We start from the raw sequence: 55238 nt of genomic DNA on the forward strand, positions 1-55238 counted from the left end.
CGATGGCTTCGGCGCCGGCGACATGCCCGAAGCCCTGCAACTGCGCCTCCAGGCCGGCGGGGTGAAGCTCGAGATCTACCGGCCGCTGCGCGGGTTCAAGCTGGCGCGCCGGCACCTGCGCCGGCTCCACCGCAAGATGGCCGTGATCGACGACAGCGTGGCGTTCGTCGGCGGCATCAATATCATCGACGATCACAACCACGGCCCGCTCGACCTGCCCGAACTCGGCCCACGCTACGACTTCGCCGTGCGGGTATCCGGGCCGCTGGTCGCGCAGATCGCGCTGGCGTCGGCCCGGCTCTGGTTCCGCATCGCCCAGCGCCGCGGCCTGCGCGAGACCGCCGAGGCCTTCGCCGAGGTGGAGACGCTGACCACGGCCGCCCGCCAGGCGCGGCGCAACGTGCAGCCGGGCGGCGTGCCGGCCGCGTTGCTGCTGCGCGACAACCTGCGCAACCGCCGCACGATCGAGCGCGAGTACCTCTACGCGCTGGGCGCGGCGCGGCACGACGTGATCCTCGCCAACGCCTACTTCCTGCCGGGCCACAAGATGCGCCGCGCGCTGCTGGCCTGCCGCGAGCGCGGCGTGCGGGTGCGGCTGCTGCTCCAGGGGGTGGTCGAGTACCGGCTCCAGCATTTCGCCACGCACGCGCTCTACGCCACGCTGCTCGAGGCGGGCGTGGAGATCTACGAATACGAGGCGAGCTTCCTGCACGCGAAGGTCGCCGTGGTCGACGATACCTGGGCGACGGTCGGCTCGAGCAATATGGACCCGTTCAGCCTGCTGCTGGCGCGCGAGGCCAACGTGGCCGTCTACGACACCCACTTCGCGAACGACCTGCGCGGGCACCTGGAACGGGCCATGGCGCAGCGCAGCGCGCGCGTGGTGCCGGAGGCGCACGCGGGCCTGCCGCGCCTGCGGCGGTTTGCCAACTGGGCGGCCTACTATGTGTTGCGCGTCGGCGTCGTCATCGCCGGGGTGACGGGGCGGTACTGAATGCCTCGACGCATGGCCGCGCGCGTGGCGTTACCATGCTGCCCTGCCGCACGCGCCATCCCGCGCGCGCTGGTGCCGTGCGGTTTTAAGCCGTTGCTGCAATGCGTGGTCAACGCAGGGCCCGCACCGTCTGTTTAGAAACCCCGGTCTAATTAATTGCTTGATGCCAAACGGCCTCGCCAGAATAATCTGAACGACCGTTCTTTTTTGGCTTAGACTGCGTGCATTCGCGACTTGCCACGGCTTTACGGCAGCCGCAATGCCAGGTTCAAAGCAAAGTCAGGTCATAGGCAGCGCCCGGGAAGTGCGCTGCGAGAACGGAGAGAACACCATGCGACACCAGTCAGTCCGTCTTGAATCCGCCGCCGCACCCGCGCCCTTGCGCAAGGGTGAGATGACGCGCGTGGCGATTCTCGATGCCGCACTGGAATTGTCGTCCCGCGACGGGCTGGAAGGGCTGACCATCGGCCTCCTCGCGGAACGCATGCAGATGAGCAAGAGCGGCGTATTCGCGCATTTCGGTTCGCGCGAGGACCTGCAGGTGGAAGTGGTGCGCGAGTATCACCGCCGGTTCGAGCAGGAGGTGTTCTACCCCTCGCTGCACGAGCCACGCGGTCTGCCGCGCCTGTGGTCGATGGTGCGGCGCTGGATGGAAAAGCGCATCCAGGAAGTGACCACGGGCTGCATCTACATCAGCGGGGCGGTCGAGTACGACGATCGCGCGGAAAGCCCGGTGCGTGACGAGCTGGTCAAGAGCGTCACGATCTGGCGGGCCGCGCTGATGCGCGCGATCGACCAGGCCAAGGAAGAGGGGCACCTGCGCGCGGACTGCGATCCGCGCACGATGCTGTTCGAGATGTACAGCCTTGAACTAGGCTTGCATCACGACGCCCGTTTCCTGCGCCTGCCGGACAGCGCCGAACTTGCCATGGTCGCGCTCAACAAACTGATTCAGTCTTACCGAACCTGACGCCGCCCCCGGCAACGGTCTCGCCCCCTCCCTGCAGGCGGCGCGGCGCGTGCGTGTGGCGGCATCGCAAACCTCCAAGGAGTTTTTGATGGGCCAGTACACCGCACCGTTGCGCGACATGCAGTTCGTGCTCCATGAACTGCTCGGCGCAGAAGCCGAACTCAAGGCGATGCCGACGCACGCCGACATCGACGCGGACACCATCAACCAGGTTATCGAGGAAGCCGGCAAGTTCTGCGCCGACGTGGTCTTCCCGCTGAACCAGCCCGGCGACCGCGAGGGCTGCACCTACGAGGGCGACGGCGTGGTCCGCGCGCCCAAGGGCTTCAAGGAGGCCTACCAGCAGTACGTCGAAGCCGGCTGGCCGGCGCTGGCCTGCGACCCCGAGTTCGGCGGCCAGGGCCTGCCCATCATCATCAACAACGCGCTGTACGAGATGCTGAACTCGGCCGGCCAGGCGTGGACGATGTACCCGGGCCTCTCGCACGGCGCCTATGAGGCGCTGCATGCCCACGGCACGCCGGAGCTGAAGCAGACCTACGTGCCCAAGCTGGTGTCCGGCGTGTGGACCGGCACGATGTGCCTGACCGAGCCGCATTGCGGCACCGACCTCGGCATGCTGCGCAGCAAGGCCGAGCCGCAGGCCGATGGCTCCTACCTGATCTCGGGCACGAAGATCTTCATCTCGGCCGGCGAGCACGACCTGGCCGAGAACATCATTCACCTGGTGCTGGCCCGCCTGCCGGACGCCCCGCAAGGCACCAAGGGCATCTCGCTGTTCGTGGTACCGAAGTTCATCCCCGATGCCAGCGGCAACCCGGGCGAGCGCAACGGCATCAAGTGCGGCTCCATCGAACACAAGATGGGCATCCACGGCAACGCCACCTGCGTGATGAACCTGGACGGCGCGCGGGGCTGGCTCGTGGGCGAGGCGAACAAGGGCCTGAACGCGATGTTCGTGATGATGAACGCCGCGCGCCTGGGCGTGGGCGCCCAGGGCCTGGGCCTGACCGAGGTGGCGTACCAGAACTCGCTGGCCTACGCCAAGGACCGTCTGCAGATGCGCGCGCTGACCGGCCCGAAGGCGCCGGAGAAGCCGGCCGATCCGATCATCGTGCACCCGGACGTGCGCCGCATGCTGCTGACGCAGAAGGCCTACGTCGAAGGCGGCCGCGCGTTCAGCTACTGGACCGCGCTGCAGATCGACCGCGAGCTGTCGCACCCCGACGCCGCCGTGCGCAAGGAAGCCGGCGACCTCGTGGCGCTGCTGACGCCGGTGATCAAGGCCTTCCTGACCGACAACGCGTTCACCTCGACCAACGAGGGCATGCAGGTGTTCGGCGGCCACGGCTACATCGCCGAATGGGGCATGGAGCAGTACGTGCGCGACGCCCGCATCAACATGATCTACGAAGGCACCAACACGATCCAGGCGCTGGACCTGCTGGGCCGCAAGATCCTGGGCGACATGGGCGCCAAGCTGAAGGCGTTCGGCAAGATCGTGCAGGACTTCGTCGAGGAAGAGGGCACCAACGAGGCGATGCAGGAGTTCGTCAACCCGCTGGCCGACATCGGCGACAAGGTGCAGAAGCTGACCATGGAAATCGGCATGAAGGCCATGGGCAACCCGGACGAAGTGGGCGCGGCCGCCGTGCCGTACCTGCGCGTGGTGGGGCACCTGGTGTTCTCGTACTTCTGGGCCCGCATGGCCAAGCTCGCGCTCGAGAAGGAGGGCAGCGGCGACAAGTTCTACACCAGCAAGCTGGCCACGGCGCGGTTTTACTTCGCCAAGCTGCTGCCGGAAACCGCCGCGGAGATCCGCAAGGCGCGCGCCGGCTCGGCCACGCTGATGGCGCTGGACGCCGACCTGTTCTGATTTGCCGGCAGGCGCGCGCGGCCATCCGCCGCCGCGCCTGCCCGTACCTCACATCCTCTCAACGCTCACAGACTGAGGAGCGCGCATGTCCAATTTCATCGTCAAGAAAGTCGCCGTGCTGGGTGCCGGCGTCATGGGGGCGCAGATTGCCGCCCACCTGGTCAACGCCCGCGTGCCCGTGGTGCTGTTCGACCTGCCCGCCAAGGAAGGCCCCAAGAACGGCATCGCCCTGCGCGCCATCGAGAACCTGAAGAAGCTCTCGCCCGCGCCGCTCGGCATCAAGGACGAGGCCGGCCTGATCCGCGCCGCCAACTACGAGGACGACATCGCCCTGCTGGGCGAGTGCGACGTGGTGATCGAGGCCATCGCCGAGCGCATGGACTGGAAGCACGACCTCTACAAGAAGGTGGCCCCGCACCTCGCCCCGCATGCGATCTTCGCGACCAATACCTCGGGGCTGTCGATCACCGCGCTGTCGGATGGCTTCGACGCTGGCCTGAAGGCCCGCTTCTGTGGCGTGCACTTCTTCAACCCGCCGCGCTACATGCACCTGGTGGAGCTGATTCCGACGGCCACCACGCAGCCCGAGATCCTCGACCGCCTGGAAGCCTTCCTGACCACCACGCTCGGCAAGGGCGTGGTGCGCGCCAAGGACACGCCGAACTTCATCGCCAACCGCGTCGGCATTTTCTCGATCCTGGCCGTGTTCGCCGAGGCCGAGAAGTTCGGCATTCCGTTCGATGTCGTCGATGACCTGACCGGTTCCAAGCTGGGCCGCGCCAAGTCCGCCACGTTCCGCACCGCCGATGTGGTGGGCCTGGACACCATGGCGCACGTGATCAAGACGATGCAGGACAACCTGACCAACGACCCGTTCGCACCGGTCTACCAGACGCCGACCGTGCTGAAGGGGCTGGTCGATGCGGGCGCGCTGGGCCAGAAGACCGGCGCCGGCTTCTACAAGAAGGAAGGCAAGGCGATCAAGGTGCTGGACGCCAAGACCGGCCAGTACGTGGAGTCGGGCAAGAAGGCCGACGAGATCGTGGTCCGCATGCTCAAGAAGGAGCCGGCGGAGCGCATCAAGCTGCTGCGCGAATCGACCAACCCGCAGGCGCAGTTCCTGTGGAGCGTCTTCCGCGACGTGTTCCACTACATCGCCGTCTACCTCGAACAGATCGCCGGTTCGGCGGCGGACGTGGACCTCGCCATCCGCTGGGGCTTCGGCTGGAACTCGGGCCCGTTCGAAGACTGGCAGGCCGCCGGCTGGAAGCAGGTGGCCGAGTGGGTCAAGGAAGATGTCGATGCAGGCAAGGCGCTGTCGAACGCCGCGTTGCCCGCCTGGGTGTTCAGCGGTGCCGTGGCCGAGAACCAGGGCGTGCATAGCGCCAAGGGTTCGTGGTCGCCGGCGACCAGTTCGTTCGTCCAGCGCGCCGAACTGCCGGTGTACCAGCGCCAGGTGTTCCGCGCAGCGCTGCGCGGCACCGACGCGGCCGATCCGCGCACGGCTGGCAAGACTGTCGAAGAGAACGATGCCGTGCGCATCTGGACCAGCGCCGGCGCCGACGACGTGCTGGTGGTGTCCTTCAAGAGCAAGATGAACACGATCGGGCCGGATGTCATCGACGGCCTGACGCGCGCCATCGACCTGGCCGAAGCCGGCTACAAGGGTCTAGTGGTGTGGCAGCCGACCTCGCTGCAACTGGGCGCGCCCGGCGGTCCGTTCTCGGCCGGCGCCAACCTCGAAGCTGCCATGCCCGCGTTCATGATGGGCGGCGCCAAGGGCATCGAGCCGTTCGTCAAGAAGTTCCAGGACGGCATGATGCGCGTGAAGTATTCGGCCGTGCCGGTGGTGGCGGCGGCGTCGGGCATCGCGCTCGGCGGTGGCTGCGAGCTGATGCTCCATTCGGCCAAGCGTGTGGCCGCGCTCGAAACCTACATCGGCCTCGTCGAAGTGGGCGTGGGCCTGGTCCCGGCCGGTGGCGGCCTCAAGGAGGCGGCACTGGCTGCCGCGCGCGCGGCGCAGGCGGCGGGCAGCACCAACTACCTGCAATTCCTGACCAACCGCTTCCAGGCGGCGGCGATGGCGAAGGTGTCCACCTCGGCGCTCGATGCGCAGCAGATTGGCTATCTGCAACCGACTGACACCATCGTCTTCAACGTCCACGAACTGCTGTACGTGGCGCAGAGCGAAGTGCGCGCGCTGGCCAACGCCGGCTACCGCGCCCCGGTGCCCGGCGCGCTGGTGCCGGTGGCGGGCCGCTCGGGCATCGCCACCATCCAGGCGTCGCTGGTCAACATGCGCGACGGCAACTTTATCTCGGCCCACGATTTCCTGATCGCCACGCGTATCGCCGAGGCCGTGTGCGGCGGCGACGTGGAAGCCGGCTCGCTGGTCAGCGAGGACTGGCTGCTGGCGCTGGAGCGCCGCGCGTTCATCGAGCTGCTCGGCACGGGCAAGACGCAGGAGCGCATCATGGGCATGCTGCAGACCGGCAAGCCGGTGCGCAACTAACAGGCCAGAATAGGAACCGACATCATGAAACAACTGCAAGACGCCTACATCGTCGCGGCCACCCGTTCGCCCATCGGCAAGGCCCCCAAGGGCGCGTTCCGGAACACCCGGCCTGACGACCTGCTCGCCATGATCCTGCGCGCTGCCGTGGCGCAGGTGCCCAATCTCGATCCGGCGCTGATCGAAGACGCCATCGTGGGCTGCGCCATCCCCGAAGCCCAGCAGGGCCTGAACGTGGCGCGCATCGGCGCGCTGCTCTCGGGCCTGCCAAACACCGTGGGCGGCATCACCGTGAACCGCTTCTGCGCCTCGGGCGTGTCGGCCGTGGCGATGGCCGCGGACCGCATCCGCGTGGGCGAGTCGGACGTGATGATCGCCGCCGGCGTGGAATCGATGAGCATGGTGCCGATGATGGGCAACACGCCGTCGATGTCGCCGTCGATCTTCACGCGCGATGAGAACGTCGGCATCGCCTACGGCATGGGCCTGACCGCCGAGAAGGTGGCGACCCAGTGGCAGGTCAGCCGCGAGGATCAGGACGCGTTCTCGCTGGCGTCGCACCAGAAGGCGATGGCCGCGCAGCAGGCCGGGGAGTTCGCCGACGAAATTACCCCAATCGAGGTAACCGAGAAGTTCCCGGACCTCGCCACTGGTCAGGTCGGCGTCAAGACGCGTACTATCTCGCTGGACGAGGGTCCGCGCCCCGACACGTCGCTGGAAGGCCTGGCCAAGCTGCGCCCGGTGTTCGCCAACAAGGGCAGCGTGACGGCCGGCAATAGTTCGCAGACGTCGGACGGCGCCGGCGCGCTGATCCTTGTCTCGGAAAAGATCCTCAAGCAGTTCAATCTCGTGCCGCTGGCCCGCTTCGTGTCGTTCGCGGTGCGCGGCGTGCCGCCCGAGATCATGGGGATTGGTCCGAAGGAAGCGATTCCGGCCGCGCTGAAGGCTGCGGGGCTGACGCAGGACCAGATCGACTGGATCGAACTGAACGAGGCCTTCGCCGCGCAGTCGCTGGCGGTGATGCGTGACCTGGCGCTGGACCCGGCCAAGGTCAACCGGATGGGCGGCGCGATTGCGCTGGGCCACCCGCTCGGTGCCACGGGCGCGATCCGCTCGGCCACCGTGGTGCACGCGCTGCGTCGCCACAACCTCAAATACGGCATGGTGACCATGTGCGTCGGCACGGGCATGGGCGCCGCCGGTATCTTCGAGCGCGTTTAAACGCGCCAGGGGCAGCGCGCCACCGGGACAGCCCGGCGGGTGGGCTGTCCCGAACCCTCTGATCAGGTGAAGAACGTAGTGCGATGGAACGGAGAAGCCACACACTGAAACGCTTGATACGGAGGAACACAATAATATGCAGGAGACAGCTATTCTGGCCGACGCGGCATGCGACATGCCGCGCGCAATGATGGACGCGCTGGGCGTCCATACCATCCCTTTCCGGATTCGCGCTGGCGACCGCTTCGTGGTCGACACCCGCGACGAAGCCGCGCTGCCCGACCTGTACCAGCAGTACCTGGTCGGCAAGCAGGACCACTACGCCGAATCGATCCCCCTGCTCGAACGCGAGCTGGAAGACCATCTGCTCAAGCATGTGGTGGCCGGCTGCGACCGTGCCATCCTGCTGACGATTGCCAGCACGCGCAGCAAGTTCTACGCGAACGCCACCGGCGCCGTGGTCGGCACCGTGGCGCGCAGCTTCAAGCTGCGCAAGGACGCCGGGCGCAGCGGCCTGTTCGACCTGACCGTGATCGACACCGGCGCCATCGGCCCGGGCCAGGCGCTGATCGTGCGCGAGGTGGCCCGCATGCTGGGCCACGGCGGTGACGCCGCGGCGATCTCCCATGCCGTGGAGACCCGCCTGCGCGACGCCGCCCACATGATCATGGTGCCGAACGAGCTGCTCTATATGTATACGCGCGCCAAGCAGAAGGGCGAGAACAGCATCACCTGGGGCCGCTACATGCTGGGCAATGCGTTCAACATCCGCCCGATCATCCGCATGCACCAGGGCGAGACCGAGGCGATTGCCAAGGCGCGCGGACAGGAGGACGGCATCCGCCGGCTGCTGGCTCATGCCGAGAGCTGCGTGCGGGCCGGCTGCCTGCTGACGCCGGACATCTCGGTGGCCTATGCCGGCAATATCGACGAAGTGCGCGCGTGGCCCGCGTGGCAGTCGCTGGCCGCCACGGCCGAGCGCGCCGGCGTGGAGCTGATGCTGGCCCCGATGAGCCTGACCGTGGCGCTGAACATCGGCGCCGGCGCGTTCAGCATCGGTTACCTTTCCGAAGTGCCGCCACCGTTCGTATGAGCGGCATCCCAATGAGCTAGACGAGACAGACGAGGTTTGACATGAGCATTGCCACACGAATCGACCAGGGCATCCTGACCATCGGCTTCGACCGCATCGACAAGAAGAATGCGATCACGGCCGCGATGTACCAGACCATGGCCGATGCGCTGCGCGCGGCGGAGACTGACGCCGCCGTGCGTGTGATCGTGATCGAGGGCAAGCCGGAGATCTTCACCGCCGGCAACGACCTCGAGGACTTCATGAAGCGCCCGCCGTCGCACGGCGCGGATGGCACGCCGGCGCCGGTGTTCCAGTTCCTGCATGCGATCAGCCACGCGAGCAAGCCCGTGGTGGCGGCGGTCAGTGGCGCGGCGGTGGGCATCGGCACGACGCTGCTGCTGCATTGCGATCTCGTCTACGCCTCGGACACGGCGAAGCTGTCCCTGCCGTTCGCGCAGCTCGGCCTGTGCCCGGAGGCGGCGTCGAGCCTGCTGCTCCCGCGTCTGGTCGGCTATCAGCGCGCTGCCGAGAAGCTGATGCTGGGCGAGGCGTTCAGCGCGCAGGAGGCGCTGGCGATGGGTCTGGTGACCAAGGTGCTGCCGGTGGCCGAATTGCAGGACTACGTGCGCCAGCAGGCGGCCAAGCTGGCCGCGCTGCCGGCGTCGTCGCTGCGCGAGACCAAGCGGCTCATGAAGGGCGACGACGTGGCAGCCGTCGAGAAGAAGATGGGCGAGGAGGGCGAGGTGTTCCGGCGCATGCTGGTGGCGCCGGAAGCGAAAGAGGCGTTCTCGGCGTTCTTCGAGAAGCGCAAGCCCGATTTCTCGAAGTTCAGCTAAGACGCGAGCGTTGGCGCTTCAGGCGGTCGGGAGGGTTCTCGGCTGCCGCGTATCGTCGGTGGCCACGTAGGTCAGCGTGGCCTCCGTCACCTTCACGCATTCGTGGCTGTGGCGCATGCGTTGCGCGTAGACCTCCACCGACACGGTGATCGAGGTCCGGCCGGTCTTGACGATATCGGCATAGAAGCTCACCAGATCGCCCACCATCACCGGGTGCTTGAACAGGAACGAGTTCACGGCCACCGTGGCGACGCGGCCCTGGGCGCGCTCCACCGCCGGGATCGAACCGGCGATGTCCACCTGGGACATGATCCAGCCGCCGAACACATCGCCATGCACATTGGCGTCGGCGGGCATCGGCACCACGCGGAGAGCGGGGTTCTTGCCGGCAGGCAGTTCGGAGAGCGGGGCAGGATGGTTCATATCGGCAGGAAGGTAAGGCGGGGTGCGGGGGAATGTCATGGCCTGCCGGGATGTGCGATCTCTGCGACAATCGCGGCATTGGCAAGAATTCTAACGTATGCGCCGCTACTCCACGTCCGCCGATTCCCCCCCCGAATCGGCCAAATCGCTGTTCCCCGCCGGCGGCAAGCCCCGCAGCGACTGGCAGACCGTCCGTAACCTGCTGCCCTACGTCTGGCACTACAAGTGGCGCGTGATGCTGGCGCTGACCTGCCTGGTGGCGGCCAAGGTGGCCAACCTCGGCGTGCCGGTGCTGATGAAGAAGCTGATCGACAGCATGAACATCGCCCCCGGCGATACCGCCGCGCTGCTCGTGGTGCCGGTCGGCCTGATCGTCGCCTACGGGGTGCTGCGGCTCTCGGGCACGCTGTTCACCGAGTTGCGGGAGATCCTCTTTTCGAAGGTGACGCAGAGCGCGGTGCGCGAGATCGCGCTGCAGGTCTTCCGCCATCTGCACGCGCTGTCGCTGCGCTTCCACCTGGACCGGCAGACCGGCGGCATGAGCCGCGACATCGAGCGCGGCACGCGCGGCATCCAGTCCCTGATCTCGTACTCGCTGTACAGCATCCTGCCCACGCTGGTGGAGATGTCGCTGGTGATCGGCTTCTTCGTGGTCCGCTACGACATCTGGTTCGCGGCGATCACCACCTGCGCGCTGGTCGGCTACATCGTGTTCACCATCGTCGTGACCGAGTGGCGCACGCACTTCCGGCGCAAGATGAACGAGCTGGACTCGCGCGCCAACCAGAAGGCGATCGACTCGCTGCTGAACTTCGAGACCGTGAAGTACTTCGGCAACGAGGAATACGAGGCCCACCGCTACGACGAGAACCTGCGCACCTACCGCACCGCCGCGATCCGCTCGCAGAACTCGCTGTCGTTCCTGAACTTCGGCCAGCAGACCATCATCGCCCTGGGGCTGATCCTGATCCTGTGGCGCGCCACGGTGGGCGTGGCGGCCGGCACGCTGACGCTTGGCGACCTTGTGCTGGTGAACACGCTGATGATCCAGCTCTATATCCCGCTGAACTTCCTCGGCGTGATCTACCGCGAGATCAAGCAGTCGACGACCGACATGGACCGCATGTTCGTCCTGCTCGGCACGAACCAGGAGGTGGCCGACACGCCCGGGGCGCTCCCGCTCCAGGTGCGCGGCGCCGAGGTGCGCTTCCGCCATGTGGGATTCGGCTACGAGAGCAACCGGGTGATCCTGGACGACGTCGATTTCACCATCGCCGCCGGGACGACCACCGCCGTGGTCGGCCACAGCGGCTCGGGCAAGTCCACGCTGGCGCGGCTGCTGTTCCGCTTCTACGACGTGTCCCGCGGCGGGATCGAGGTCGATGGCCAGGACATCCGCAACGTGCGCCAGTCGAGCCTGCGGGCGTCGATCGGCATCGTGCCGCAGGACACCGTGCTGTTCAACGACAGCATCTACTACAACATCGCCTACGGCCGGCCGGAGGCCACGCGCGACGAGGTCATCGAAGCCGCGCGCGCGGCCCAGATCGACACCTTCATCCGCGAACTGCCGCAGGGCTACGACACCCCGGTGGGCGAGCGCGGCCTGAAGCTGTCCGGCGGCGAGAAACAGCGCGTGGCCATCGCCCGCACGCTGCTCAAGAATCCGCCGATCCTGGTGTTCGACGAAGCCACCTCGGCGCTTGATTCGCGCACCGAGCAGGCCATCCAGGCCGAACTGATGCGGCTGGCGCAAAACCGCACCACGCTGCTGATCGCCCACCGGCTCTCCACCGTGGTCCACGCCGACCAGATCCTGGTGATGGATCACGGCCGCATCGTCGAGCGCGGCACGCATGCCGAGCTGATGCGCGCCAACGGCCGCTACGCGGAGATGTGGCTGATTCAGGCGCGCAGCGCGGCGGAGGGGGCGGTGGAGGCGGCGTCGCCGTCCGACGTGCTCGCCATCGACGTCGGCGACGCCACGCAGGACGCCTGAGATTGGCTTGGGATTGTCGACAATCGCTGTCGGCAACCCCGTCCCACAGAGCGCCGCGCACAATCATGGTTCGTCAATGCACGGCGCGCATGCCCCGGATCGGGGCATGACACCCATGTGAAAAGCTGGCACGCGCCTTGCGAAAAGCCTTCCCAGGAGAGATCAACAACTGGAGAAGGTTCATGCCGCAATTCGCCGCGCGCCGTCATCTGCTGAAGCTGTGTACCGCATTGGGCACCACCATGGTGCTGTCGACACTCTGTGCAGGCACCGCTCAGGCGCAAGCCGCCACCAAGGTCCGCTTCCAGCTCGACTGGCGTTTCGAGGGCCCGTCCGCGCTGTTCCTGCTGGGCGAGCAGAAGGGCTACTACAAGGCGGAGAAGCTCGACGTGTCCATCGACGCTGGCAACGGCTCGGGCAACGTGGTCAACCGCGTGGCCTCCGGCACCTACGACATGGGCTTCGCCGACCTGGCCTCGGTGATGGAGTTCTACGGCAATAACCCGGACGCCAAGAACAAGCCGGTGGCCGTGATGATGGTCTACAACAACACGCCGGCCGCCGTGCTGGCGCTGAAGAAGTCCGGCATCCGCGCGCCCAAGGACCTGGCCGGCAAGAAGCTCGGCGCCCCGGTGTTCGATGCCGGCCGCCGCGCCTTCCCGATCTTCGCCAAGGCCAATGGCCTCCAGGCACAGTCGTTCAACTGGCAGGCGATGGACCCCACGCTGCGCGAGACCATGCTCACGCGCGGCGACCTGGACGCCATCACCGGCTTCTCGTTCACGTCGATCCTGAACCTGAACGCGCGTGGTGTGAAGGATGAGGACATCGTCGTCCTGCCGTACCCGCAGTTCGGCGTGAAGCTGTACGGCAACGCCATCATCGCCTCCGAGCAGTTCCTGAAGAGCAACCCGGAGACGGTCAAGGCGTTCCTGCGCGCGTTCTCCAAGTCCGCGCGCGACGTGATCGCGCATCCCGAGGAAGGCATCAAGGCCGTGAAGGCCCGTGACGGCATCATCGACGAGAAGCTGGAGGTGCGCCGCCTGAAGCTGGCGCTGGACAGCGTGGTGAAGTCGCCCGATGCCAAGGCCGAGGGCTTCGGCCGCGTGAGCAAGCCGCGCCTCTCGCTGATGGCGTCGCAGGTGGCCGATGCCTTCGGCACCAAGGGCCGGATCAACCCGGACACGCTCTGGACCGACGCCTACCTGCCTTCTGCCGCCGAACTGGACGTCCTGCGATGATGATGGCGCGAGAAAGCCTGTCCCCCGCCTCGGGCGGGGCGGCCAGCGGGGTCACGGAGGCCACCCTGGCTCCCCCGAAGCCGTTCGTCGATTTCAACCGTGTCTGGCTCGCCTATGACGACGAGCTGGCGCGGCGTGGCGAGTTCGCCGTGGAGGACATCTCGCTGCAGGCGGCGCAGGGCGAGTTCATCGCCATCGTCGGGCCGTCCGGCTGCGGCAAGTCCACCTTCATGAAGCTGGCCACCGGGCTGCGGCCGGCCACGCGCGGCGTGGTCAGCATCGCGGGCGAGAAGGTGAACGGCCCGCTCAAGCAGGTCGGCATGGCCTTCCAGGCGCCGACGCTGCTGCCGTGGCGCACCACGCTCGACAACGTGATGCTGCCGCTGGAGATCGTCGAGCCGTACCGCTCCACCATGCGCGCCAAGCGCAAGGAGTACGAGGCCCGGGCGCGCGACCTGCTCAAGACCGTCGGCCTCGCGGGCTACGAGGACAAGTTCCCGTGGCAGCTGTCCGGCGGGATGCAGCAGCGCGCGTCGATCTGCCGCGCGCTGATCCACCAGCCGCGCATGCTGCTGCTGGACGAGCCGTTCGGCGCGCTCGACGCCTTCACGCGCGAGGAACTCTGGTGCGTGCTGCGCGACCTCTGGCAGGCCCAGCGCTTCAACGTCATCCTCGTCACGCACGACCTGCGCGAGGCCGTGTTCCTGGCCGACACGGTCTACGTGATGAGCGCCCGCCCGGGCCGTATCCTGTTGCGCAAGGAGATCGACCTGCCGCGTCCGCGCGCGCTCGACGTCACCTATTCCGAACCGTTCGCCGAACGCGTGCACGAGTTGCGCGAGAAGATCGGCCACGTCCGCCAGCAATAAGAAGCGATCCACACCATGGCAACCATGACTTCCACCCAGGCAAAGCGCGTGCAGCGCGTGGCGCCGTGGCTCCTGCTGGGGGCTTTCCTGATGGTCTGGCAGGGCGCGTGCCTCGCTTTCCAGATCTCCGATTTCATCCTGCCGAGCCCGTCGGCCATCGTCGCCTCGCTGACCGAGTACAGCGGCGTGATCGCCGGCCATGCCTGGCGCACGTTCTGGACCACGATGGTTGGTTTTGGGCTGGCGATTGGCGTCGGTGTGGTGCTGGGCCTGCTGATGGGCTCGTCGAAGCTGGCCTACGCGGCCACCTACCCGCTGATGACCGCCTTCAACGCGCTGCCCAAGGCCGCCTTCGTGCCGATCCTCGTGGTCTGGTTCGGGCTGGGCGCCGGGCCGGCCATCCTGACGGCGTTCCTGATCTCGTTCTTCCCGATCATGGTCAACATCGCCACCGGGCTGGCCACGCTGGAGCCGGAGCTTGAGGATGTGCTGCGCGTGCTTGGCGCCAAGCGGCGCGACGTGCTGCTCAAGGTGGGCCTGCCGCGCGCGATGCCGTTCTTCTTCGCCTCGCTGAAGGTGGCCATCACGCTGGCCTTCGTCGGCACGACGGTGTCCGAGATGAGCGCCGCGAACGAGGGCATCGGCTACCTGCTGGTGTCGGCCGGCTCGGCGATGAAGATGCCGCTGGCGTTTGCGGGGCTGGTCGTCATCGCCGTGATGGCGATGGGGATGTACGAGCTGTTCGCGGTACTGGAAAAGCGCATGACGGGCTGGGCGCACCGGGGCTGATGCGCCCCGCAGGCGCCGCTCAGGCGTAGTCCAGCGGTAGCGCCGTCGTGTACTTGATTTGTTCCATCGCGAAGCTGGAGCTGACATCGGCCAGTTCCGCGCCCTGGATCAGCTTCTTGTACACGGCGTCGTAGGCGGCGATATCGGGCACCACCACGCGCAGCAGGTAGTCCGTGTCGCCGGCCATGCGGTAGAACTCGGTCACTTCGGGGATCGACGCCACCAGCCCGTGGAAGGCCTTGAGCCATTTCACGTTGTGCTGGTTGGTCCGGATCGACACGAAGACGGTCACGCCCACATTGAGCTTGCCGGCATCCAGCAGCGCCACGCGCTTGCGGATCACGCCCGATTCCTCGAGCTTCTGCACCCGCCGCCAGCACGGCGTGGACGTGAGGCCGACCTGCTCGCCGATATCGGCGACGGGCACGGTGGCGTCTTCCTGGAGGATCTCCAGGATCTGGCGGTCATAGCGGTCCATGAATCCTCAACTGACGATGGTATCCACCAGCAGGTTCACGCCGGTGGCGATGCGGTCCTGGTCCACGCCGTAGATATGGAGCGACACCGCCACGGCGTCGCTGGCATTGCCCAGCGCGTGGATGTGCCGCAGGCCGGCCGGCACGCTGAAAGTGTCGCCGGCCTCGCGGGTGACCGCGTTGACCTGAGATGCGGTGCGGTCCTCCGGGTTCCAGCGGTAGTGGCGCTCGGCCAGCGTGCCGCGCAGCACGCGGTAGGCGCACCAGGTGCGATGGCCGTGGACGGGGCTGAACTGCCCCGGCCGCCAGACCAGCACCATGACCGAGAACCGTTCGAAGGGATCGGCATGGACCAGGTGCCGCGTATAGCGGTCCGGACTGCCTTCGAGCGCGCCCGGCGGCAGGCTGGCGAGCAGCGTGTCGGCGTCCGGCAGGCTGGCCGCCACGTGCGCCGCCACCATCCGCGCGCTCTGGGCGAGCGTGGCTTCCATGCCGGTGGCGAGCGTGGAAAAGGACGAAGGGAGGACAGATGGTTGCATGGCGGTTGCGGGGGCAGGATGGTATCCCATTCATCTTAGTCGGCCCCCCTGAGCAAGGATATCCAATTTGTCGTCCAAATCTCGCTCCAATCGTAATCCTGTTCCAAAAATATTCAAGAAATTGGAATAGATTTGCTCATCGTGCAGCCCGATGGCCGGCAAGCGATAATCCGCGCCATGGAAATCAAATGGCTTGAAGACTTCGTCAGCCTGGCCGAGACGCACAGCTTTTCGCGCTCGGCGGAGCTGCGGCATGTCACGCAACCGGCGTTCTCGCGGCGTATCCAGTCGCTCGAGGCGTGGGTGGGCACCGAACTGATCGACCGATCGAGCTACCCGACCACTCTGACCGACGCCGGAAAGGTGTTCTACGAGCAGGCGCTGGCCATGCTGGCCCAGGTCAGCGAAACCCGGGCGCTAATGCGCGGCCAGCGCTCGGCCAACGCCCAGGTGCTGGAATTCGCGGTGCCGCACACGCTGTCGCTGACCTTCTTCCCGGAATGGCTCAAGGGCGTGGAGCGCAAGGTCGGCACGCTGCCCTGCCGGCTGCGCGCGCTGAACGTCCACGATGCCGTGCTGATGCTGGTGGAGGGCGGCTGCGACCTCGTCATGGTCTACCACCACCCGCGCCAGGCCATCCAGCTGGATCCGGCCCACTACGACATGCTCGTGCTCGGCACCGAGCGGCTGTCGCCCTACAGCGTGCCCGACAGCACTGGCCGGCCCGTGTTCCGGCTGCCCGGCAGCGACAAGAAGCCGGTGCCGTTCCTCAGCTACACGCCCAATGCGTTCCTGGGACGGATGGTGGACATGCTGCTGTCCGAGTCGCCGGACATCCTCAAGCTCGACAAATGCTACGAGACCGATATGGCCGAGGCGCTCAAGGTCATGGCGCTGGCCGGCCACGGCATGGCTTTCCTGCCCGAGAGCGCGGTGCGGGACGACGTGCACGCAGGCCGGCTGGTGCGGGCCGAGGCCGCGCGCGGGCTGCCGCAGTCCATCGACATGGAGATCCGGCTCTACCGCGAACGGCCCACCGATGTCGGCAACGACCGCCGCAGCGGGCAGAGCCGGCGCAAGCGCCAGCTGGTGGACAAGGTCTGGGCTGCGTTGACGACGCAAGCCTGAGGGGTCGGGCGCAAGGTTATGCGCATCTTGCATAATGCTGCAGGGCGGGATGAGCAAACGGCATTGGATTCCGATGTGGAGGCGCCGATATTCTGCGTGTCACCTTCACTCGGAACTCAACGATGTCTTCCGCAGCACCGTCCAAGCCGTCCATCGCCTCCCACATCCTGCCTTCGTACCTGAACGCCGACGCGCTCGGGCCCTGGGGCATCTACCTCCAGCAGGTTGACCGTGTCACGCCCTACCTGGGTTCGCTGGCCCGCTGGGTGGAAACGCTGAAGCGCCCCAAGCGCGCGCTGATCGTGGACGTGCCCATCGAGCTGGACAACGGCACCATCGCCCACTACGAGGGCTATCGCGTGCAGCACAACCTCTCGCGCGGCCCGGGCAAGGGTGGCGTGCGTTTCCACCAGGACGTGACGCTGTCCGAGGTGATGGCCCTGTCCGCGTGGATGTCGGTCAAGAACGCTGCCGTCAACGTGCCCTATGGTGGTGCAAAGGGCGGCATCCGCGTGGATCCGCGCACGCTCTCCACGGCCGAACTGGAACGCCTGACGCGCCGCTACACCAGTGAAATCAACCTGATCATCGGCCCGACCAAGGACATTCCGGCGCCGGACGTGAACACCAACGCCCAGGTCATGGCCTGGATGATGGATACCTACTCGATGAACTCGGGCAGCACGGCCACCGGCGTGGTGACCGGCAAGCCGATCTCGCTGGGCGGCTCGCTGGGCCGTCACGAGGCGACCGGCCGCGGCGTGTTCGTGGTCGGCAAGGAAGCCGCCCGCAACCTCGGCATGGACATCAAGGGCGCGCGCGTGGCCGTGCAGGGCTTCGGCAATGTAGGCGCCGTGGCGGCCAAGCTGTTCCACGAGGCTGGCGCCAAGGTGGTGGCCGTGCAGGACCACCGCACCACGCTGTACAACCCGGCCGGGCTCGATGTGCCGGCGATGATGGAATACGCGTCGCACAGCGGCACGATCGAAGGCTTCCAGGGCGAAGTGCTGACCACCGAGCGGTTCTGGGAAGTCGAGTGCGACATCCTGATCCCGGCCGCACTGGAAGGCCAGATCACGGCCGCCAACGCGCCCAAGATTACGGCCAAGCTGGTGATCGAGGGCGCCAACGGCCCGACCACGCCCCAGGCGGACGACATCCTGCGCGAGCGCAACATCCTGGTCTGCCCGGACGTCATCGCCAATGCCGGCGGCGTGACCGTGTCCTACTTCGAATGGGTGCAGGATTTCTCGAGCTTCTTCTGGACCGAGGAGGAGATCAACGAGCGCCTGGTACGAATCATGCAAGAGGCCTTCCGGGCGATCTGGCAGGTGGCCCAGGACAATAAGGTCACGCTGCGGACGGCTGCGTTTATCGTTGCTTGTACGCGAATCCTGCAGGCGCGCGAGATGCGCGGCCTGTATCCCTGATTGAAACGGGCAATGAAAGGGGCGGATGGATGTTGCGACGCAGCATCCATCCTTTCCCCGGACATGAAAGGACGCGGCGGCCGGAGTTTTCCGGCTGCCGCGTTTTTTGTTGTCTGAATCATTGCAGTTGTGTCGCATTTTGGCGCAATGCCGCGCAACCATGCCTGAACTGGCACCAGTTAGGGGAAAAACCCGTTGTCTTGGGTCACGAGCTAAGCAATACTGTTTCGCCGGTGGGGCGTTTTTTTGCTAGAGTCCCGCCTTTCTCTTCATGGTCAAGGAGATGTTATGAATGTAGCCAAGCTGGCTAGCCTGGCGGTTGCTGCGGGTATTCTGTGCGGTACCGCGCAGGCTGCAGAGCCGCTGACGGGCACGCTGCAGAAGATCAAGGACACGGGTGTCATTACGCTGGGTGTGCGGGATTCCTCGATTCCGTTCAACTACAACCTTGGCGGCGTGCGCCAGGTGGGCTATTCCTACGATATCAATATGAAGATCGTGGAAGCCGTGAAGGACCAGCTGAAGCTGCCGAACCTGCAGGTCAAGGAAATCCCGATCACCTCGCAGAACCGGATCACGCTGCTGCAGAACGGCACGATCGACATCGAGTGCGGTTCCACGACCAATAACCTGGAACGCCAGAAGCAGGCCTCGTTCTCGAACAGCATCTTCATCATCGGCACCCGCATCATGGTGAAGAAGGATGGCGGCATCAAGGACTGGTCTGACCTGAAGGGCAAGAACGTGGTCACCACCGCTGGCACGACGTCCGAGCGCCTGCTGCGCAAGATGAACGACGACCAGAAGCTGGGCGCCAACATCATCAGCACCAAGGACCATGGCCAGTCGTTCCTGACGCTGGAATCGGGCCGTGCCGTGGCGTTCATGATGGACGACGCGCTGCTCTTCGGCGAACGCGCCAAGGCGAAGAACCCGGCCGACTGGATCGTCGTGGGCAAGCCGCAGTCGCGCGAGTCGTACGGCTGCATGATCCGCAAGGATGATGCCCCGTTCAAGAAGGTGACGGACACCGTGATCGCCGGCCTGATGAAGGACGGATCGATCAACACGATGTACACCAAGTGGTTCATGCAACCGGTACCGCCGAAGGGCCTGAACCTGGACTTCCCGCTGTCCGACGACATGAAGGCGCTCTTCAAGAACCCGAACGACAAGGCACTCGACTGATCCCTGTGATCGGAGCAGTGCGAAACGGAAGGAGAAGTCCTTCCGTTTCTTTTTGAAGGACGCACTATGGATTACATTTTTCACTGGGGAGTGTTCCTCGAGCAGGCCGCGCAGAACGAGACGTACCTGGACTGGATGATTTCCGGTCTCAAGGTGACGATCGCGCTGGGCCTGACCTCGTGGGCCATCGCACTCGTCATCGGCTCGGTGCTCGGCGTGCTGCGCACGGTGCCGAACAAGCTGCTGTCGGGTATTGCCGCGACGTATGTCGAGATTTTCCGGAACATTCCGCTGCTGGTGCAGCTGTTCATCTGGTATTTCGTGATTCCCGAGCTGCTGCCGTTCGGCGACGCGATCAAGCAGATGAACCCGTTCACCCAGCAGTTCCTGGCCGCCATGCTCTGCCTGGGCACGTTTACCGCCGCCCGGGTTTGCGAACAGGTGCGCTCGGGTATCAACTCGCTGCCGCCGGGTCAGCGCAACGCCGGCCTGGCGATGGGCTTCACGCTCGCGCAGACTTACCGCTTCGTGCTGTTGCCGATGTCCTTCCGTGTCATCGTGCCGCCGCTCACCTCCGAATTCCTGAACATCTTCAAGAACTCGGCGGTGGCGTCCACGATCGGCCTGCTGGAACTCGCCGCGCAGGGCCGCCAGCTGGTGGATTACACGGCGCGTCCATATGAATCGTTCATTGCGGTCACGGTGATGTACATGCTGATCAATCTGACGGTCATGCTGATCATGCGCTGGGTGGAACGCCGGACCCGGGTGCCGGGCTTCATCGGCGGCAAGTAAAGGGGCGCACATGGCATACGAATTCGACTTTAGTTCCATCAACCACGAAACGCTGGACGTGCTGTGGGAAGGCATGACGGTGTCGCTCAAGATCACCGTGACCGCGGTGGTGGTGGGCATTGTCTGGGGCACCATCCTTGCGATGATGCGCCTGTCTTCCTTCAAGGCGCTGAACTGGTTTGCGCAGGGGTACGTGACCATCTTCCGCTCCATCCCGCTGGTGATGGTGCTGTTGTGGTTCTTCCTGATCATCCCGCAGCTGCTGCAGAAGGTGTTCAACCTGTCGCCCGCGGCCGATTTGCGGATGACCTCGGCGCTCATCGCGTTCGCGCTGTTCGAGGCCGCGTACTACTCCGAAATCATCCGGGCCGGTATCCAGAGCGTGTCGCGCGGACAGATGTTCGCCGCGCAGGCGCTGGGCATGACCTACGGCCAGACCATGCGGCTGGTGATCCTGCCGCAGGCGTTCCGCAACATGGTGCCGCTGCTGCTGACGCAGGGCATCATCCTGTTCCAGGATACGTCGCTGGTCTACGTGAGCGCGCTGGCTGACTTCTTCGGCCAGGCCTACGGCATTGGCGAGCGCGACGGGCGCATCGTCGAAATGCTGCTGTTCGCGGGCTTCGTGTACTTCGTTATCTGCTTCTCCGCTTCGCTGCTGGTCAAGCGTTATCAGAAAAAGGTGGCTGTATGATCGAAATTAATAACGTTTCCAAGTGGTACGGCACGTTCCAGGTGCTGACGGACTGCACCACCAAGGTTGCCAAGGGCGAAGTGGTGGTAGTGTGCGGCCCGTCCGGTTCGGGCAAGTCCACGCTGATCAAGACCGTGAACGCGCTGGAGCCGTTCCAGAAGGGCGACATCCTGGTCGACGGTACTTCGGTGGGTAACGCCAAGACCAACCTGCCGAAGCTGCGCTCGCGCGTGGGCATGGTGTTCCAGAACTTCGAACTGTTCCCGCACCTGTCGATCACCGAGAACCTGACCATCGCCCAGATGAAGGTGCTCGGCCGCTCGAAGGACGAGGCGATGGCCAAGGGCCTGAAGTACCTGGAGCGCGTGGGCCTGAAGAACCAGGCGGCCAAGTTCCCCGGCCAGCTGTCCGGCGGCCAGCAGCAGCGCGTGGCGATTGCCCGCGCACTGTCGATGGACCCGATCTGCATGCTGTTCGACGAGCCGACCTCGGCGCTTGACCCGGAAATGGTCAACGAGGTGCTGGACGTGATGGTGCAGCTGGCTCAGGAAGGCATGACCATGATGTGCGTGACCCACGAAATGGGCTTCGCACGCAAGGTGGCCAACCGCGTGATCTTCATGGACGCCGGCAAGATCGTCGAGGACTGCCCGAAGGAAGAGTTCTTCGGCGACATCGCTGCCCGCTCGGAGCGCGCCCGCCAGTTCCTGTCGAAGATCCTGCAGCACTAATTGGTGTAGCAGGTCGTCGGACCCCCTCTCCCGTCGGGAGAGGGGCGCAGCATCCCTCCCGCTTTACCCTCCCCAAAGCCTAAAGCCTCAAGTACACGCCGTATTGGCCGCGTTCTTCGCCTGCACCTCGGGCGGGATCGGCACGGTCAGCGTCATCGTCGGCAGGCCATGTTCGAACATGATCAGCTCGCCCGGCATGAAGCGCGTCCACGTCTCGTTGTCGGTCAGCGGCGCGGTGGCGATCACGGCCACGCGGTCGTCGGGTGTGGTCACCTGGGCGAAATCGATCGACAGGTCGGCATCGATCAGATGCGCCTTCGAGAACGGCCACTGCCGCACGATGTAGTACAGATGCGTCGAGCAGTGCGCGAACAGCGCCTGGCCATTGCATAGTAGAAAGTTGAAAACGCCATGCAGCGTGATGTCGCGCGTGATGTCCGCCAGCGCGTGGCCCAGCTCGTTCAGCGGCGGCTGGGAGCCCGGGAACCGCTTGCGCAGCCCCTGCATCAGCGTGCAGAACGCGAGTTCGCTGTCGGTATCGCCCACCGGCTGGTACACGCCGGACAGGAACGGCGAGAAGCCCTTCAGGTCGCCGTTATGGGCGAAGATCCAGTGCCGGCCCCAGAGTTCGCGCATGAACGGATGGCAGTTCTCGAGCAGCACCGTGCCCTGCGTCGCCTTGCGGATATGGGAAATGACGTTTTTCGACTTGATCGGATAACGCTTGATCAGCTCCGCCACCGGCGAGGTGCCGGCGGACTGGTTGTCGATGAACAGCCGGCAGGCCTTGTCCTCGAAGAATGCCACGCCGAAACCATCGGCATGGTGGTCGGTTACGCCGCCACGGGCGGCAAAGCCCGTGAAGGAGAACGTCACGTCGGTTGGCGTGGCGCAGTTCATGCCTAGCAGCTGGCACATGGGGGCACCGGTGCGGCAAGGGGCTGCCGCTTTGCAATAGAATGCAGACATTATCCCGCGCGTGCGGGACGCTGCCAAGCGCGGCGCCCGGGCGCCCCCCCTGCTGTTCAGCCCCAGCCCCTTCCCAGCCATGAGTCAATACAAGATCGCTGTCATTCCCGGAGACGGAATCGGAACGGAAGTGATGCCCGAAGGCATCCGTGCCATGGACGCCGCCGCGCGCCGCTTCGGCATCGACTTCCAGTGGGACCACTTCGACTTCTCCAGCTACGACTACTACGCCCGCCACGGCAAGATGCTGCCGGACGACTGGTTCGACACGCTGGTCAAGTACGACGCCATCTACTTCGGCGCCGTGGGCTGGCCCGAGAAAATCCCGGACCACGTGTCCCTGTGGGGCTCGCTGCTCCAGTTCCGCCGCTCGTTCGACCAGTACGTGAACCTGCGCCCGGTGCGCCTGATGCCCGGCATCAAGAGCCCGCTGGCCGGCCGCCAGCCTGGCGATATCGACTTCTACGTGGTGCGCGAGAACACCGAGGGCGAGTATTCGAGCATCGGCGGGCGCATGTTCCCGGGCACCGAGCGCGAAATCGTGGTCCAGGAGACCGTGATGAGCCGCGTCGGCGTGGACCGCATCCTGAAATTCGCGTTCGAGCTGGCCCAGAAAAGGCCCAAGCAGCACCTGACCTCGGCCACCAAGTCGAACGGCATCTCCATCACCATGCCGTACTGGGACGAGCGCGTGGAGGCCATGGCGGCCAATTACCCGGGCCTGAAGGTGGACAAGTACCACATCGACATCCTGACTGCGCACTTCGTGCAGCATCCGGACTGGTTCGACGTGGTCGTGGCCAGCAACCTGTTCGGCGATATCCTGTCCGACCTCGGCCCGGCCTGCACGGGCACGATCGGCGTGGCCCCGTCGGGCAATATCAACCCGGACAAGACCTATCCGAGCCTGTTCGAGCCCGTGCACGGCTCGGCGCCGGACATCGCCGGGCGCGGCGTGGCCAACCCGATCGGCCAGATCTGGTGCGGCGCGATGATGCTGGAGCACCTCGGCCATGCCGATGCGGGCGCCGCCGTGCTGGCCGCCATCGAGAAGGTGCTGGCCGCCGGGCCGGGCCACGCGCCGCTGACGCGGGATATTGGCGGCACCGCCGGAACGGCCGACCTGGGTCGTGCGATTGCGGAGGCGCTGTGAATACCGCTAATTCCCATATTGACCCCCGCACGCTGCTGCTGGAGAGCTTCCGGGCCGCCGTGGCCGCAGCTGACCCGCTCGAGATCGTCGCCGCCCACCTGCCGCCGCCCCATGCCGGCGGCCGCACGCTCGTGGTCGGGGCGGGGAAGGCCGCCGCATCGATGGCGCTGGCCGTGGAGCGCGCCTACGCGGGCCGCGCCACGCTCGACGGCATCGTTGTCACCCGCTACGCGCACGGCCTGCCGACCGACCATATCCGCGTGATCGAGGCCGGCCATCCCGTGCCCGACGAGGCCGGCGAACAGGCCGCGGCGGACATCCTCGCCCGCGTGCAGGCGCTCGGGCCGGAAGACCGGCTGATCGTCCTGGTGTCTGGCGGCGGGTCGAGCCTGCTGTCGCTGCCGGCCGAAGGCATCGCCATGGCAGACCTCAAGGCCACCACGCGCGAACTGCTCCGATGTGGCGCACCGATCACAGAAATGAATATCGTGCGCAAGCACCTGTCGCGCATCCAGGGCGGCCGGCTGGCGCAGGCGAGCAAGGCGCCCGTGACCACGCTGATCGTCTCGGATGTGGCCGGCGATGATCCCAGCGCGATTGCATCCGGCCCCACCGTGGCCGATCCGAGTACGTATGCCGATGCGCTGGCCATCCTGCAACGCTACGGCGCGAAGGTGCCGGCCCCGGTGCAATCCCACCTGGAACGCGGCGCGCGGGGCGAGATCGACGAGACGCCCAAGCCGGGTGATCCGTTGTTCACCCGGGTCGAGAATCACATGATCGCCACCGCGCACGGCAGCCTGGAAGCCGCCGCCGCGCTGTTCCGCAAACAGGGCATCCAGCCCGTGGTGCTGGGTGACACCGTGACCGGCGAAGCCCAGGAAGTCGCGCGGGTCTATGCCGCGCTGGTGCGCGAGATTCGCGCGTACAATGCGCCGTTCGCCGCGCCGGTGGCGCTGATTTCCGGTGGCGAATGCACGGTGACGCTGCCCGCGAGCGGTGCCGAGCGGGCCCGGGGCGGCCGTTGCTCGGAGTTCCTGCTGTCGCTGGTGATCGAGCTGGGCGGGGCGGACAATATCCATGCGATCGCCGCCGATACGGACGGCATCGACGGCTCCGAGGACAACGCCGGCGCCGTGTGCTGCCCCGATTCGCTCAAGCGCGCCGAGGCCGCCGGCGTCTCCGCCCGCCAGCAACTCGATGCGCACGATGCCTGGGGTTTCTTCGATGCCATCGGCGACCTGGTCCAGACCGGCCCCACGCGCACCAACGTGAACGATTACCGCGCCATCCTGATTCTTTGAATTTCCAGCTATGACCCAGACGCTCACCATCACCCGCCCGGACGACTGGCACCTGCACCTGCGCGACGGCGCGGCGCTGGCTGCCGTGCTGCCGGACACCGCGCGCCAGTTCGGCCGCGCGATCATCATGCCGAACCTGAAGCCGCCCGTGACCACGGTGGAGCAGGCTGCCGCCTACCGCGCGCGCATCCTGGCCGCGCTGCCGTCCGGCATGGCGTTCGAGCCGCTGATGACGCTGTACCTGACCGACAACTTGCCCGCCGAGGAAATCGTCGCCGCCAAGGCGAGCGGCTTCATCCACGCGGTGAAGCTGTACCCGGCCGGCGCCACCACCAACAGCGACGCCGGCGTGACTGATATCCGCCGCTGCGCCGCCACGCTGGAAGCCATGCAGCGCGCCGGCCTGCCGCTGCTGGTGCACGGCGAAGTGACCGATGGCGACATCGACATCTTCGACCGCGAAGCCGTGTTCATCGACCGCGTGATGCGGCCGCTGCGCAAGGATTTCCCGGAGCTGAAGGTGGTCTTCGAGCACATCACCACCAAGGACGCGGCCCAGTACGTGGCCGAGGCCGAAGGCCCGGTCGGGGCGACGATCACCGCGCACCACCTGCTGTACAACCGCAATGCGATCTTCACCGGCGGCATCCGCCCGCATTACTACTGCCTGCCGGTACTCAAGCGCGAGACCCATCGCGAGGCGCTGGTCAAGGCGGCCACGTCCGGCAGCGCGCGGTTCTTCCTCGGCACGGACAGCGCGCCGCATGCACGCGGCCTGAAGGAACACGCCTGCGGCTGCGCGGGCTGCTACACGGCACTGCATGCGATGGAGCTGTACGCCGAAGCGTTCGATACTGCCGGGGCGCTCGACAAGCTGGAAGGCTTCGCCAGCTTCCACGGCCCGGCGTTCTACGGCCTGCCGCGTAACACCGGCACGCTCACGCTGTCGCGCGAAGACTGGGAGTTGCCGGCTGAACTGCCGTATGGCGACACCACGCTGGTGCCGCTGCGCGCCGGCGAGACCCTGCGCTGGAAGGCGCAATAAGCGACTTGCCTGGCATCGACTGGACGCGGCCGTGGTTCCGGCCATTCGCCGCGTCCGGGGTCGCGCTCTCCGCCGCCGCGCTTTCCGCCGCCGATCTGCGCGCGGCGCTCGACGAACAAGCCGTAGCCGCCGGGCTGGCGAACGCCAACGACCAGCCACTGTGCTTCGTCCCCCAGTCTGACCTCCCCGATGGGGTGGCCTATGAGGCGCATATCCACGCCACCGGCCACGTTCCCACGCGCGACAACCTCCACGACGCGTTCAACGCGCTGATCTGGCTCCATTTCCCCGCGACCAAGGCCGTGCTGAACCGGCTCCAGGCCGAGGCCATCGCCCGTGATGGCGTGCTGCCCGTGCGCGGCGGCCTGCGCGATGCCGCGACGCTATTCGACGAAAACGCGGTGATCTTCCTGACCGAGGACACCCGGCTGGCCCAGGCGCTGCAAGGGTTTGCGTGGCACACGCTGTTCGTGGCGGCGCGCGCCGCATGGGGCAGCGCCTGCACGGTCATCCCGTTCGGCCACGCCTTGCTGGAGAAGCTGGTGCAGCCCTACAAGTCGATCACGGCCCACGCATGGTGGCTGCCGATGCCGCCCGGCACGCCGCGCGCGGTCATCGACCGGAAGTTGGCCGAATCGCTGGCCGAGGCAGCCGGGCAGGGCACGCTGCGCGGCGGCCGCTGCTTCGCGCCGCTGCCGGTGCTGGGCATTCCAGGCTGGTGCGATGAGAACGATGCGCCGTCGTTCTACGACGACACGGCCGTGTTCCGCCCCGGGCGCCAGATCCGCTGAGTTCGGTGGTAGACTGCGGGCCGCAAAGCAGGCCAGACAATCGCTGCTTGTCTCGCAAGGGGCAAGGGGAGGAAAGTCCGGACTCCACAGGGCAGGGTGTTGGCTAACAGCCATCCACGGTAACGTGCGGAATAGGGCCACAGAGACGAGTCTTGCCGCCGGGTTCGCCTGGCGGGAAGGGTGAAACGCGGTAACCTCCACCCGGAGCAATCCCAAATAGGCAGACGATGAGGCGGCCCGCTGAGTCTGCGGGTAGGGAGCTGGAGCCGGCCGGTAACGGTCGGCCTAGAGGAATGGTTGTCACGCGCAGCGCGCCGCAAGGCGGGCCGCGCGCACAGAATCCGGCTTATCGGCCTGCTTTGCTCTCTCTTCCTGACGTCAGGGCGTTCAGCCCTCGACGATTTCCATCGTGTGCGTGATCTCGGCGGTCTTGGCCAGCATGATCGAGGCCGAGCAGTACTTGTCGTGCGACAGCGTGATCGCGCGCTCCACCGTGGTCGGGTTCAGGTTGCGGCCCGTCACCGTGAAGTGGAAGTTGATGCGCATGAAGACCTTCGGGTCCTCGTTGGCGCGCTCGGCTTCGAGCTTTACCGTGCAGCCGCGCACGTCCTGGCGGCCACGCTTGAGGATCAGCACCACGTCATAGGCCGTGCAGCCGCCGGTGCCGAGCAGCACCATCTCCATGGGACGCGGCGCCAGGTTGTTGCCACCGCCATCGGGCGCGCCGTCCATCGCCACGATATGGCCGCTGCCGGTCTGGGCCACGAAGCTCATGCCTTCCGGGCCCATCCATGTCACTTTGCATTCCATTTTGTTCGTTCCTGGGTTTACGAATGTGTTTTCGCGCTCACGTCCGCGCAATCACGAATCTTGCATTTCGTCAGTATATGGCATCGGCGGATCGTGCCCGAGGCGAGGGATTTCCCTTGGGATTCTGAGGGAATCCTCTATTGTGGCGCCGATGACTCAGCATCACATCGAGGGTAAGTCTTTGATTTTTAAGAAAGACAAACATTTGCAAGAGGCTACTAAAGCATTGCGCAATGTGCAATGCGATTTCGCACTGCAAATTTTCTTGCGTTGCGACGGCCGCTATGTATAATTCAGTTCATTGAACGACGGCGCATCTGGCGCGCCAGAGTGCGAAAGCGAAAGCCCTCCGCACCGCCCGCCGCCCCGTCGATCTACCAGTGTCTCCTCCACCCTCCTCCTTTGGTGGATTCAAACCCAAGTCCAAACCGACTTGGGTTTTTTTTCGTCCACTTTCGTCCACTTTCGTCCACATTTCGCCCCCGGCTTCCATGTGATGCAGGGGGCTTGACGAAAAGCCACGACTTTGCTTGTGCGCCATCGCATTCCCCGAGTATAATCGCAGGCTTTTCCGGTCATTGCCCCCGGAAAAGGAATCAGGGAGAGCCTGCAAACACAAGCAGGAAGGTCAGGTCCCAAGGGCCGGCCGAACGACAGGACGCTAAAACGGCGACCGTCACATCGGGCAGTATTCAATAGTCAGGAAAAATCATGAAGACCTTTTCCGCCAAGCCTCATGAGGTAAAGCGCGACTGGTACGTGATTGACGCGACGGACAAGGTCCTCGGCCGTGTTGCCAGCGAAGTGGCACGCCGACTGCGCGGCAAGCACAAGCCGGAATTCACTCCGCACGTCGACACGGGCGATTACATCGTCATCGTCAACGCAGCCAAGCTGCGTGTCACGGGTACCAAGGAAACGGACAAGAAGTACTATCGCCATTCGGGTTACCCGGGCGGTATCTACGAAACGACGTTCGGCAAGATGCAGCAGCGTTTCCCGGGCCGCGCCCTGGAAAAAGCTGTCAAGGGCATGCTGCCGAAGGGTCCGCTGGGCTATGCAATGATCAAGAAGCTGAAGGTTTACGCCGAAGCCGATCATCCGCATGAGGCACAGCAACCCAAGACGCTCGACATCTAAGGAGGCCAATCCATGATCGGTAACTGGAATTACGGTACTGGCCGCCGCAAGAGCGCTGTGGCTCGTGTCTTCATCAAGTCGGGCAAGGGTGAAATCGTCGTCAACGGCAAGCCCATCAACGAGTACTTCGCTCGCGAAACCTCGCTGATGATCGTGCGTCAGCCGCTGGAACTGACCACCCACGCCGAAACGTTCGACATCAAGGTCAACGTGACCGGCGGTGGCGAAACGGGCCAGGCTGGCGCAGTGCGCCACGGCATCACCCGCGCCCTGATCGACTACGACGCCACGCTGAAGCCGACGCTGTCGAAGGCTGGTTTCGTCACGCGCGATGCACGTGAAGTGGAACGTAAGAAGGTCGGTCTGCACAAGGCACGTCGCCGGAAGCAGTTCTCGAAGCGCTGATGCGCTTTCGCAGGTCCGCTCTGGCGGATCTGTCGAATCCGGAAAAACCGCACGCTCTGTCGTGCGGTTTTTTTTCGTCTGCGTGGTGCAGAAATCACCACTTTTCTGGCGAAGGTGTCTCAGATGTCATACATTGATCGGCACAATGGCGGCTCGGAGATACAATCACGGGCCTGCGAATGAGAGGACGAACGATGGTGTCATGGGCCTGAAGTACCGGCCACTGCGACCGCGCCGGGGATTGCGCGCTTCGCGGGCCGTGATTCGTGTGCATCGGCCGTGGCGTGTGTGGATCTGGGCGCTGGTGCTGGCGATCGGGCTTGGACTCGCCGTGCTCTGGGCCATCGATGCCGGCCATGCCATGCGTCAACCTGCCGCGCCAACGGATACGGCACTCGTGGCGGCCAATGCCGGGTTGCGTGTGCAACTGGCCGAGGTGACCGCCGAGCGCGACCAACTGCTTACCAGCGCGAACACCCCGGAGGCCCGTCTCGAGATGGCCCGCGCCGAGCGCGAGCGTCTGGTGCAGCAACTGAAGTCGGCAGAGGCCGAGGTAAGCCAGCTCAAGGAAGACCTTGGGTTCTTCGAGGCGCTGCTGCCGGCCACCGGCGATACGTCTGGCATCCACGTGCGCAGTTTCCGCGTGGTCATCGACGAAGCACAGCCCCAGGCCGTGCACTATCGCCTGCTCGTGATGCAGGGCGGTTCGAAGGCATTTGTCGAGCAGCCCGAATTCAAAGGTGATCTACAATTCACAATTTCAGCAGTCCGGGCTGGGCAGCCGTTAACCATGACACTGCCGAATCCGAAAGAGGCGCCGTTACCGGCGGTGCGCCTCACGCATTACCAGCGTATCGAGGGCGACCTGGCGATTCCCAAGGGCGCCGAGGTACGTGCCGTATCGGTCCGTATCGTGCAGAACGGACAGGTCCGCGCGGCGCAGTCGGCAACGCCGTAGGACCCGAACAAGGAGAGGGATCATGTTGTTTTCGAAGAAGAAAGGCCTGTCGATCGACACCCTGATCGGCCAGGACGCCACCATCGAGGGCGATGTCACGTTCGCGGGCGGCCTGCGCCTGGATGGCCGCGTGCGCGGCAACGTGCTGGCATCGGACGCGCAGCGCAGCATGCTCGTCATCAGCGAGAAGGGCGCAGTCGAGGGCGAAGTGCGCGTCGGGCACCTGATCCTCAACGGCACTGTGACCGGCCCGGTGAGCGCCAGCGAACTGCTCGAACTGCAGCCCCATGCGCGCGTCTACGGCGAAGTGCACTATGCAGCGCTGGAAATGCACCAGGGCGCCATCGTCGAAGGCCGTCTCGTGCCAATCGGGCAGGGTGAGGTGCGCGCCTTGCCGAACCATGTACCGGCCGCCGAGGTCAATCAAGAGACGCCAGTGGAATCGAACACGTCCGAAACCGAGGCCGAAGAGGTGTCGGCCAAGGCCACACCCGAGAACGCAGGCGCCGCGGCCTGATTGTTTGTCGATGGATGTGACGTGAACGCCTAGAAGCCCTTGAAATTTAATGGGTTCGGCACGATTTCGAAGTAGCGCTTAGAATACGGCGTATCTAAATAGGAGAATCCCCATGAACGCAGTCGCTGAGGCACCCGTAACCGAGGACGTGCCGGCACCGTTCGTCTTTACCGACAGCGCCGCCGACAAGGTCAAGCAGTTGATCGAGGAAGAGGGCAATGCCGAGCTGAAGCTGCGCGTATTCGTGCAGGGCGGCGGCTGCTCTGGCTTCCAGTACGGCTTCACGTTTGACGAAGACGTCAACGAAGACGACACCACGATGGTCAAGAACGGCGTGATGCTGCTGATCGACTCGATGAGCTACCAGTACCTGGTGGGCGCCGAGATCGACTACAAGGAAGACATCAACGGCGCGCAGTTCGTGATCAAGAACCCGAATGCCTCGACCACTTGCGGTTGCGGCTCGTCGTTCTCGGCCTGATCCCGGTTTCGGTCGATAAAAAAGCGCACTTCGGTGCGCTTTTTTGTTGCCTGTCGATTCCTGGCAATCAACGCGCGACCTCAACGCGGATAGATCGCCCCAAGCACGCGCGGGCCGGCCGCGCCGGTAACCGTGGGCACGTTGCCGGGCGCGCGCCGCACGCATTGCCGCGCCAGCCAGGCGAAGGCGAGTGCCTCCACCTCCAGGACCGGTACGCCGAAATCATCGGTCGTCTGCACGGCCACGCCCGGAAGCAGCCGCGCGAGTTCAGCCATCACATAGCCATTGCGGGCGCCGCCGCCGCAGACGATGAGCCGGCGCGCATCGGCGGCATGCGTCTGCACGTCGCGCGCGATGGCGGTGGCCGTCAGCGTCGCCAGCGTGGCCTGCACGTCGGCGGCGGGCGGCTGCCGGGCGCCGCGCGTGGCCAGCAGCGCCTGCAGCCAGCCCGGGTGGAACAGATCGCGCCCGGTGCTCTTGGGCGGCGGCGCGCTGAAATAGGGCTCGGTCAGGCACTGCGCCAGCAGCGCCGCATCCACCGTGCCGCTCGCGGCCCAGGCGCCATTGTCGTCGTAGGGCAGGCCGCGATGGCGGTGGATCCAGTCGTCGAGCAGCGCGTTGCCGGGGCCGCAGTCGAACCCGGTGACCGGGCGACCGCTGGCCGTTTCCGGCAGGATGCTGATATTGGAGATGCCGCCGATGTTGCAGACCACGCGGGTCTCGTCCGGCGCGCCGAACAGCGCCGCGTGCACAGCGGGCACGAGGGGCGCGCCCTGGCCGCCGGCCGCCACGTCGCGGCTGCGGAAGTCGGCGATCACGTCGATGCCGGTCAACTCGGCCAGCAGCGCCGGATGCTGACTCTGCCGCGTGTAGCCGGTGCCGTCATAAAGACCGGGGCGATGGCGGATGGTCTGGCCGTGCGCGCCGATGGCCGCGACCGATGCCGGGCGGGCATCGGCGAGCCGCAGCAGCGTCGCCACGCACTCGGCATAGACGCTGGCGAGCGCGTTGGCGGCCAGCGCCTCGCGATGGATCTCATCGTCGCCCGGCTGCTGCAAGGCGCCGAACGCCTCGCGCAACGGCTGGGGAAAGGGGGTGTGCGCCGCCGCCAGCACGACGGGGTGCGCGCCGGAAAAATCGACGAGCACGCCATCCGCGCCATCCATGCTGGTGCCCGACATCAGGCCGATAAATCGCTCGCTGCTTGCCGGGGGCACGGACATGGTCAGTTGCTGGCGGTCAGGACGTTGTAGGTGCGCAGCATGTTGATGCGGCTCAACATCGCGCTGGTATAGGTCAGGAACTGCGTGCGCGACTTGCCGGTCAGCGCCGGCGCTTCCATCAGGGTGATGGTGAGCGGGTTCTGCGGCACGTCGTTGAAGCGGAATTCGTAGTGCAGGTGCGGCCCGGTGGCCCAGCCGGTGGCGCCGACATAGCCGATCACCTGGCCCTGGCTCACGTGCTGGCCCTGGCGCAGCCCGGCAAAGCCGGACAGGTGGGCGTAGTACGTCGAGTACCCGCCCGCGTGCTGGAGCACCACGATGTTGCCGTAGCCGTTCTGCTGGCCGACGAAGTCCACCGTGGCATCGCCGGTGGCGATGACCTTGGTGCCCTGCGGCGCGGCGAAGTCCACACCCTTGTGCTGCGCCCACTGGTGGTGGAGCGGATGGTCACGCCCGCCGAAGCCCGACGATACGCGCGAGAACTCCACCGGCGAACGCAGGAACGGCCGCTTCATGGTGCGACCGTCGAACGTGTAGTAGGCGCCGGCTTCACCTTCTTCCGGGGCGTACCAGAGCGCCTGATGCAATGTGTTGCGATTGATCAGCTCCACGGCCACCACGCGGCCGTTGCGCACGAAGGCGCCGTCGCGGAAACCGGCCTCGTAGACGATGCGGAAGCGGTCGCCCTTGGCGATGTCGTGGTGGAAGTCGATCACGCCCGAGAAGATCGAGATCATCTTCTGGACGATGTCGTCCGGCACGTTGGCGCTGTCCATCGACTTGAAGAAGCCGCCGGCCTCGATCCCGCCGGAAGCCATCTCGTAGTGCACGTCGTTGTCCACGGACTGGACGCGCGCCTTGTAGGTGTAGTCGCCGCCCTCGGCCTTCGGCGCCACGCGCTCGATCACGAGTTCGCGCGAGGCGGCGGCGTCGCCGCCCAGGTTGGCCTGGAGCGACACCAGCAGGTTGTGGTCGTCGATCTCGGCCTGCACGGCCTGGCCGGCGTCGAGGTTGAGCAGCCCACGCGCGGTGGCGTTCTTGAGGATGAACGCCTGGGCGTCGGGATCCTCCACGCCCAGCCGGCGCAGCAGCGTGGCCAGGGTGTCGCTGCGCTGCATGCGGTCCTCGCGCACATAGCGGCTTTCGGGATCGCTCTCGGTGAGCTGTTCGAGCTGGGTGCGCAGGTCGGGCAGGCGAATGGCCTCCTGCACCTTCGGCGCCTGGGGGTCGTCATAGGCATTGCGCGGGGCGACGCCCATCGCGGCAGCCATGCCGAGCGTGAAAACGGTGCCGACAGCAACGGTGAGTTGCTTCCGGCGCCGGGCATGCTGGGGGTTGGTCGGGTCGACAAGCACCACCAGCTCGCGCGCGAAAACTTCGCGGAGACTGGACCACATCACGTAAAATTCAACCTTGATTCCGGGCTCCGCTGCCGCGACGATGTGTCTTCGTCTGCCTTCCTCCCCCGAGGTTGCGGCGCGGGCCAATGTTTGTCAGCCGCCTACAATGGCGGTTGCCGCCGGGCTGCCCCGGCAGACGCAAAGCGCGAATTATACCAGAACGACACCGGCTGTCCGTCGGCGATTCCTTAATTATTTCAACGACTTATCTCATGTCTGAAGTGACCCCGGCCGCCGCGGCCAAATATCCACTTACGCCGTCGGTGATGCAGGCCCTGGAGATCACCAAGCGTGGCTGCGACGAGCTGTTGATCGAAGCCGAGTGGCTCCAGAAGCTCGCCCGCAGCGAGGCCACCGGGGTGCCACTCCGCATCAAGCTGGGCCTGGACCCCACCGCGCCGGACATCCACCTGGGTCACACCGTGGTGCTGAACAAGCTGCGCCAGCTCCAGGACCTTGGCCACCAGGTGATCTTCCTGATCGGCGATTTCACCTCCACGATCGGCGATCCGTCCGGCCGCAATGCCACCCGGCCGCCGCTTACCCGGGAGCAGATCGAGGCCAACGCCCAGACCTACTACCGCCAGGCCAGCCTGGTGCTCGACCCCGCCCGGACCGAAATCCGCTACAACAGCGAGTGGAGCGACCCGCTCGGCGCGCGCGGCATGATCCAGCTGGCAGCCAAGTACACCGTCGCCCGGATGATGGAGCGCGACGACTTCACCAAACGGTTCCGGTCTGGGATTCCAATTTCGGTCCATGAGTTCCTTTATCCGCTCATGCAGGGCTACGATTCCGTGGCGCTCAAGGCCGATATCGAGCTGGGCGGCACCGACCAGAAGTTCAACCTGCTGGTGGGCCGTGAGCTGCAGAAGGAATACGGCCAGGAGCCGCAGTGCATCCTGACCATGCCGCTGCTGGTGGGGCTGGACGGCGTCGAGAAGATGTCGAAGTCGAAAAACAACTACATCGGCGTGGCCGAGGCCCCGAACGACATGTTCGGCAAGCTGATGAGCATCTCGGACGACCTGATGTGGCAGTACTTCACGCTGCTGTCGTTCCGGCCGATGAGCGAGATCGACCTGATGAAGCAAGAGATCGCGCTGGGCCGCAACCCGCGCGAATGCAAGGTGGCGCTGGCGCAGGAGATCGTCACGCGCTTCCACAGCGCGGCCGATGCCGAGAAGGCGCTCGAGGACTTCAACCACCGCGCGCGCGGCGGCGTGCCGGACGACATCCCGGCGGTGACGCTGGAAGGCGCGCCGCTGGGCATCGCCCAACTGCTGAAGCAGGCCAACCTGGTGCCGTCCACCTCGGAAGCCAACCGCAATATCGAGCAGGGCGGCGTCAAGATCGACGGTTCCGTGGTCGGCGACAAGTCCACAAAGGTGGCCGCCGGCACCTATGTGGTCCAGGTGGGCAAGCGCCGCTTCGCGCGCGTGACCCTGGTGTAAGGCGCGATGATCGCCCTGATCCAGCGCGTGGCGCAGGCCCGCGTGACCGTGGCGGGCCGCACCACCGGCGAGATCGGCGCCGGGCTGCTGGCGCTGGTCTGCGCCGAGCGCGGCGACACCGAGGCCCAGGCCGAGCGCCTGCTGGCCAAGCTGCTCGCCTACCGCGTGTTTTCAGACGCCGAGGGGAAGATGAACCTGCCGGTGCAGAACATGGACGGGCAGGGCAAGGCGGGCGGGCTGCTGGTGGTGTCGCAGTTCACGCTTGCCGCCGATACCAACAGCGGCACGCGGCCGAGCTTCACGCCGGCGGCGTCGCCCGAGGATGGTAGGCGATTGTATGAACATTTCGTGGCCCGCGCGCGCGCCGCGCATTCGTCGGTGGAAACCGGCGAGTTTGGCGCGATGATGCAGGTCAGCCTCGTCAATGACGGCCCCGTGACGTTCTGGCTGCGCGTGCCGCCGGCCGGCACGGCGTGACACATCCAAGGAGATCCTCATGAAACTCTGGAGCAAGGCATTTGCCGACAACGCGCCCATTCCGGGCGAGTTTGCGTTCTGCGTGCCCGATGCCGCCAATCATGTGGCGCTGTCGAGCAATCGCAATCCGGACCTGCATTGGGACGGTTTCCCCGCCGAGACGCGTTCGTTCGTGCTGGTCGCCCATGATCCCGATGTGCCGAGCGTGGGCGACGACGTGAACCAGGCCGACCGCGAAGTGCCGGCCACGCTGCCGCGCGCGGACTTCTTCCACTGGGTGCTGGTGGACATACCGCCGGGCCTGAACACGATCTCGGCCGGCACGCACAGCGACGGCGTGATCGCGCGCGGCAAGCCGGGCCCGGACACGCTGGTCGGCACGGCCGTGGCCGGCGGCCTGCGCCACGGCACCAACGACTACACGGCGTGGTTTTCCGGCGACGAGGACATGAAGGGCCACTACTTCGGCTACGACGGTCCCTGCCCGCCCTGGAACGACGCGCTGGTGCACCGCTACGTGTTCACGGTCTACGCGCTCGATATCGAACGCCTGCCCGTGGAAGGCCATTTCACTGGCGCCGATGTGCGCCAGGCCATCCAGGGCCACGTGCTGGCCGAAGCCTCGCTCACCGGCACCTACACGCTCAATCCGAAACTGATCCGGTAATCATCCGCACGCCGGGCGCAGACCCGGCGCGCAACCGTCGCCCCCAAGGAACCGGCATGTCGCAAAGCTCCGGGCCGCAGTCGCTGGCCTACACCCACCTGATCGTGATCCGTCATGGCGAGACGGCCTGGAACCGCGCGCGGCGCCTGCAGGGCCAGCTCGATATCCCGCTGAACGAGGTGGGCCGCGCCCAGGCGGCCGCGCTGGCCGAGGCGCTGGCCGGCGAGCCGATCGACGCCATCTATTCGAGCGACCTGGGCCGCGCCATGGAAACCGCCATGCCGCTGGCCGAGACGCTGGGTCTGCAAGTGCGGCCCGACGCCCGCCTGCGCGAGCGCTGCTACGGCGACCTGGAAGGCATGACCTATGCCGAAGTGGCCGAGCAGCGCCCCGAGGACTTCGCGCGCTGGCAGGCCCGCGTGCCGGACTACGCGCCGCCCGAGGGCGAGTCGCTGCTGGAGTTCCACGAGCGCGCGGTCGAGGCCGCGCTGGCGCTGTCGCGCCGGCATCCGGGCGAGCGCATCGCGCTGGTGGCGCACGGCGGCGTGCTCGACTGCCTGTATCGCGAGGCCACCGGCATGACGCTCGAGGCGCCGCGCCAGCACGAACTGCTGAACGCCAGCGTCAACCGCCTGCGCAGCGACAGCGCGCACCTGACCCTGCTGCAATGGGGCGATGTGAGCCACCTGGAGGCGCTGGCGCTCGACGAAGTCGACAAGCGCGTGCCCTAGCCGCGCGTCCGGGGGCCCACCCCGGAAGGCTCAGACCTTGAGCCGGAACGGCGTGAAGTTGGTGTGCCGGTCGAACCAGTCCTCGTTCTCGGCCCGCTTCAGGAAGCCCACCACCTTGTAGGTGACCGGCGTCATGACCACTTCCCAGGCCGTCTTCAACACGTACTGGGCCACGGCCACCTGGATGACCTTCTCCAGCGGCCAGATGCCATAGAAGGCAATCACGTAGAACAGCGAGGAATCGACCAGTTCCCCGGCCAGCGTGGAGCCGATGGTGCGCGTCCACAGCCAGCGCCCGCCGCTCCACAGCTTCATCTTCGCCAGCACGTAGCTGTTGGTGAAGCTGCCGCAGCAGAACGCGATCAGCGACCCCAGCGCGATCCGCCACGTGTTGCCGAACACATCCTCCAGGCTCTTCTGGTAGTCCGCCATGAACGGCGCCACCGGCATCTTCAGCACCACCAGGCTCATGAACGTGGCGAAGGCCAGCGCGGTGAAGCCGGCCCAGACCACGCGGCGGTCGCGGCCATAGCCGTAGACCTCGGTCAGCACGTCGCCAAAAATGTACGAAATCGGGAAGAACAGCACGCCGGCGCCGAAGGTGACCGGGCCGATCACGGGTAGCGTGACCTGCGCCGCCTTGGCCGCGCCGATCAGGTTGGAGCAGAGCAGTACCGTGACGAAGGCCACCATGACCAAGTCGTAGTAGCGGTAGACGCGACCAGTGTGCGCGGCATCGACGGCAGGGAGGGGCGTGGCGTGAGACTCGGGCGAGGACAGGGGCGGGGGCATGGGCGGGAGCGCTTCCGGTGCGGGGGTTCGCGCGATTATGCCAGCGCGGCGCCACACGTGTCGGCAAGCCGGGCCCGCCGGGCCCGCCGGGCCCGCAAAAGAAAACTCCCGGCCGGAGCCGGGAGCCAACACACCCTGGAGGATGGGAAAACCAGGTCGATCAGAGCGACAGCTTGCTGATCTTGGAGCCGTCGATCGAGGCATCGAACATCAGCCCCGCGTTGGTCTGCACGAAGCCGATCACCGGCTGCTGGCCCGTGACGGTATCCAGCTTGCCGTTCGCGCCGATCTTGGCCAGCGCCACGCTGCCGTCCACGCCGGCCGTCCAGCCGCTGGACTGCACGAACTTGTTGTAGGCCTCGGGCGTCATGAACATCAAGATCACCGCTTTCGACTGGCCGCCGGCGGTGAAGCCGAACGAGGCCGAGATCGTGCGGTAGTAGCCCACCGTGGCGCCCTTCGAGCGCAGCGCGCCGTCGCCGTACTCGCCGGCCACGACCAGCCCGCCGCCGATCACGCGCGGGAACACCAGAATGCCCTGGGAACGGTTAGCCAGCTCGCGCGAGCCGTCCACCGAGGCGTAGAGCCGGTTCAGCGCGCCGTCCACGCCGGCGTCGATTTCCTGTTTCTTGGCGGCGGCGTCCTCGGGCGTCTTGGGACCCGTGGTGGTGCAGCCCGCGGCAAAGGCCGTGGCCACGAGCAGGCCCGATCCGGTCACCCGCGTCACGAAATGGCGTCGATTCATATGCAACCTCCTGATGGGGAAAAGTACTGCATTCGACTCTTTCCGGTGGTTCGGACCGGACTTCAGCCGGCGTTAGGCGACTTCACGGTGATGGCGACCACCTCACGCACGACGATCTTCGCCATCTGGCCCTGCTTGATCTTGGTGAGGTCGATGTTCGGGTCACGGACCTTGACCGTGCGCAGCGTCTCGCGCGGGCCACGGAAGGTCACGGTGCGATTGGCGGTATCGATCTTGGTGATCTGCGCCGTGATGGTGGTGGTGATCTCGCGCATCACGCCGGGCTTGCCGCCCTCGGCCGCGCGCGAGGTGCGCTCCACCTGCTCCACCAGCGGGGTGTCCTTGCTGTCGAGCGGCTCCAGCGCCGCCACCACGGCCGCCGCGCGCGTCAGCGTGACGATGTCACCCTTGCGCACGTTGCCGATATTCTTGGCCTCGTCGCCGCCCACGATCTCGACGATATTGCCCTTCGGCCCCTGCACGAGCACGGCCTTCGAGTTGACATCGACATCGACGACCTTGCCGCTGATAACGGCTTCCTCGGCGATGCCGACCGGCGCAGGCGTCTTCTGCGCATGCACGGCGCCAGCGGCCAGGAGCAGGCTGGCAAGCAAGGCAAGGGTCGGGATGGGTCGCTGGATCATGGCTCTGAGTCCTTTCTGGCGCAATGGGCGCTGTAAGTGGAAACTGATGGAGCCATTGTGGACAACCGGCCATAAGCGGGCAATCCACTTCGAAAAAATTTGGAGCGGTGCGCGAAAACGTTTAACTGGCGGGGGCGGGCTGCAATGCGCGGTCGTTGCGCACTGCAGCAGGCCGGATTCGGCTGATTTTGTCTGGGGAGAGGCTTAGGGGACGCTCAGCGGACGCTTAGGGGACGCTTAGGGGACGGCTCAGGGCGTCTCAAGCAGATCGCTGCCTGAGTCGTCCTGCGGCGTGGCGAGCCCGAAATGCCGGTACGCCGCCGCCGTCGCCACCCGGCCGCGCGGTGTGCGCTGCAGGTAACCCTGCTGGATCAGGTAGGGCTCCAGCACGTCCTCGATGGTGTCGCGCTCCTCGCCGATGGCCGCCGCCAGGTTGTCCACGCCCACCGGGCCGCCGCCGAACTTGTGCAGCACGGCTTCCAGCAGCTTGCGGTCCATCAGGTCGAAGCCGACGCGGTCCACGTCGAGCATCGCCAGCGCGGCATCGGCCGTCTCGCGGCTGATCGTGCCGTCGCCCTTCACCTCGGCGTAATCGCGCACGCGTCGCAGCAGCCGGTTGGCGATACGGGGCGTGCCGCGCGCCCGGCGGGCTATCTCGAGCGCACCCAGGGGCTCGATCACCGCGTTGAGCAACTGGGCCGAGCGTGTGACGATGCGCGCCAGTTCCTCGGCCGTATAGAACTCCAGCCGCGCCACGATGCCGAAGCGGTCGCGCAGCGGGTTGGTCAGCATGCCGGCGCGCGTGGTGGCACCCACCAGCGTGAACGGCTGCAGGTCCAGCTTGACCGAGCGGGCCGCCGGGCCTTCGCCGATCATGATGTCGATCTGGTAGTCCTCGAGCGCCGGGTACAGGATTTCCTCGACGACCGGCGAGAGCCGGTGGATTTCGTCGATGAACAGCACGTCGTTGGCTTCGAGGTTGGTCAGCAGCGCGGCCAGGTCGCCCGGGCGCTCGAGCACCGGCCCGGAGGTCTGGCGCAGGCTCACGCCCATTTCGCGCGCGATGATGTGGGCCAGCGTGGTCTTGCCGAGGCCCGGCGGGCCGAACAGCAGCACGTGGTCCAGCGCCTCGCGGCGGTTGCGGGCCGCGTGCATGAAGATGTCGAGCTGGCCACGGATCTTTTCCTGGCCGACGTACTCGTCCAGCAGCTTGGGCCGCAGGGCGCGCTCGAAGGCCTCCTCGCGGGCGGAGGCGGGGGTGGCCGAGATAACCCGTTCGGGCTGGCGCTCGGCGCCGGTGAGCTTGTCGGTTTCGATCATGGCGGTGGAATGCGGGACAGCCGTCATTCTACGCCGGCTGCCTCTCGCGCTAGCCCTTCGCTAGCCCTTCGAGAGCGACTTCAGCGCCAGCTTGATGCCGTCGGACACACCCGTGCCGGCCGGCACCTGCTTGATGGCCAGCGCGGCCTCTTTCTCGGAGTAGCCCAGCGCCAGCAGGGCGTTGAGCACGTCCACGGCGCTGTCGGCGACGGGCGTGGCGCCCGGCGCGTGGCCCAGTTCGGCCCCCAGCTTGCCCTTGAGTTCCAGCAGCAGCCGCTCGGCGGTTTTCTTGCCGATGCCTGGAATCCGCGTCAGCCGGCCTGCCTCCTGCAGTGTGACGACCTGCGCCAGTTCGCTCACGGACAGCCCCGACAGCACGGCCAGCGCCATGCGTGCGCCGATGCCGGTGATCTTGATCAACTCGCGGAACGTGTTGCGCTCGGACGCCGAGCCGAAGCCGTAGAGCAGGTTGGCATCCTCGCGCACGATCTGCTGCGTCAGCAGCGTCACCGGCTGGCCCACGGCGGGCAGGTTGTAGAACGTGCTCATCGGCACGTCGATCTCATAGCCCACGCCGTGGCAGTCGACCAACAGGTGCGGGGGATTCTTCTCAAGCAGGGTGCCGGCAATGCGACCGATCATGGTGGGCAGGGTGGGGTGACGARATTGCCGGCAAGTGTAGCGCGTGCGGGTGGCGCGCTGGCGGTTATCGCTGCGGGTTATCGCTCCGGTGCGCTGTCCACGGCGCGGCGGCCCAGCGCCGGGTCGTCGGTGAAGACGCCATCCACGCCGGCGGCCAGGAAGGCCTGGATTTCGCGCACCAGGCCGTTGGGGCTGCGCGTGGCGTCATCGCCGGCCACCCGGAACGGCTTCGGCAGGAAGCTGTTCTCGGGCCGGAACGTGTACGGGTGGACCGTCAGCCCGGCCGCGTGGGCGTTGGTCACCAGCGCCGTGGGGGCGGCCAGGGCGCCCTGGGCGTCGCGCGGCACCACGTTGCTCTTCTCGGGGCCGATGCCGTTGGCGTAGGTCGCCACTTCGCGCAGGCCCAGTGGCGTGAGCATCTCGGCGTAGTTGCGCGTGTCGCCGGCCAGGCGCCAGTCGGCGGGGCGGCTGGACGGGCTGCCAATCAGCTGTACGATCTTCACGTTCGGCATCGAGGTGCCCAGCAGCCGCTTCATCGTGCGCAACGGGCCCACTTCGAACGACTGGACGAAGACCGGCGCGCTGCGGGCGTAGGCGTTGGCCTGCAGCGCGGCGGCGACTTTCTCCTCGAGCGGCAGGCCGATACCCCGGAAGTAGCTCGGGTGCTTCAGCTCGGGGTAGATCCCCACCGGGCGGCCGCGCTTGATGGCCGCCTGCGAGGCCAGCCGCAGGATTTCGTCGAAAGTGGGAATCTCGAACTGGTCGTTCAGCTTGGCGTTGAGCGGGCGCAGCTTGGGAATGCGCTCGCGGGCGCGCAGCGTCTTCAGCTCGGCCAGCGTGAAGTCCTCGGTGAACCAGCCGGTCAGGCGTTCCCCGTCGATGACCTTGATGCGCTTGCGGTCGGCAAACTCCGCCACTTCGGCCACATTGGTGGTGCCGGTGATGTCGTTCTCGTGGCGGGCGACCAGCACGCCGTCGCGGGTCATGACGAGGTCCGGCTCGATCACGTCGGCGCCGTCCTCGATGGCCTTGGCGTAGGACGCCAGCGTGTGCTCCGGGCGCAGCGCGCTGGCGCCGCGATGGGCGATGACCAGCGCTTTCGGGGCCGGCGGGGCGGCCGGGGCGGGCGCCGGGACCGCCGCGGTGGAGGCCGCCGCCTTGTCCTTATGTGCGTGGTGCGGCGTGGCGCAGCCCGCAATCAGGGTGGCAGTGGCAAAGGCAAGGGTCAGGCGGGGAAGGAAGGACATCGCGCGGCGTTCATGGGATGGGGCGGAACGCCGATTGTACGAGCAGAGGCCGGAGTTGGCCTGTCCGGCGCCGGACTACCCGACCAGGCGCCCGCGCCGCACGCGCAGCCCCTTGCGGGCCAGGTCGGGCGCCATGCCGGCCAGCGTGCCGAGGGTATCGCCGCCGTTGGCATGGCAGATGGCCACGCCGAGCGCATCGGCCGCATCGGAACTCGGCCGGCCGGACAGCGCCAGCAGCCGCATCACCATCTCCTGCACCTGTTCCTTGTTGGCCCGGCCATAGCCGACCACGGCCACCTTCAACTGGAGCGCGGTGTACTCGAACACGGGCAGGCCATGGCCGACAAGGCCGCAGATGGCGGCCCCGCGCGCCTGGCCGAGCATCAGCGTGGACTGCGGATTGACGTTGACGAAGACCTTCTCGATGGCCGCGCAGTCGGGCGCATAGGTGCGGGCGACTTCGGAGATGCCGTCGTAAAGGGTCTTGAGCCGCTCCGGGAGGCTGGAATTCCCGTCGCTCTTGATGGTGCCGGAGGCCACGTAGGCCAGCTTGTTGCCGTGTTTTTCCAACACGCCAAAGCCGGTGGTGCGGAGGCCGGGATCGATGCCGAGGATGCGCATGGTGTTGTTTGGGCTTCGTTCGTCGTGGTGCTTTGCTAGACCACCCCTCTCCCCGACCCTCTCCCACTGAGGGGAGAGGGCCGGCGCCTCAGTATGCGCCGCCGCGTCTCAATGCCGGAAGTGGCGCGTGCCGGTCAGCACCATGGCGATGTTGCGCTCGTCGGCGGCGGCGATCACCTCGTCGTCGCGCATCGAGCCGCCCGGCTGGATCACGCAGGTTGCGCCCGCGTCCACCACCACGTCCAGGCCGTCACGGAACGGGAAGAAGGCGTCGCTGGCCACGGCGGAGCCCGCCAGGGTCAGGCCGGCGTTCTGCGCCTTGATGCTGGCGATGCGGGCCGAATCCACGCGGCTCATCTGGCCCGCGCCCACGCCCAGCGTCATGCCGCCGCCGCAGAACACGATGGCGTTCGACTTCACGAACTTGGCCACGCGCCAGGCGAACATCAGATCGTCCATTTCCTTCGGGGTGGGATGGCGGCGCGTCACCACGCGCAGCTCGGACGGCTGCACGTTGCGCGCATCGGGGCCCTGCACCAGCAGGCCGCCGCCCACGCGCTTGAGGTCGTATTGGTTCACGCCCTTGCCCAGCGGAATCTCCAGCAGACGCACGTTCTGCTTGGCCGCGAACACGTTGCGGGCCGCCGTGCTGAACGACGGGGCGATCAGCACTTCCACGAACTGCTTCGCCACGGCCTGTGYGGCGGCTTCGTCCAGTTCCACGTTGAAGGCGATGATGCCGCCGAAGGCCGAGGTCGAGTCGGTCTTGAAGGCCTTGTCGTAGGCTTCCAGCGCGTTCACGCCCACGGCCACGCCGCACGGGTTGGCGTGCTTGATGATCACGCAGGCGGCGCCGTTGGCGGCATCGAACGACTTCACGCACTCCCACGCGGCGTCCGCGTCGGCGATGTTGTTGTACGACAGCTCCTTGCCCTGCAGCTGCACGTAGTTGGCCAGCGCGCCGTCCACGGCCTTCAGGTCGCGGTAGAAGGCGGCCGACTGGTGCGGGTTCTCGCCGTAGCGCATCTCCTGCACCTTCTCGAAGGCCAGGTTCAGCGTCTTCGGATAGGCGCTGCGGGCCTGGTGCGACTTGTCGGCGCCGAGGCTGGTCAGGTAGTTTGTGATTGCACCGTCATATTGGGCGGTATGCGCGAAGACCTTGGTGGCCAGGCGGAAGTTGGTGTCGTAGCCGACGCTGTTGGCGTTGGCGCGCATTTCGTCCAGCACCACGGCGTAGTCGGCCGGGTCCACGATCACGGTCACGTCGCGGTGGTTCTTGGCCGCCGAGCGCAGCATGGTCGGGCCGCCGATGTCGATGTTCTCGATGGCGTCCGGCAGCGTGCAGTCATCCTTGGCCACGGTCTGCTGGAACGGGTACAGGTTCACCACCAGCAGGTCGATGGTGGGAATCTGGTGCTCGGCCAGCGCGGCCATGTGCTCGGGCAGGTCGCGGCGAGCCAGGATGCCGCCGTGCACCTTGGGGTGCAGCGTCTTCACGCGGCCGTCCAGCATTTCCGGAAAGCCGGTGTAGTCGGCCACCTCCGTCACGGGCAGGCCGGCGTCGGCCAGCAGCTTGGCGGTGCCGCCGGTGGAAAGCAGCACCACGCCGAGCGCGTTCAGGTCGCGCGCGAAATCGACGATGCCGGTCTTGTCGGAAACGGAGAGAAGGGCTTGCTTGATCATGGCTTGGGGGAACGCTTCAAAGTAAACCGTGTTGCTGCAGCTTCTTGCGCAGCGTGTTGCGATTGATGCCGAGATAGGCGGCCGCCAGCGACTGGTTGCGCTCTGCGCGCGCCATCACGGCTTCCAGCAGGGGCCGTTCCACGGCCTCCAGCACCATGTTGTACATATTGGACGGCTCTTCGCCGTCCAGGTCGCGAAAGTAGGTATCCAGGCTGTCCCGGATGCATTGATCGATGGCGTTGCGGCTCATGCGGCAAGCAATTCCTTGTTCTTGTTGTTGTTGTCGGCGTTCTTATCTTGGCCTTCGGCCGTGGCGTCGCCGTCTTCCACATAGACCAGGCGGTCGGAAATCGCCGCCTGCTCGTCGAAGAAGGCGTTCACGGCCTCCAGCTGCGCCGTGGTGGACTCCAGCGTGTTCATCCGGTGCCGGAACAGGTTCGCGCCCTTGAGGCCGCGCGTGTACCAGGCAATGTGCTTGCGCGCGGTGCGCACGCCGGTGAACTCGCCGTAAAACGCGTAGTGGTCGGCCAGGTGATGGTTCATGATCGCGCGGATCTCGGCCACCTCGGGCGACGGCAGCATCTCGCCCGTCGCCAGGAAGTGTTCGATCTCGCGGAACAGCCACGGCCGGCCCTGCGCCGCGCGGCCGATCATGATCGCGTCCGCGCCGGTGGCGGCCAGCACCTCGCGCGCCTTCTGCGGCGACGTGATGTCGCCGTTGGCCACCACGGGAATCCGGATCGCCTGCTTGACCGCCGCAATCGTCTCGTACTCGGCCTCGCCGTGGTACAGGTCCGCGCGGGTGCGCCCGTGGATCGTCAGCATGCTGATGCCGGCGTCTTCCACCAGGCGCGCCACGCGCAGCGCATTCTTGTGCTCGCGGTCCCAGCCGGTGCGGATCTTCAGCGTCACGGGCACGCGGTCGCCCACGGCACCCACCACGGCCTCGACGATGCGCACCACCAGCGGCTCGTTCTGCAGCAGCGCCGACCCGGCCGCCACGTTGCAGACCTTCTTGGCCGGGCAGCCCATATTGATGTCGATGATCTGCGCGCCCCGGTCCACGTTGTAGCGGGCCGCCTCGGCCATCATCCCCGGCTCGGCGCCGGCAATCTGCACCGAGATCGGCTCCACCTCGCCCGCGTGGTTGGCGCGGCGCATGGTCTTCTCGCTCTTCCAGAGCTGGGCGTTGGACGCCACCATCTCGGACACCGCGTAGCCCGCGCCCAGCTGCTTGCACAGCTGGCGGAACGGCCGGTCCGTCACCCCGGCCATGGGGGCGACGAACAGGTTGTTGCGAAGACGATGCGGACCGATCTGCACGATAGGAATAGCGAATGGAATAGGCGCACGTGACGGTTTTGCGTCACATGGCGCGTTCGGTAAACGGGTACTGGGGGAAGGCGCGAGGGCGGGATTTTACCGCCAAACGGACCGGGTTGCCCAAGAAATGAGCAAATATCATGGATGAGGGGGCGGGCCGTGCCTGCGTGGCACGGTGCCCGCCCCCCACGAGGGATCAGCGGCGCGCGCCGTACATCATGTGGCGCGCCAGCGCGTCCTTGAGCGGCGCCACGCAGGCCAGCGCTGCCAGCGACGCCCCGCGCGCATGGGCCGCCAGCGGCCCGCCGATGCCGAAGACACGCGGCAGCAGGTCGGTCACGCCGATGGTCATCGCCCGGTCCACGCGGTGGCGGCCGGCGAAGGCCTGCAACGCCTGCGGCGTGCAGCCGGCGCGCAGCGAGTCAGCCAGTGCGAAGGCATCGCGCAGGCCAAGGTTCAACCCTTGTCCGGCCACCGGATGCAGCGTCTGGGCGGCGTTGCCGACCGCCGCGATGCGGCCATCGACGGTCACCGGCGCCGCATTCAGCCCCAGCGGGAACGCGTGGCGCTTGCCCACCAGCGTGAAGCGGCCCATGCGCGAGCCGAACGCCTCGCCCAGTTCCGCGGCGAATTCGGCATCGGACAGCGCGAGCCGCCGCATGGCCGTATCGGGCGGGCAGCACCAGACCATCGCATAGCCGGCAGTGCCGTGTTCGTCATGCGGCAGCAGCGCGAGGGGCCCTTCCTCGGTGAAGCGCTCCCAAGCCCAGCCTCGCCGCGGTTGCGTACACGTCACATGGCCGATGATGGCCGTCTGCTGGTAGTCGCGCCGCCGGGAGGTTTCGGCGCTGCGCGCCAGCCGCTGCGTGCGCTGGTGGAACAGTCCGCCTTCGGCCTGCACGGCGAGGCGCGCCGTGACCGCCATGGGCAGCCCGACCTGATCGGCATGCGAGGTGCCGGTCAGCCGCACCAGCGCGGCATCTTCCTGCCGCTCGGCCTTGGTGTCCTGCGCGATGTCGTCGATGCGCGTCTCGAACTGGCGCGCCAGGCGGCCCGGCGCGGCGTCCGCGGCACGAGCCAGCGCGCGTTCCAGCGTCTGGCACAGGTCGCCATAGCGCACGACATAGCCGAGCGCCGGCACGCCGTAGTCGTCGTGATGCAGTTTCACGTGGCCAAAGCGCCCGCGCTGCGACACGTGAATGTGCTCGATAGGTTGCACCGGCATCGGCCACGCGCCAATCTGCTCGAGCAGCTGGCGGCTGCCGTGCGACAGCGCAATCGCCCGGGGGTCCCGCGCGGCGCGGGCCGGCGTGGCCGCATCGATCAGCACGATCCGCCACGGCGTGGTGCGCAGCAACTGCGCCGCCAGCGCCAGGCCGACGGGCCCGCCGCCGACGATGGCGATGTCGAACGGATCAGGGCTGGGCGCCGGACTGTGGCTGGGACTGGGAGTGGTGCTGAGGGTCACGGGGCTTGTCATCAGGAGCTTCCTCGCCGGATTGGGCCGTATCGGCCGCATTCGCCGCATTCGCCGCGGCACGCTTCCACAGCACGGCATCCGTGCGCGACTTGCCGGCGGCGGCATCGCGCAGCGCGTTGTCGAGCTTCTGCTGGTGGAAGCCGGGCAGGGCCTGGAGGTGCGCCACCAGCGCATCGCCGTTGGCGGCGTCCAGCGGGGCCACGCAGCCCTGCTTGCTCTCGGCGTCGCCGGCCAGGATCAGCCAGGCGGCGCCGGTCCACGGCGCGCGGTCGGAAACGCGCACGATCACGCGTTCCAGCGCGTCCCAGGCGAGTTCCTCGCGCTGGCCGTCAGGACGATGCACGACCAGGCGGTCGTCATACAGATTGATCACGAACGGCTCGCCCGGCACCACTTGCCGCGCTGCTGCGGGCTTGCTGGAATGCGTGTGTTGCGTGCCGCCACCGCTGAACAGCTTGCGGAGCAGGGTCTTCATCGTGCGATGTCTCCCAGGTTGTCGCGCATCAGCGCTTCGATGTCATCGGCCTTGACCGGCACGCCGCGCGTGAGCAGGTCGCAGTCGCCGGCGGTGACGACCGCGTCGTCCTCGATCCGGATGCCGATATGCCAGTAGCGCTCCGGCACGTCTTCAGCCGGGCGCACGTAAATACCAGGTTCGATGGTCAGCACCATGCCGGGTTCCAGCGGCCGCCACGGCCGCTCGCCCTCATGGCCGGCGGGCAGCGGGCCCGGCGCGCGGTACTCGCCCACGTCGTGCACGTCCATGCCCAGCCAGTGGCCGGTGCGGTGCATATAGAAGCGGCGATAGCTGCCGCTGGCCAGCACGTCGTCGAGCGTGCCTTCCTTGTTGCGATCGAGCAGGCCGGTGTCGAGCATGCCCTGCGCCAGCACCTTCACGGCGGCGTCGTGGGGCACGTTGTACGGCACGCCGGCGCGCGTCTCGGCGATGGCGGCGTCCTGCGCGGCCACCACCAGGTCGTACAGCTCGCGCTGGGCGGGCGAGAAGCGGCCCGAGACCGGGAAGGTGCGGGTGATGTCCGACGCATAGCCGTCGAGTTCGCAGCCGGCGTCGATCAGGCACAGGTCGCCATCGCGCAATTCGGCCGGGCCGGCGCGGTAGTGCAGCACGCAGGCGTTCGGGCCGGTGGCCACGATCGAGTTGTAGGCCACGCTCTGCGCGCCATGGCGACGGAATTCGTAGAGCAGTTCGGCTTCGAGGTGATATTCGCGCAACCCGGCCCGCGAGGCGCGCATGGCCCGCACGTGCGCCTGGGCCGAGATCTCGCCCGCGCGGCGCATGATCGCCACCTCGCCGGCGTCCTTGAACAGCCGCATTTCGTCGAGGATAGTGCGCACGTCGAGCGCGGCGGACGGTGCGGCCACGCCGGCGCGGCCCTGCATGCGCACGGCGTCGAGCCAGCCGCGCACCTTCAGGTCCGTCTCGGCCGAGGCGGCCAGCGGGTAGGCCACCTGGGCGCGATTGGCCAGCAGCGGCGGGAGCAGGGCGTCGATTTCCTCCACCGAGTGCGCCTCGTCCAGGCCGAACGCGGCGCGCGCGCCTTCCGGGCCATGGCGGAAGCCATCCCAGATCTCGCGCTCCTCGTGCTTGGGGCGGCAGAACAGGATGCTGCGGTCCGCGCCGGCGCCTTCCCCGGGCGCGCCGGCCACCAGCACCAGCACCGCCTCGGGCTCGGTGAAGCCGGTCAGGTAATAGAAATAGCTGTCGTGACGATAGGGATAGTCGCTGTCACGGTTGCGCATGGCCTCGGGCGCGGTGGGCACGATGGCCACGCCGCCGCCGCCGGCGCGAAGATGTTGCAGCACGCGGGCGCGGCGGTCGCGGCAGGCGCCAAGCAGGGCGGAGTCGGGTGCGGACATGGAGTGGGTGGCGAGGTGGCGAGGTGGGGAATGATGCCGATTCTAAACCCGTCGGCGTGCGGGTGGCCCCGCTGGGAGCCTGGCTGGTGGCGCGGGCGCCTCAGGCGCCGCCGGTGCCGGTGGCGGGCACGCCCAGTTCGGCGCGCAACTCGGTATCCAGCGCGGCCAGCTGCGCCGGCGTGCCGACGTTCTCCCAACGGCCGTCGAAACGTTCGCCGGTGGCATCGCTGCTGGCAATCGCTGCGCGGTAATAGGGCGTCATCGCCACTTTCTGACCCGGCGCGATCTCGCGGAACAGGCGCGTGTCGTACAGGCCGATATTGCCGAAGGTCAGCGGCACGGCATCCCCCGCATCATCGGGCAGCCGCAGCAGGCCGTCGGCGCCCAGCGCGAAGTCCCCGCGCGGGTGGAAGGGCGGATTGGGCACCATCACCAGGTGCATCATCGGTCGCTCCGCACCGGCCATGGCGCGGGCGCGCGGCAGCAGCGCGGCGTAGTCGAAGTCGCAGAAGATGTCGCCCGACACGGCCAGGAAGATCTCGCCGGCGTCAGGGTTTGGCGTCAGTAGCGGCAGGGCCTTGGCGATGCCGCCAGCCGTCTCCAGCGCGCTGCCTTCGGCCGACCAGTGCAGGCGCACGCCGAAGCGCGAGCCGTCGCCGAGCGCCGCTTCCAGCTGCTCGCCGAGCCAGGCATGGTTGATGACGATGTCGGTCAAGCCGGCGCGCGCCAGCGCCTCGATCTTCCAGACGATCAGCGGCTTGCCGCCCACGCGCAGCAGCGGCTTGGGGCAGGTATCGGTCAGCGGACGCATGCGGTCGCCGCGTCCCGCCGCGAAGATCATCGCTTTCAGGGTGTTCACAACCAATACTCCAGGGCGATCAGCGTGGCCATGCCGCCGGCAATCGTCCAGCCCACGCTGCGCGTGTAGGCGGCGATGACGATGGCCACCAGCCCGGCCACGAGCCGGGTGTTATAGGGGCTCAGGTAGAGCGCGCCGTCGTGCATCAGCAGGTCCGGGGCGATCAGCGCCGAGAGCATCGCCGCCGGCACGAACTGGAGCGCGGTGCGGAACCAGGACGGCAGCCGCACGCGGCCTTCCACGGCGATGAACGACAGCCGGATCAGGTACGTGGCCAGCCCGGCGCCCAAAAACACCCACAGCAAGGTCATCGGATTCATGCCGCCGGCTCCTTGCGCGGGCTGCGGCCCGGCGTGGGGTGCCCGCGCCCGAGCAGCAGCATGCCCGCCGCGATACCGCCCAGCGCGGCCACCATCAGGCCCAGCTTGTGCGGCAGGCCGAAGCAGGCCACCGCCAGCGCCGTGGCCACCAGCGCGGCGGCCACGTGGGCGCGGTGCTTGAGGTTCGGCACGATGATGGCGATGAAGGTCAGCGGCAGGAAGAAATCGAGCGGCCAGTCCTGCGGCACCTGCGCGCCGACCAGCACGCCGGCCAGCGTGGAGAGCTGCCAGCTCGACCACAGCGAGAAGCCGGCGCCGAAGTAGAACCAGTGGCGGTAGCGCGCCCGCTCGCCGGTATCGCCCAGGCGGCGCGTCATGGCGGCGAAGGCCTCGTCGGTCAGCAGGTAGGCCACCAGCGCCTTCCAGCGGCGCGGCAGCGGTGCCAGCGACGGGGCGATCGTGGCCGAATAGAGCGCGTGGCGCAGGTTGACCATCGCCACGGTGAAGGCGATCACCAGCGCCGGCGTGCCGGCCGCCCAGAGTTGGGTCAGGATCATCTGGGAGGCGCCGCCGAACACGATGGCGCTCATCGCGCAGGCCAGCCAGGCGGGCATGCCGGCATTGACCGCCAGCACGCCATAGATCAGGCCGAACGGCACCACGCCGAGCAGCATCGGCGCCAGCGCGCGCACGCCGGCCCACCATTCCCCGCCACGGGTGACCGGCGCGGGGCTGGGCGATGCAGGATCAGCGGGGGCGGCGCTCAAAACGTGAACCCGGCGGGGCGCTCGGTGCCTTCCAGGGCATCGAGCAGCCGCACCAGCTTGCGCAGCTCGGTGTAGCGGCCGGCCACGTTGCGCGTGTACTTGAGTACCAGCGGCAGGTTGGCGAGGTAGCCGTCCTTGCCATCCCGGTGGTACAGGCGGGCGAAGATGCCGAGCACCTTCAGGTGGCGCTGCAGGCCCATCCACTCGAAATCGCGGTAGAAGGCGCCGAAATCGGCGTTCAGCGGCAGCCCGGCCTTGCGCGCGCGCTCCCAGTAGCGGATCAGCCAGTCGAGCTGCTGCTCTTCGTCCCACTCTATATAGGCGTCGCGCCAGAGCGAGACCGCGTCATAGGTGGCCGGGCCGATCACGGCGTCCTGGAAGTCCAGGATGCCGGGGTTGGCGCCATCGGGCAGGACCATCAGGTTGCGCGAGTGATAGTCGCGATGCACGTAGACCTGCGGCTGGGCCAGGTTGTTGGCCAGCACGGCGTCGAAGACTTCGCGCAGGTCGGCCTGCTGGGCGTCGTTCAGCGTGGCGCCCAGGTGGCGGCCCACGTACCACTCGGGGAACAGGTCCAGCTCGCGCTGGAGCAGGGCGCGGTCGTAGGCGGGCAGCGTGCCGGGGCGGGTGGCCAGCTGGATCCTGACCAGCGCGGCGGCGGCGTCGTCATAGAGGCCGCGCGCGGACGAGGCGTCCAGCTTCGACAGGTAGGTCTGGCTGCCGAGGTCGGCCAGCAGCAGGAAACCCTGCGCCAGGTCCTGGGCCAGCACGGTGGGCACGGTCACGCCGGCCTCGCCGAACAGCCCGGCCACGTGGATGAACGGCCGGCAGTCCTCGTGCGCGGGCGGGGCGTCCATGACGATGGCCGTCGGATGGGCGGCATGGCCGGTGCGCACGCGGAAGTAGCGGCGGAAGCTGGCGTCGGCGGATGCCGGGGCGCAGGAGTCGGGGTCGATCGACCATGTGGCGCCGAGCCCGGCGACCCAACTCTTGAGCTGGGCGATACGCGGGTCGGAGGTTGGGTCGTGAATAAGTGCTGCCATGCCGGATTGGGTGGATACGATGCCCCGTATAATACCCGACCAGACCCGGGCGCCGGGTGGCCCCCGGGAGGGGCCTTTGTTGCCCCGCAGCCTGCTCCGGCAAGGGTTGGCGGGAAGTACGGAACCGTTCGCGGGACCGTTCCGCAGCCCGGCGCCGAGCCGACCGATAACCGTCCGCATGACCGAACAACAACGATCACCGCATCATCCGGCCACCCGACCGCCCGCGCTGCGCGGCCTGCCGCGGCGCATGCGTGCCGCTTTGCCGGCCAGCACTCTGCGTCCGCTCGTGCTGGCCATGGCGGGCCTGTCGGTGAGCGTGCACGCGCAATATGGCGCGGGCTCGGCCATCCCGAACATCGACATCGCCGAGCCGGCGGTCACCCAGACCCCCGAAGCCCCGCCGCCCGCGCCGGAAGCCGGCGTGCTGGTGCCCCGCCTGGACGAGGCGCCGCCGAAGGCGGCCACGGCCAGCAGCATGAACATCGCGCCGAGCTCGACCCCGTCGAACCCCAACGCCCCGGCCTATGTCTCGGGCGACAGCCTGACCGGCTTCAGCGAAAAGGGCGTGGCGCTCGAGGGTAATGCCGAGCTGCGCCGCGACGGCGCCGTGGTCAAGGGCGACAAGGTGACCTATGACCAGGACACCGACGAGGCCCATGCCACGGGCAACGTGCGCCTGTCCAAGAGCGGCACGCTGGCCATCGGCCCCGAGGCTAAGCTGCGCGTGGAGGCCAATGAGGGCTACATGCTCTCGCCCGATTACTATTTCCAGCAGACTGGCGGCGCGGGCAGCGCGGAGCGCATCGACTTCATCGACCCCGATCGCAGCACGATGAAGAAGGCGTCGTACACGACCTGTTCGCCCGACAACGCCGACTGGTACTTCAGCGCGAACCGCATCGACATCGACAACGACCGCCAGGTGGGCACCGCCTATGGCGGCGTGCTGCGCTTCTTCAATGTGCCGATCGCCGGCGCCCCGGCGTTTTCGTTCCCGCTGAACGACGAGCGTCGCAGCGGGGCGCTGGCGCCGCTGTTCGGCTACAGCTCCAAGTCGGGTCTCGACCTGACGGTGCCGTACTACTTCAACCTGGCGCCGAACCGCGACCTGACACTCTATCCGCGCCTGTTGAGCTCGCGCGGCGTGCAGCTGGGCGGCGACTACCGCTATATCGGTGACGGCTACGCTGGCCGCCTGCGGGCCGAATTCCTGCCGGACGACAAGAAAGCCGAGCGCGACCGCTGGGCGTATTCGTTCCAGCACAGCCAGACGATCGCCAAGGGCCTGACGGCGTATGCCAACGTCAGCAAGGTGTCCGACGACCAGTACCCGGACGACCTGACGCGCTCGGTATCGCAGTCCACGTTGCGCCAGTACACGCAGGAAGGCGGCGTGATCTACAACTGGCAGGACTTTTCTTTCATGGCGCGGGTGCAGAAGTTCCAGACGTTGCGTCCGAGCGAGCCGTCCTACGAGCGCGAGCCGCAGTTGAACGGCCGCTACACGCGCTATGACTTCGGCGGCTTCGATATCGCGGTGGAAGCCGACTACACCCGCTTCCGGATTCCGCTAACGTCCACCGGCATCCAGCAGCCGGAGGGCAACCGCGCGTTTATCCAGCCGGTGATCAGTTACCCGATCATCCGCCCCGGCTGGTTCGTGACGCCGAAGCTGATTTTCAACGCCGCGCAGTACAACATGGACGCCGGCACCAACACCACCGGCGCGCAGACCTCGTTCGGCCGCGCCATTCCGACGGTGAGCCTGGACTCGGGCATGGTGTTCGACCGCGCGGCGCCCGGCGTGAGCAAGCTGTTCGGCGTGAACTACACGCAGACGCTGGAACCGCGCCTGTTCTACGTCTACACGCCGTTCCGCGACCAGAGCCAGTTTCCGCTGTTCGATACTGTCCAGTCAGACTTCGGCTACGGGCAGATCTTCAGCGAGAACGCGTTCACCGGTAATGACCGGATCGCCGACAACAACAAGCTCACGGCGGGCGTGACCACGCGCCTGATCGAGTCCGAGACCGGCATCGAGCGCTTCCGCGGCACGCTGGCGCAGCGCGTGGACTTCACCGGCCAGCGCGTGCAGCTGACCGGTACATCCACAGATACCAAGCCGAGCTATTCTGACTTGCTCGCAGCTACCACGATCCAGCTGTTCCGCGGCTACTATCTCGATGCGGGCATCCAGTACAGCCCCGAGGACAACCGCGTGAACTACTCGAACGTGGCGTTCGCGTGGCGGCCGGAGTCGCGCAAGCTGGTCAACGTGGGCTACCGCTATCGCCGGCCGACCTCGGTGACCGATAACTCGGCCATCGACCAGTTCGAGCTGTCGAGCCAGTGGCCGATCACGCGCCGCACCTACGGTATTGGCCGGGTGGCGTTCGACCAGACCGCCAACCAGCTGGTCGATGCGCTGGCCGGCATCGAATACGCCGCCGACTGCTGGGTGGGACGCGTGGTATACCAGCGTTTCCGCAACACCACGCAGGGCTATACCGGCCGGTTCTTCCTGCAGGTGGAATTCCGCGGGTTGTCCAAGATCGGTTCC

At 66.8% G+C, this 55238-nt stretch carries 55 protein-coding genes and 1 other RNA gene (2 of these 56 only partly in view); 32 read left to right on the forward strand and 24 right to left on the reverse strand.

Annotation, left to right across the window (positions count from 1 at the left end):
- The 7 genes from clsB to AC1DFU_RS21935 form a co-directional block, all read left to right on the forward strand.
- Window positions 1-994, forward strand: partial view of a cardiolipin synthase ClsB gene (clsB, locus tag AC1DFU_RS21905; RefSeq protein WP_441591685.1) — the 3' portion only. It extends 335 nt beyond the left edge of the window; the window shows 994 of its 1329 coding nt (coding positions 336-1329); its start codon lies beyond the left edge, outside the window; the stop codon is at window positions 992-994.
- A 379-nt stretch (window positions 995-1373) separates the two neighbouring features.
- Window positions 1374-1964: a TetR/AcrR family transcriptional regulator gene (locus tag AC1DFU_RS21910; RefSeq protein WP_092291837.1), complete on the forward strand. Its 591-nt coding sequence runs from the start codon at window positions 1374-1376 to the stop codon at window positions 1962-1964.
- 88 nt (window positions 1965-2052) lie between these two features.
- Window positions 2053-3840, forward strand: a complete 1788-nt coding sequence (locus tag AC1DFU_RS21915) for an acyl-CoA dehydrogenase C-terminal domain-containing protein (RefSeq protein ID WP_092291839.1) — start codon at window positions 2053-2055, stop codon at window positions 3838-3840.
- Between the two features lie 85 nt (window positions 3841-3925).
- The gene (locus tag AC1DFU_RS21920; protein WP_092291841.1) at window positions 3926-6352 is read left to right on the forward strand and encodes a 3-hydroxyacyl-CoA dehydrogenase/enoyl-CoA hydratase family protein; all 2427 of its coding nucleotides are present in this window, start codon (window positions 3926-3928) and stop codon (window positions 6350-6352) included.
- A gap of 21 nt (window positions 6353-6373) precedes the next feature.
- Window positions 6374-7573 (forward strand): acetyl-CoA C-acyltransferase, encoded by a 1200-nt coding sequence (locus tag AC1DFU_RS21925; RefSeq protein ID WP_092291843.1) that lies wholly within the window; start codon window positions 6374-6376, stop codon window positions 7571-7573.
- 136 nt (window positions 7574-7709) lie between these two features.
- The gene (locus AC1DFU_RS21930; RefSeq protein ID WP_092291845.1) at window positions 7710-8666 is read left to right on the forward strand and encodes a DegV family protein; all 957 of its coding nucleotides are present in this window, start codon (window positions 7710-7712) and stop codon (window positions 8664-8666) included.
- 41 nt (window positions 8667-8707) lie between these two features.
- A complete protein-coding gene (locus AC1DFU_RS21935) occupies window positions 8708-9484 on the forward strand; it encodes an enoyl-CoA hydratase (protein WP_441591687.1) in 777 nt (258 codons plus the stop codon).
- A gap of 18 nt (window positions 9485-9502) precedes the next feature.
- Here AC1DFU_RS21935 and AC1DFU_RS21940 read toward each other — a convergent pair whose 3' ends face one another.
- Window positions 9503-9907 (reverse strand): acyl-CoA thioesterase, encoded by a 405-nt coding sequence (locus AC1DFU_RS21940; protein ID WP_092291849.1) that lies wholly within the window; start codon window positions 9905-9907, stop codon window positions 9503-9505.
- A gap of 97 nt (window positions 9908-10004) precedes the next feature.
- On the opposite strand from AC1DFU_RS21940, the gene AC1DFU_RS21945 reads away from it, so the two are divergent.
- From AC1DFU_RS21945 to AC1DFU_RS21960, 4 genes are all read left to right on the forward strand, one after another.
- Entirely contained in the window at window positions 10005-11906 is a 1902-nt protein-coding gene (locus AC1DFU_RS21945; RefSeq protein ID WP_092291851.1) for an ABCB family ABC transporter ATP-binding protein/permease, read from the forward strand.
- 182 nt (window positions 11907-12088) lie between these two features.
- Window positions 12089-13147 carry an ABC transporter substrate-binding protein gene (locus tag AC1DFU_RS21950; protein ID WP_092291853.1) on the forward strand — a complete coding sequence of 353 codons (1059 nt, stop codon included), beginning with the start codon at window positions 12089-12091 and terminating at the stop codon, window positions 13145-13147.
- Window positions 13147-14016 carry an ABC transporter ATP-binding protein gene (locus AC1DFU_RS21955; RefSeq protein ID WP_092291855.1) on the forward strand — a complete coding sequence of 290 codons (870 nt, stop codon included), beginning with the start codon at window positions 13147-13149 and terminating at the stop codon, window positions 14014-14016. The genes AC1DFU_RS21950 and AC1DFU_RS21955 overlap by 1 nt, the downstream gene beginning before the upstream one ends.
- A gap of 15 nt (window positions 14017-14031) precedes the next feature.
- Window positions 14032-14805 (forward strand): ABC transporter permease, encoded by a 774-nt coding sequence (locus AC1DFU_RS21960; protein WP_092291857.1) that lies wholly within the window; start codon window positions 14032-14034, stop codon window positions 14803-14805.
- A 19-nt stretch (window positions 14806-14824) separates the two neighbouring features.
- Here the strand turns inward: AC1DFU_RS21960 and AC1DFU_RS21965 are convergent, their stop codons facing one another.
- Both AC1DFU_RS21965 and AC1DFU_RS21970 read right to left on the reverse strand, forming a co-directional pair.
- Window positions 14825-15283, reverse strand: a complete 459-nt coding sequence (locus AC1DFU_RS21965; protein WP_092291859.1) for an Lrp/AsnC family transcriptional regulator — start codon at window positions 15281-15283, stop codon at window positions 14825-14827.
- A gap of 6 nt (window positions 15284-15289) precedes the next feature.
- On the reverse strand, window positions 15290-15820 hold the full coding sequence (locus tag AC1DFU_RS21970) for a cysteine dioxygenase family protein (RefSeq protein ID WP_255370714.1): 531 nt from the start codon (window positions 15818-15820) through the stop codon (window positions 15290-15292).
- A 177-nt stretch (window positions 15821-15997) separates the two neighbouring features.
- On the opposite strand from AC1DFU_RS21970, the gene AC1DFU_RS21975 reads away from it, so the two are divergent.
- From AC1DFU_RS21975 to AC1DFU_RS22000, 6 genes are all read left to right on the forward strand, one after another.
- On the forward strand, window positions 15998-16948 hold the full coding sequence (locus AC1DFU_RS21975; RefSeq protein ID WP_092292143.1) for a LysR family transcriptional regulator: 951 nt from the start codon (window positions 15998-16000) through the stop codon (window positions 16946-16948).
- 122 nt (window positions 16949-17070) lie between these two features.
- Window positions 17071-18378, forward strand: coding sequence for a Glu/Leu/Phe/Val family dehydrogenase (locus AC1DFU_RS21980; protein WP_092291861.1), 1308 nt, complete (start codon window positions 17071-17073; stop codon window positions 18376-18378).
- Window positions 18379-18666: 288 nt separating this feature from the next.
- The gene (locus AC1DFU_RS21985; RefSeq protein WP_092291863.1) at window positions 18667-19566 is read left to right on the forward strand and encodes a glutamate/aspartate ABC transporter substrate-binding protein; all 900 of its coding nucleotides are present in this window, start codon (window positions 18667-18669) and stop codon (window positions 19564-19566) included.
- A gap of 66 nt (window positions 19567-19632) precedes the next feature.
- Complete coding sequence (locus AC1DFU_RS21990; RefSeq protein ID WP_092291865.1) at window positions 19633-20361, forward strand: amino acid ABC transporter permease; 729 nt, start codon at window positions 19633-19635, stop codon at window positions 20359-20361.
- 10 nt (window positions 20362-20371) lie between these two features.
- The gene (gene gltK / locus AC1DFU_RS21995) at window positions 20372-21055 is read left to right on the forward strand and encodes a glutamate/aspartate ABC transporter permease GltK (RefSeq protein WP_092291867.1); all 684 of its coding nucleotides are present in this window, start codon (window positions 20372-20374) and stop codon (window positions 21053-21055) included.
- Entirely contained in the window at window positions 21052-21786 is a 735-nt protein-coding gene (locus AC1DFU_RS22000) for an amino acid ABC transporter ATP-binding protein (RefSeq protein WP_092291869.1), read from the forward strand. The genes gltK and AC1DFU_RS22000 overlap by 4 nt, the downstream gene beginning before the upstream one ends.
- A gap of 87 nt (window positions 21787-21873) precedes the next feature.
- Here AC1DFU_RS22000 and AC1DFU_RS22005 read toward each other — a convergent pair whose 3' ends face one another.
- On the reverse strand, window positions 21874-22704 hold the full coding sequence (locus tag AC1DFU_RS22005) for a class II glutamine amidotransferase (RefSeq protein WP_092291871.1): 831 nt from the start codon (window positions 22702-22704) through the stop codon (window positions 21874-21876).
- A 130-nt stretch (window positions 22705-22834) separates the two neighbouring features.
- Between AC1DFU_RS22005 and AC1DFU_RS22010 the strand changes: the two genes are divergently transcribed.
- The 5 genes from AC1DFU_RS22010 to rnpB all read left to right on the forward strand — a co-directional run bounded on the left by AC1DFU_RS22010 (window position 22835) and on the right by rnpB (window position 27413).
- On the forward strand, window positions 22835-23908 hold the full coding sequence (locus tag AC1DFU_RS22010) for a tartrate dehydrogenase (RefSeq protein WP_092291873.1): 1074 nt from the start codon (window positions 22835-22837) through the stop codon (window positions 23906-23908).
- A complete protein-coding gene (locus tag AC1DFU_RS22015) occupies window positions 23905-25212 on the forward strand; it encodes a glycerate kinase type-2 family protein (RefSeq protein WP_092291875.1) in 1308 nt (435 codons plus the stop codon). The genes AC1DFU_RS22010 and AC1DFU_RS22015 overlap by 4 nt, the downstream gene beginning before the upstream one ends.
- A gap of 10 nt (window positions 25213-25222) precedes the next feature.
- Window positions 25223-26257, forward strand: a complete 1035-nt coding sequence (pyrC, locus tag AC1DFU_RS22020; protein ID WP_092291877.1) for a dihydroorotase — start codon at window positions 25223-25225, stop codon at window positions 26255-26257.
- A 5-nt stretch (window positions 26258-26262) separates the two neighbouring features.
- The gene (locus AC1DFU_RS22025) at window positions 26263-27048 is read left to right on the forward strand and encodes a DUF3025 domain-containing protein (protein ID WP_441591693.1); all 786 of its coding nucleotides are present in this window, start codon (window positions 26263-26265) and stop codon (window positions 27046-27048) included.
- Between the two features lie 24 nt (window positions 27049-27072).
- An RNA gene (gene rnpB / locus AC1DFU_RS22030) (RNase P RNA component class A) lies at window positions 27073-27413 on the forward strand.
- A 22-nt stretch (window positions 27414-27435) separates the two neighbouring features.
- Here rnpB and AC1DFU_RS22035 read toward each other — a convergent pair.
- Window positions 27436-27858, reverse strand: coding sequence for an OsmC family protein (locus tag AC1DFU_RS22035; RefSeq protein WP_441591695.1), 423 nt, complete (start codon window positions 27856-27858; stop codon window positions 27436-27438).
- Window positions 27859-28569: 711 nt separating this feature from the next.
- Here AC1DFU_RS22035 and rplM point away from each other — a divergent pair.
- The 5 genes from rplM to erpA all read left to right on the forward strand — a co-directional run bounded on the left by rplM (window position 28570) and on the right by erpA (window position 31359).
- A complete protein-coding gene (gene rplM, locus AC1DFU_RS22040) occupies window positions 28570-28998 on the forward strand; it encodes a 50S ribosomal protein L13 (protein ID WP_092291883.1) in 429 nt (142 codons plus the stop codon).
- Window positions 28999-29010: 12 nt separating this feature from the next.
- The gene (gene rpsI / locus AC1DFU_RS22045) at window positions 29011-29403 is read left to right on the forward strand and encodes a 30S ribosomal protein S9 (protein ID WP_092291885.1); all 393 of its coding nucleotides are present in this window, start codon (window positions 29011-29013) and stop codon (window positions 29401-29403) included.
- A 202-nt stretch (window positions 29404-29605) separates the two neighbouring features.
- The gene (locus AC1DFU_RS22050; RefSeq protein WP_441591697.1) at window positions 29606-30361 is read left to right on the forward strand and encodes a DUF6776 family protein; all 756 of its coding nucleotides are present in this window, start codon (window positions 29606-29608) and stop codon (window positions 30359-30361) included.
- A gap of 22 nt (window positions 30362-30383) precedes the next feature.
- Window positions 30384-30878, forward strand: coding sequence for a bactofilin family protein (locus tag AC1DFU_RS22055; protein WP_092291889.1), 495 nt, complete (start codon window positions 30384-30386; stop codon window positions 30876-30878).
- Window positions 30879-30990: 112 nt separating this feature from the next.
- Window positions 30991-31359: an iron-sulfur cluster insertion protein ErpA gene (erpA, locus tag AC1DFU_RS22060; protein WP_092291891.1), complete on the forward strand. Its 369-nt coding sequence runs from the start codon at window positions 30991-30993 to the stop codon at window positions 31357-31359.
- Window positions 31360-31439: 80 nt separating this feature from the next.
- Here the strand turns inward: erpA and AC1DFU_RS22065 are convergent, their stop codons facing one another.
- Both AC1DFU_RS22065 and AC1DFU_RS22070 read right to left on the reverse strand, forming a co-directional pair.
- A complete protein-coding gene (locus AC1DFU_RS22065) occupies window positions 31440-32582 on the reverse strand; it encodes an anhydro-N-acetylmuramic acid kinase (RefSeq protein WP_441591699.1) in 1143 nt (380 codons plus the stop codon).
- Window positions 32583-32584: 2 nt separating this feature from the next.
- Entirely contained in the window at window positions 32585-33979 is a 1395-nt protein-coding gene (locus AC1DFU_RS22070) for a M23 family metallopeptidase (RefSeq protein ID WP_092291895.1), read from the reverse strand.
- 215 nt (window positions 33980-34194) lie between these two features.
- On the opposite strand from AC1DFU_RS22070, the gene tyrS reads away from it, so the two are divergent.
- Genes tyrS through AC1DFU_RS22090 form a run of 4 tightly spaced genes read left to right on the forward strand, consistent with a single transcriptional unit; the run spans window position 34195 to window position 37311 of the window.
- A complete protein-coding gene (gene tyrS / locus AC1DFU_RS22075) occupies window positions 34195-35436 on the forward strand; it encodes a tyrosine--tRNA ligase (RefSeq protein WP_092291897.1) in 1242 nt (413 codons plus the stop codon).
- A gap of 6 nt (window positions 35437-35442) precedes the next feature.
- The gene (dtd, locus tag AC1DFU_RS22080; protein ID WP_092291899.1) at window positions 35443-35913 is read left to right on the forward strand and encodes a D-aminoacyl-tRNA deacylase; all 471 of its coding nucleotides are present in this window, start codon (window positions 35443-35445) and stop codon (window positions 35911-35913) included.
- Window positions 35914-35932: 19 nt separating this feature from the next.
- The gene (locus tag AC1DFU_RS22085) at window positions 35933-36580 is read left to right on the forward strand and encodes a YbhB/YbcL family Raf kinase inhibitor-like protein (RefSeq protein WP_092291901.1); all 648 of its coding nucleotides are present in this window, start codon (window positions 35933-35935) and stop codon (window positions 36578-36580) included.
- Window positions 36581-36636: 56 nt separating this feature from the next.
- A complete protein-coding gene (locus AC1DFU_RS22090) occupies window positions 36637-37311 on the forward strand; it encodes a histidine phosphatase family protein (protein WP_092291903.1) in 675 nt (224 codons plus the stop codon).
- Between the two features lie 30 nt (window positions 37312-37341).
- Here the strand turns inward: AC1DFU_RS22090 and AC1DFU_RS22095 are convergent, their stop codons facing one another.
- The 17 genes from AC1DFU_RS22095 to AC1DFU_RS22175 form a co-directional block, all read right to left on the reverse strand.
- Entirely contained in the window at window positions 37342-38004 is a 663-nt protein-coding gene (locus AC1DFU_RS22095) for a queuosine precursor transporter (RefSeq protein WP_255370731.1), read from the reverse strand.
- Window positions 38005-38263: 259 nt separating this feature from the next.
- On the reverse strand, window positions 38264-38848 hold the full coding sequence (locus AC1DFU_RS22100; protein WP_092291905.1) for a BPSL1445 family SYLF domain-containing lipoprotein: 585 nt from the start codon (window positions 38846-38848) through the stop codon (window positions 38264-38266).
- Window positions 38849-38910: 62 nt separating this feature from the next.
- Window positions 38911-39492, reverse strand: a complete 582-nt coding sequence (locus AC1DFU_RS22105; protein ID WP_092291907.1) for a hypothetical protein — start codon at window positions 39490-39492, stop codon at window positions 38911-38913.
- A gap of 249 nt (window positions 39493-39741) precedes the next feature.
- Window positions 39742-40812, reverse strand: coding sequence for a Holliday junction branch migration DNA helicase RuvB (gene ruvB, locus AC1DFU_RS22110; protein WP_092292147.1), 1071 nt, complete (start codon window positions 40810-40812; stop codon window positions 39742-39744).
- 60 nt (window positions 40813-40872) lie between these two features.
- Entirely contained in the window at window positions 40873-41454 is a 582-nt protein-coding gene (gene ruvA, locus AC1DFU_RS22115; RefSeq protein WP_092291909.1) for a Holliday junction branch migration protein RuvA, read from the reverse strand.
- Window positions 41455-41531: 77 nt separating this feature from the next.
- On the reverse strand, window positions 41532-42701 hold the full coding sequence (locus AC1DFU_RS22120; RefSeq protein ID WP_441591703.1) for a glycerophosphodiester phosphodiesterase: 1170 nt from the start codon (window positions 42699-42701) through the stop codon (window positions 41532-41534).
- A 75-nt stretch (window positions 42702-42776) separates the two neighbouring features.
- Complete coding sequence (gene ruvC / locus AC1DFU_RS22125) at window positions 42777-43322, reverse strand: crossover junction endodeoxyribonuclease RuvC (RefSeq protein ID WP_092291913.1); 546 nt, start codon at window positions 43320-43322, stop codon at window positions 42777-42779.
- Window positions 43323-43430: 108 nt separating this feature from the next.
- Complete coding sequence (gene purH, locus AC1DFU_RS22130; protein ID WP_477159877.1) at window positions 43431-45005, reverse strand: bifunctional phosphoribosylaminoimidazolecarboxamide formyltransferase/IMP cyclohydrolase; 1575 nt, start codon at window positions 45003-45005, stop codon at window positions 43431-43433.
- 16 nt (window positions 45006-45021) lie between these two features.
- Window positions 45022-45255 (reverse strand): Fis family transcriptional regulator, encoded by a 234-nt coding sequence (locus AC1DFU_RS22135; protein ID WP_092291917.1) that lies wholly within the window; start codon window positions 45253-45255, stop codon window positions 45022-45024.
- On the reverse strand, window positions 45252-46328 hold the full coding sequence (gene dusB, locus AC1DFU_RS22140; RefSeq protein WP_441591706.1) for a tRNA dihydrouridine synthase DusB: 1077 nt from the start codon (window positions 46326-46328) through the stop codon (window positions 45252-45254). The genes AC1DFU_RS22135 and dusB overlap by 4 nt, the downstream gene beginning before the upstream one ends.
- Before the next feature lie 196 nt (window positions 46329-46524).
- Complete coding sequence (locus AC1DFU_RS22145; protein WP_441591708.1) at window positions 46525-47808, reverse strand: UbiH/UbiF/VisC/COQ6 family ubiquinone biosynthesis hydroxylase; 1284 nt, start codon at window positions 47806-47808, stop codon at window positions 46525-46527.
- Window positions 47744-48283, reverse strand: a complete 540-nt coding sequence (locus AC1DFU_RS22150; protein ID WP_255370716.1) for a hypothetical protein — start codon at window positions 48281-48283, stop codon at window positions 47744-47746. Before AC1DFU_RS22150 ends, AC1DFU_RS22145 begins: the two co-directional genes overlap by 65 nt.
- Complete coding sequence (locus AC1DFU_RS22155) at window positions 48280-49686, reverse strand: aminopeptidase P N-terminal domain-containing protein (protein WP_441591709.1); 1407 nt, start codon at window positions 49684-49686, stop codon at window positions 48280-48282. Before AC1DFU_RS22155 ends, AC1DFU_RS22150 begins: the two co-directional genes overlap by 4 nt.
- Window positions 49687-49786: 100 nt before the next feature.
- Complete coding sequence (murU, locus tag AC1DFU_RS22160; protein ID WP_092292149.1) at window positions 49787-50536, reverse strand: N-acetylmuramate alpha-1-phosphate uridylyltransferase MurU; 750 nt, start codon at window positions 50534-50536, stop codon at window positions 49787-49789.
- A gap of 5 nt (window positions 50537-50541) precedes the next feature.
- Entirely contained in the window at window positions 50542-50865 is a 324-nt protein-coding gene (locus tag AC1DFU_RS22165; protein WP_092291925.1) for an AzlD domain-containing protein, read from the reverse strand.
- A complete protein-coding gene (locus AC1DFU_RS22170; RefSeq protein ID WP_255370732.1) occupies window positions 50862-51539 on the reverse strand; it encodes an AzlC family ABC transporter permease in 678 nt (225 codons plus the stop codon). Before AC1DFU_RS22170 ends, AC1DFU_RS22165 begins: the two co-directional genes overlap by 4 nt.
- A gap of 89 nt (window positions 51540-51628) precedes the next feature.
- Window positions 51629-52675, reverse strand: coding sequence for an aminoglycoside phosphotransferase family protein (locus tag AC1DFU_RS22175; protein ID WP_441591711.1), 1047 nt, complete (start codon window positions 52673-52675; stop codon window positions 51629-51631).
- Window positions 52676-52853: 178 nt separating this feature from the next.
- Between AC1DFU_RS22175 and AC1DFU_RS22180 the strand changes: the two genes are divergently transcribed.
- A protein-coding gene (locus AC1DFU_RS22180; RefSeq protein WP_441591713.1) for an LPS-assembly protein LptD crosses the window boundary here: on the forward strand, window positions 52854-55238 show its 5' portion. 93 nt of this gene lie beyond the right edge of the window; 2385 of the gene's 2478 nt are visible here — the first part of the coding sequence; its start codon is at window positions 52854-52856; its stop codon lies off the right edge, out of view.

The organism is Cupriavidus sp. 10L45 (genome assembly GCF_056395225.1).

Coding starts and splice junctions, on each gene's coding strand:
- AC1DFU_RS21985 (WP_092291863.1), top strand. CDS start 18,667: ATGAATGTAGCCAAGCTGGCTAGCCTGGCGGTTGCTGCGGGTATTCTG.
- AC1DFU_RS22010 (WP_092291873.1), top strand. CDS start 22,835: ATGAGTCAATACAAGATCGCTGTCATTCCCGGAGACGGAATCGGAACG.
- AC1DFU_RS21915 (WP_092291839.1), top strand. CDS start 2,053: ATGGGCCAGTACACCGCACCGTTGCGCGACATGCAGTTCGTGCTCCAT.
- AC1DFU_RS21930 (WP_092291845.1), top strand. CDS start 7,710: ATGCAGGAGACAGCTATTCTGGCCGACGCGGCATGCGACATGCCGCGC.
- AC1DFU_RS21960 (WP_092291857.1), top strand. CDS start 14,032: ATGGCAACCATGACTTCCACCCAGGCAAAGCGCGTGCAGCGCGTGGCG.
- AC1DFU_RS22175 (WP_441591711.1), bottom strand. CDS start 52,675: ATGGCAGCACTTATTCACGACCCAACCTCCGACCCGCGTATCGCCCAG.
- AC1DFU_RS21975 (WP_092292143.1), top strand. CDS start 15,998: ATGGAAATCAAATGGCTTGAAGACTTCGTCAGCCTGGCCGAGACGCAC.
- AC1DFU_RS21945 (WP_092291851.1), top strand. CDS start 10,005: ATGCGCCGCTACTCCACGTCCGCCGATTCCCCCCCCGAATCGGCCAAA.
- erpA (WP_092291891.1), top strand. CDS start 30,991: ATGAACGCAGTCGCTGAGGCACCCGTAACCGAGGACGTGCCGGCACCG.
- ruvC (WP_092291913.1), bottom strand. CDS start 43,322: ATGCGCATCCTCGGCATCGATCCCGGCCTCCGCACCACCGGCTTTGGC.
- AC1DFU_RS22095 (WP_255370731.1), bottom strand. CDS start 38,004: ATGGTGGCCTTCGTCACGGTACTGCTCTGCTCCAACCTGATCGGCGCG.
- tyrS (WP_092291897.1), top strand. CDS start 34,195: ATGTCTGAAGTGACCCCGGCCGCCGCGGCCAAATATCCACTTACGCCG.
- AC1DFU_RS21920 (WP_092291841.1), top strand. CDS start 3,926: ATGTCCAATTTCATCGTCAAGAAAGTCGCCGTGCTGGGTGCCGGCGTC.
- AC1DFU_RS22005 (WP_092291871.1), bottom strand. CDS start 22,704: ATGTGCCAGCTGCTAGGCATGAACTGCGCCACGCCAACCGACGTGACG.
- rpsI (WP_092291885.1), top strand. CDS start 29,011: ATGATCGGTAACTGGAATTACGGTACTGGCCGCCGCAAGAGCGCTGTG.
- AC1DFU_RS22065 (WP_441591699.1), bottom strand. CDS start 32,582: ATGTCCGTGCCCCCGGCAAGCAGCGAGCGATTTATCGGCCTGATGTCG.
- AC1DFU_RS22100 (WP_092291905.1), bottom strand. CDS start 38,848: ATGAATCGACGCCATTTCGTGACGCGGGTGACCGGATCGGGCCTGCTC.
- AC1DFU_RS22090 (WP_092291903.1), top strand. CDS start 36,637: ATGTCGCAAAGCTCCGGGCCGCAGTCGCTGGCCTACACCCACCTGATC.
- AC1DFU_RS22155 (WP_441591709.1), bottom strand. CDS start 49,686: ATGTCCGCACCCGACTCCGCCCTGCTTGGCGCCTGCCGCGACCGCCGC.
- AC1DFU_RS21980 (WP_092291861.1), top strand. CDS start 17,071: ATGTCTTCCGCAGCACCGTCCAAGCCGTCCATCGCCTCCCACATCCTG.
- AC1DFU_RS22170 (WP_255370732.1), bottom strand. CDS start 51,539: ATGCTGCTCGGCGTGGTGCCGTTCGGCCTGATCTATGGCGTGCTGGCG.
- AC1DFU_RS22135 (WP_092291917.1), bottom strand. CDS start 45,255: ATGAGCCGCAACGCCATCGATCAATGCATCCGGGACAGCCTGGATACC.
- AC1DFU_RS21970 (WP_255370714.1), bottom strand. CDS start 15,820: ATGCAACCATCTGTCCTCCCTTCGTCCTTTTCCACGCTCGCCACCGGC.
- AC1DFU_RS22105 (WP_092291907.1), bottom strand. CDS start 39,492: ATGATCCAGCGACCCATCCCGACCCTTGCCTTGCTTGCCAGCCTGCTC.
- AC1DFU_RS21955 (WP_092291855.1), top strand. CDS start 13,147: ATGATGGCGCGAGAAAGCCTGTCCCCCGCCTCGGGCGGGGCGGCCAGC.
- AC1DFU_RS21940 (WP_092291849.1), bottom strand. CDS start 9,907: ATGAACCATCCTGCCCCGCTCTCCGAACTGCCTGCCGGCAAGAACCCC.
- AC1DFU_RS21950 (WP_092291853.1), top strand. CDS start 12,089: ATGCCGCAATTCGCCGCGCGCCGTCATCTGCTGAAGCTGTGTACCGCA.
- ruvB (WP_092292147.1), bottom strand. CDS start 40,812: ATGATCGAAACCGACAAGCTCACCGGCGCCGAGCGCCAGCCCGAACGG.
- ruvA (WP_092291909.1), bottom strand. CDS start 41,454: ATGATCGGTCGCATTGCCGGCACCCTGCTTGAGAAGAATCCCCCGCAC.
- AC1DFU_RS21935 (WP_441591687.1), top strand. CDS start 8,708: ATGAGCATTGCCACACGAATCGACCAGGGCATCCTGACCATCGGCTTC.
- AC1DFU_RS22085 (WP_092291901.1), top strand. CDS start 35,933: ATGAAACTCTGGAGCAAGGCATTTGCCGACAACGCGCCCATTCCGGGC.
- AC1DFU_RS21990 (WP_092291865.1), top strand. CDS start 19,633: ATGGATTACATTTTTCACTGGGGAGTGTTCCTCGAGCAGGCCGCGCAG.
- AC1DFU_RS22165 (WP_092291925.1), bottom strand. CDS start 50,865: ATGAATCCGATGACCTTGCTGTGGGTGTTTTTGGGCGCCGGGCTGGCC.
- gltK (WP_092291867.1), top strand. CDS start 20,372: ATGGCATACGAATTCGACTTTAGTTCCATCAACCACGAAACGCTGGAC.
- rplM (WP_092291883.1), top strand. CDS start 28,570: ATGAAGACCTTTTCCGCCAAGCCTCATGAGGTAAAGCGCGACTGGTAC.
- AC1DFU_RS22035 (WP_441591695.1), bottom strand. CDS start 27,858: ATGGAATGCAAAGTGACATGGATGGGCCCGGAAGGCATGAGCTTCGTG.
- pyrC (WP_092291877.1), top strand. CDS start 25,223: ATGACCCAGACGCTCACCATCACCCGCCCGGACGACTGGCACCTGCAC.
- AC1DFU_RS22120 (WP_441591703.1), bottom strand. CDS start 42,701: ATGTCCTTCCTTCCCCGCCTGACCCTTGCCTTTGCCACTGCCACCCTG.
- AC1DFU_RS21965 (WP_092291859.1), bottom strand. CDS start 15,283: ATGGACCGCTATGACCGCCAGATCCTGGAGATCCTCCAGGAAGACGCC.
- dtd (WP_092291899.1), top strand. CDS start 35,443: ATGATCGCCCTGATCCAGCGCGTGGCGCAGGCCCGCGTGACCGTGGCG.
- AC1DFU_RS22050 (WP_441591697.1), top strand. CDS start 29,606: ATGGGCCTGAAGTACCGGCCACTGCGACCGCGCCGGGGATTGCGCGCT.
- AC1DFU_RS22150 (WP_255370716.1), bottom strand. CDS start 48,283: ATGAAGACCCTGCTCCGCAAGCTGTTCAGCGGTGGCGGCACGCAACAC.
- AC1DFU_RS22145 (WP_441591708.1), bottom strand. CDS start 47,808: ATGACAAGCCCCGTGACCCTCAGCACCACTCCCAGTCCCAGCCACAGT.
- AC1DFU_RS22070 (WP_092291895.1), bottom strand. CDS start 33,979: ATGTGGTCCAGTCTCCGCGAAGTTTTCGCGCGCGAGCTGGTGGTGCTT.
- AC1DFU_RS22000 (WP_092291869.1), top strand. CDS start 21,052: ATGATCGAAATTAATAACGTTTCCAAGTGGTACGGCACGTTCCAGGTG.
- AC1DFU_RS22055 (WP_092291889.1), top strand. CDS start 30,384: ATGTTGTTTTCGAAGAAGAAAGGCCTGTCGATCGACACCCTGATCGGC.